At 62.5% G+C, this 56,268-nt stretch carries 50 protein-coding genes (2 of these 50 only partly in view); 29 read left to right on the top strand and 21 right to left on the bottom strand.

Features of this window, described 5'->3' with window-relative positions; all coding sequences use genetic code 11:
* The 4 genes in view from HMPREF2943_RS10920 to HMPREF2943_RS10905 are tightly spaced (at most 6 nt apart) and all read right to left on the bottom strand, a layout consistent with a single transcriptional unit that may run on beyond the window.
* A protein-coding gene (locus HMPREF2943_RS10920) for a phospholipase D-like domain-containing protein (RefSeq protein ID WP_070711596.1) crosses the window boundary here: on the bottom strand, positions 1 to 1,024 show its 5' portion. The gene continues 440 nt to the left of window position 1, outside the view; 1,024 of the gene's 1,464 nt are visible here — the first part of the coding sequence; the start codon lies at positions 1,022 to 1,024; its stop codon lies beyond the left edge, outside the window.
* Positions 1,025 to 1,030: 6 nt separating this feature from the next.
* Positions 1,031 to 1,840: an exodeoxyribonuclease III gene (locus HMPREF2943_RS10915; protein WP_070711595.1), complete on the bottom strand. Its 810-nt coding sequence runs from the start codon at positions 1,838 to 1,840 to the stop codon at positions 1,031 to 1,033.
* 5 nt (positions 1,841 to 1,845) lie between these two features.
* Positions 1,846 to 2,844 carry an N-acetylglutamate synthase, CG3035 family gene (locus HMPREF2943_RS10910; RefSeq protein WP_070711594.1) on the bottom strand — a complete coding sequence of 333 codons (999 nt, stop codon included), beginning with the start codon at positions 2,842 to 2,844 and terminating at the stop codon, positions 1,846 to 1,848.
* Complete coding sequence (locus tag HMPREF2943_RS10905; protein WP_070711593.1) at positions 2,844 to 3,458, bottom strand: peptide deformylase; 615 nt, start codon at positions 3,456 to 3,458, stop codon at positions 2,844 to 2,846. Before HMPREF2943_RS10905 ends, HMPREF2943_RS10910 begins: the two co-directional genes overlap by 1 nt.
* Before the next feature lie 16 nt (positions 3,459 to 3,474).
* Between HMPREF2943_RS10905 and HMPREF2943_RS10900 the strand changes: the two genes are divergently transcribed.
* From HMPREF2943_RS10900 to HMPREF2943_RS10890, 3 genes are read left to right on the top strand one after another with little or no spacing between them, the layout of a single operon-like run.
* Complete coding sequence (locus tag HMPREF2943_RS10900) at positions 3,475 to 3,729, top strand: DUF3263 domain-containing protein (RefSeq protein ID WP_070711592.1); 255 nt, start codon at positions 3,475 to 3,477, stop codon at positions 3,727 to 3,729.
* A gap of 26 nt (positions 3,730 to 3,755) precedes the next feature.
* Positions 3,756 to 4,520, top strand: coding sequence for a LytR C-terminal domain-containing protein (locus HMPREF2943_RS10895; RefSeq protein WP_083315680.1), 765 nt, complete (start codon positions 3,756 to 3,758; stop codon positions 4,518 to 4,520).
* 48 nt (positions 4,521 to 4,568) lie between these two features.
* Entirely contained in the window at positions 4,569 to 5,714 is a 1,146-nt protein-coding gene (locus HMPREF2943_RS10890; protein ID WP_070711590.1) for a glutamate--cysteine ligase, read from the top strand.
* 105 nt (positions 5,715 to 5,819) lie between these two features.
* Here HMPREF2943_RS10890 and HMPREF2943_RS10885 read toward each other — a convergent pair whose 3' ends face one another.
* The 8 genes from HMPREF2943_RS10885 to HMPREF2943_RS10850 all read right to left on the bottom strand — a co-directional run bounded on the left by HMPREF2943_RS10885 (position 5,820) and on the right by HMPREF2943_RS10850 (position 15,097).
* Entirely contained in the window at positions 5,820 to 7,043 is a 1,224-nt protein-coding gene (locus HMPREF2943_RS10885) for a glycosyltransferase 87 family protein (protein ID WP_070711589.1), read from the bottom strand.
* Between the two features lie 88 nt (positions 7,044 to 7,131).
* Positions 7,132 to 7,512 (bottom strand): monovalent cation/H(+) antiporter subunit G, encoded by a 381-nt coding sequence (locus HMPREF2943_RS10880; protein WP_070445814.1) that lies wholly within the window; start codon positions 7,510 to 7,512, stop codon positions 7,132 to 7,134.
* The gene (locus HMPREF2943_RS10875; RefSeq protein ID WP_010188770.1) at positions 7,509 to 7,781 is read right to left on the bottom strand and encodes a monovalent cation/H+ antiporter complex subunit F; all 273 of its coding nucleotides are present in this window, start codon (positions 7,779 to 7,781) and stop codon (positions 7,509 to 7,511) included. Before HMPREF2943_RS10875 ends, HMPREF2943_RS10880 begins: the two co-directional genes overlap by 4 nt.
* The gene (locus tag HMPREF2943_RS10870; protein WP_070711588.1) at positions 7,781 to 8,299 is read right to left on the bottom strand and encodes a Na+/H+ antiporter subunit E; all 519 of its coding nucleotides are present in this window, start codon (positions 8,297 to 8,299) and stop codon (positions 7,781 to 7,783) included. Before HMPREF2943_RS10870 ends, HMPREF2943_RS10875 begins: the two co-directional genes overlap by 1 nt.
* Positions 8,296 to 10,092, bottom strand: a complete 1,797-nt coding sequence (locus HMPREF2943_RS10865) for a Na+/H+ antiporter subunit D (RefSeq protein WP_070711587.1) — start codon at positions 10,090 to 10,092, stop codon at positions 8,296 to 8,298. The genes HMPREF2943_RS10870 and HMPREF2943_RS10865 overlap by 4 nt, the downstream gene beginning before the upstream one ends.
* On the bottom strand, positions 10,085 to 10,585 hold the full coding sequence (locus tag HMPREF2943_RS10860) for a Na(+)/H(+) antiporter subunit C (protein ID WP_070711586.1): 501 nt from the start codon (positions 10,583 to 10,585) through the stop codon (positions 10,085 to 10,087). Before HMPREF2943_RS10860 ends, HMPREF2943_RS10865 begins: the two co-directional genes overlap by 8 nt.
* Positions 10,585 to 13,500, bottom strand: a complete 2,916-nt coding sequence (locus HMPREF2943_RS10855; protein WP_070711585.1) for a Na+/H+ antiporter subunit A — start codon at positions 13,498 to 13,500, stop codon at positions 10,585 to 10,587. The genes HMPREF2943_RS10860 and HMPREF2943_RS10855 overlap by 1 nt, the downstream gene beginning before the upstream one ends.
* 229 nt (positions 13,501 to 13,729) lie before the next feature.
* On the bottom strand, positions 13,730 to 15,097 hold the full coding sequence (locus HMPREF2943_RS10850) for a dipeptidase (protein WP_070645523.1): 1,368 nt from the start codon (positions 15,095 to 15,097) through the stop codon (positions 13,730 to 13,732).
* A gap of 96 nt (positions 15,098 to 15,193) precedes the next feature.
* On the opposite strand from HMPREF2943_RS10850, the gene HMPREF2943_RS10845 reads away from it, so the two are divergent.
* The 4 genes from HMPREF2943_RS10845 (at position 15,194) to ppk2 (ending at position 21,228) form a co-directional block, all read left to right on the top strand.
* Positions 15,194 to 17,167, top strand: coding sequence for an OPT family oligopeptide transporter (locus tag HMPREF2943_RS10845; protein ID WP_070711584.1), 1,974 nt, complete (start codon positions 15,194 to 15,196; stop codon positions 17,165 to 17,167).
* A gap of 307 nt (positions 17,168 to 17,474) precedes the next feature.
* On the top strand, positions 17,475 to 19,121 hold the full coding sequence (gene groL, locus HMPREF2943_RS10840) for a chaperonin GroEL (RefSeq protein ID WP_070445838.1): 1,647 nt from the start codon (positions 17,475 to 17,477) through the stop codon (positions 19,119 to 19,121).
* 465 nt (positions 19,122 to 19,586) lie between these two features.
* Entirely contained in the window at positions 19,587 to 19,769 is a 183-nt protein-coding gene (locus HMPREF2943_RS10835; RefSeq protein WP_070711583.1) for a PorH family porin, read from the top strand.
* A 559-nt stretch (positions 19,770 to 20,328) separates the two neighbouring features.
* Complete coding sequence (gene ppk2 / locus HMPREF2943_RS10830) at positions 20,329 to 21,228, top strand: polyphosphate kinase 2 (RefSeq protein WP_070711582.1); 900 nt, start codon at positions 20,329 to 20,331, stop codon at positions 21,226 to 21,228.
* Between the two features lie 82 nt (positions 21,229 to 21,310).
* Here ppk2 and HMPREF2943_RS10825 read toward each other — a convergent pair whose 3' ends face one another.
* From HMPREF2943_RS10825 to HMPREF2943_RS10815, 3 genes are all read right to left on the bottom strand, one after another.
* A complete protein-coding gene (locus HMPREF2943_RS10825; protein WP_210399738.1) occupies positions 21,311 to 25,222 on the bottom strand; it encodes a Pls/PosA family non-ribosomal peptide synthetase in 3,912 nt (1,303 codons plus the stop codon).
* A 75-nt stretch (positions 25,223 to 25,297) separates the two neighbouring features.
* Positions 25,298 to 25,774 (bottom strand): MarR family winged helix-turn-helix transcriptional regulator, encoded by a 477-nt coding sequence (locus tag HMPREF2943_RS10820; RefSeq protein WP_070445848.1) that lies wholly within the window; start codon positions 25,772 to 25,774, stop codon positions 25,298 to 25,300.
* Positions 25,775 to 25,828: 54 nt separating this feature from the next.
* On the bottom strand, positions 25,829 to 26,128 hold the full coding sequence (locus tag HMPREF2943_RS10815) for a rhodanese-like domain-containing protein (protein WP_070711733.1): 300 nt from the start codon (positions 26,126 to 26,128) through the stop codon (positions 25,829 to 25,831).
* A gap of 91 nt (positions 26,129 to 26,219) precedes the next feature.
* On the opposite strand from HMPREF2943_RS10815, the gene HMPREF2943_RS10810 reads away from it, so the two are divergent.
* On the top strand, positions 26,220 to 27,032 hold the full coding sequence (locus HMPREF2943_RS10810; RefSeq protein WP_070564135.1) for an endonuclease domain-containing protein: 813 nt from the start codon (positions 26,220 to 26,222) through the stop codon (positions 27,030 to 27,032).
* A 162-nt stretch (positions 27,033 to 27,194) separates the two neighbouring features.
* On the opposite strand, the gene HMPREF2943_RS10805 is transcribed toward HMPREF2943_RS10810, so the two are convergent.
* Entirely contained in the window at positions 27,195 to 27,851 is a 657-nt protein-coding gene (locus HMPREF2943_RS10805) for a LuxR C-terminal-related transcriptional regulator (RefSeq protein ID WP_070645531.1), read from the bottom strand.
* Between the two features lie 3 nt (positions 27,852 to 27,854).
* Positions 27,855 to 28,559: a sensor histidine kinase gene (locus tag HMPREF2943_RS10800; RefSeq protein WP_070711580.1), complete on the bottom strand. Its 705-nt coding sequence runs from the start codon at positions 28,557 to 28,559 to the stop codon at positions 27,855 to 27,857.
* A gap of 98 nt (positions 28,560 to 28,657) precedes the next feature.
* Between HMPREF2943_RS10800 and HMPREF2943_RS10795 the strand changes: the two genes are divergently transcribed.
* From HMPREF2943_RS10795 to HMPREF2943_RS10785, 3 genes are read left to right on the top strand one after another with little or no spacing between them, the layout of a single operon-like run.
* Positions 28,658 to 29,344: an ABC transporter ATP-binding protein gene (locus HMPREF2943_RS10795; protein ID WP_070645535.1), complete on the top strand. Its 687-nt coding sequence runs from the start codon at positions 28,658 to 28,660 to the stop codon at positions 29,342 to 29,344.
* Positions 29,341 to 30,741, top strand: coding sequence for an FtsX-like permease family protein (locus HMPREF2943_RS10790; protein ID WP_070445866.1), 1,401 nt, complete (start codon positions 29,341 to 29,343; stop codon positions 30,739 to 30,741). The genes HMPREF2943_RS10795 and HMPREF2943_RS10790 overlap by 4 nt, the downstream gene beginning before the upstream one ends.
* A complete protein-coding gene (locus HMPREF2943_RS10785; RefSeq protein WP_070711579.1) occupies positions 30,738 to 31,667 on the top strand; it encodes a S41 family peptidase in 930 nt (309 codons plus the stop codon). Before HMPREF2943_RS10790 ends, HMPREF2943_RS10785 begins: the two co-directional genes overlap by 4 nt.
* 78 nt (positions 31,668 to 31,745) lie before the next feature.
* Here HMPREF2943_RS10785 and HMPREF2943_RS10780 read toward each other — a convergent pair whose 3' ends face one another.
* Together HMPREF2943_RS10780 and HMPREF2943_RS10775 are read right to left on the bottom strand one after the other, a co-directional pair.
* Positions 31,746 to 32,303, bottom strand: coding sequence for an endonuclease domain-containing protein (locus tag HMPREF2943_RS10780; RefSeq protein WP_246817308.1), 558 nt, complete (start codon positions 32,301 to 32,303; stop codon positions 31,746 to 31,748).
* A gap of 404 nt (positions 32,304 to 32,707) precedes the next feature.
* On the bottom strand, positions 32,708 to 33,181 hold the full coding sequence (locus HMPREF2943_RS10775) for an inorganic diphosphatase (RefSeq protein WP_010188812.1): 474 nt from the start codon (positions 33,179 to 33,181) through the stop codon (positions 32,708 to 32,710).
* Positions 33,182 to 33,270: 89 nt separating this feature from the next.
* Between HMPREF2943_RS10775 and dacB the strand changes: the two genes are divergently transcribed.
* From dacB to HMPREF2943_RS10710, 13 genes are read left to right on the top strand one after another with little or no spacing between them, the layout of a single operon-like run.
* Positions 33,271 to 34,536, top strand: a complete 1,266-nt coding sequence (gene dacB, locus HMPREF2943_RS10770) for a D-alanyl-D-alanine carboxypeptidase/D-alanyl-D-alanine endopeptidase (protein ID WP_371325766.1) — start codon at positions 33,271 to 33,273, stop codon at positions 34,534 to 34,536.
* Positions 34,526 to 35,485: a tRNA lysidine(34) synthetase TilS gene (gene tilS, locus HMPREF2943_RS10765; RefSeq protein ID WP_083315679.1), complete on the top strand. Its 960-nt coding sequence runs from the start codon at positions 34,526 to 34,528 to the stop codon at positions 35,483 to 35,485. The genes dacB and tilS overlap by 11 nt, the downstream gene beginning before the upstream one ends.
* Positions 35,469 to 36,056: a hypoxanthine phosphoribosyltransferase gene (hpt, locus tag HMPREF2943_RS10760; RefSeq protein ID WP_070645541.1), complete on the top strand. Its 588-nt coding sequence runs from the start codon at positions 35,469 to 35,471 to the stop codon at positions 36,054 to 36,056. Before tilS ends, hpt begins: the two co-directional genes overlap by 17 nt.
* A gap of 48 nt (positions 36,057 to 36,104) precedes the next feature.
* Positions 36,105 to 38,552: an ATP-dependent zinc metalloprotease FtsH gene (gene ftsH, locus HMPREF2943_RS10755; protein ID WP_070711577.1), complete on the top strand. Its 2,448-nt coding sequence runs from the start codon at positions 36,105 to 36,107 to the stop codon at positions 38,550 to 38,552.
* Entirely contained in the window at positions 38,542 to 39,132 is a 591-nt protein-coding gene (folE, locus tag HMPREF2943_RS10750; protein ID WP_070445888.1) for a GTP cyclohydrolase I FolE, read from the top strand. The genes ftsH and folE overlap by 11 nt, the downstream gene beginning before the upstream one ends.
* A 5-nt stretch (positions 39,133 to 39,137) precedes the next feature.
* The gene (gene folP, locus HMPREF2943_RS10745; RefSeq protein WP_070711576.1) at positions 39,138 to 40,067 is read left to right on the top strand and encodes a dihydropteroate synthase; all 930 of its coding nucleotides are present in this window, start codon (positions 39,138 to 39,140) and stop codon (positions 40,065 to 40,067) included.
* Positions 40,068 to 40,070: 3 nt separating this feature from the next.
* A complete protein-coding gene (gene folB, locus HMPREF2943_RS10740; RefSeq protein ID WP_070711575.1) occupies positions 40,071 to 40,442 on the top strand; it encodes a dihydroneopterin aldolase in 372 nt (123 codons plus the stop codon).
* Complete coding sequence (gene folK / locus HMPREF2943_RS10735; RefSeq protein WP_070711574.1) at positions 40,442 to 40,915, top strand: 2-amino-4-hydroxy-6-hydroxymethyldihydropteridine diphosphokinase; 474 nt, start codon at positions 40,442 to 40,444, stop codon at positions 40,913 to 40,915. The genes folB and folK overlap by 1 nt, the downstream gene beginning before the upstream one ends.
* Positions 40,915 to 41,388, top strand: coding sequence for a DUF3180 domain-containing protein (locus tag HMPREF2943_RS10730; RefSeq protein ID WP_070445901.1), 474 nt, complete (start codon positions 40,915 to 40,917; stop codon positions 41,386 to 41,388). Before folK ends, HMPREF2943_RS10730 begins: the two co-directional genes overlap by 1 nt.
* Positions 41,389 to 41,393: 5 nt before the next feature.
* The gene (locus tag HMPREF2943_RS10725) at positions 41,394 to 42,611 is read left to right on the top strand and encodes a DUF6779 domain-containing protein (RefSeq protein ID WP_070711728.1); all 1,218 of its coding nucleotides are present in this window, start codon (positions 41,394 to 41,396) and stop codon (positions 42,609 to 42,611) included.
* Positions 42,612 to 43,289, top strand: a complete 678-nt coding sequence (locus HMPREF2943_RS10720; RefSeq protein WP_083315678.1) for a Rossmann-fold NAD(P)-binding domain-containing protein — start codon at positions 42,612 to 42,614, stop codon at positions 43,287 to 43,289.
* The gene (locus tag HMPREF2943_RS10715; RefSeq protein ID WP_371325765.1) at positions 43,271 to 44,044 is read left to right on the top strand and encodes a pantoate--beta-alanine ligase; all 774 of its coding nucleotides are present in this window, start codon (positions 43,271 to 43,273) and stop codon (positions 44,042 to 44,044) included. Before HMPREF2943_RS10720 ends, HMPREF2943_RS10715 begins: the two co-directional genes overlap by 19 nt.
* Positions 44,045 to 44,083: 39 nt before the next feature.
* On the top strand, positions 44,084 to 45,031 hold the full coding sequence (locus HMPREF2943_RS10710) for a 2-dehydropantoate 2-reductase (RefSeq protein WP_070711573.1): 948 nt from the start codon (positions 44,084 to 44,086) through the stop codon (positions 45,029 to 45,031).
* A gap of 27 nt (positions 45,032 to 45,058) precedes the next feature.
* Here HMPREF2943_RS10710 and HMPREF2943_RS10705 read toward each other — a convergent pair whose 3' ends face one another.
* A complete protein-coding gene (locus tag HMPREF2943_RS10705) occupies positions 45,059 to 47,158 on the bottom strand; it encodes a PhoX family protein (RefSeq protein WP_070711572.1) in 2,100 nt (699 codons plus the stop codon).
* 187 nt (positions 47,159 to 47,345) lie between these two features.
* On the opposite strand from HMPREF2943_RS10705, the gene lysS reads away from it, so the two are divergent.
* The 4 genes from lysS (at position 47,346) to HMPREF2943_RS10685 (ending at position 52,583) form a co-directional block, all read left to right on the top strand.
* Positions 47,346 to 48,920: a lysine--tRNA ligase gene (gene lysS / locus HMPREF2943_RS10700; protein WP_070711571.1), complete on the top strand. Its 1,575-nt coding sequence runs from the start codon at positions 47,346 to 47,348 to the stop codon at positions 48,918 to 48,920.
* Positions 48,921 to 49,063: 143 nt separating this feature from the next.
* Positions 49,064 to 50,023, top strand: coding sequence for a hypothetical protein (locus HMPREF2943_RS10695; protein WP_141756104.1), 960 nt, complete (start codon positions 49,064 to 49,066; stop codon positions 50,021 to 50,023).
* A gap of 31 nt (positions 50,024 to 50,054) precedes the next feature.
* The gene (locus HMPREF2943_RS10690) at positions 50,055 to 50,999 is read left to right on the top strand and encodes a hypothetical protein (protein WP_070711569.1); all 945 of its coding nucleotides are present in this window, start codon (positions 50,055 to 50,057) and stop codon (positions 50,997 to 50,999) included.
* A gap of 183 nt (positions 51,000 to 51,182) precedes the next feature.
* Positions 51,183 to 52,583: an MDR family MFS transporter gene (locus HMPREF2943_RS10685; protein ID WP_070711568.1), complete on the top strand. Its 1,401-nt coding sequence runs from the start codon at positions 51,183 to 51,185 to the stop codon at positions 52,581 to 52,583.
* A gap of 35 nt (positions 52,584 to 52,618) precedes the next feature.
* Here HMPREF2943_RS10685 and HMPREF2943_RS10680 read toward each other — a convergent pair whose 3' ends face one another.
* On the bottom strand, positions 52,619 to 53,890 hold the full coding sequence (locus HMPREF2943_RS10680) for a serine/threonine protein kinase (RefSeq protein ID WP_070711567.1): 1,272 nt from the start codon (positions 53,888 to 53,890) through the stop codon (positions 52,619 to 52,621).
* A gap of 256 nt (positions 53,891 to 54,146) precedes the next feature.
* Between HMPREF2943_RS10680 and HMPREF2943_RS10675 the strand changes: the two genes are divergently transcribed.
* Positions 54,147 to 56,268, top strand: partial view of an ATP-dependent Clp protease ATP-binding subunit gene (locus HMPREF2943_RS10675; protein ID WP_070711566.1) — the 5' portion only. The gene runs 656 nt beyond the window's last position; 2,122 of the gene's 2,778 nt are visible here — the first part of the coding sequence; the start codon lies at positions 54,147 to 54,149; its stop codon lies off the right edge, out of view.

The raw sequence follows: 56,268 nt of genomic DNA, 5'->3' as shown, positions 1-56,268 counted from the left end.
CGTCCGGGATGAAGTAGGGCGAGCAGAGAATGAGCTTTTCCTTGGCGTGGTGCACCACCGAATTGAACATGCGCAGGTTGGGTTCCGTGGTGTATCCGGGGCCGGAGGGGACCAACTGAAGGTGGTTGGAGTCCGCCGTCATGGCGTCGTCGTAGGGCTGCATATCCAAGGACAGCTGCTCTTCGGATTCCAGGTACCAATCCACCGCGAACACCGAGGCCAAGGACGTCACCACAGGGCCGGTCATCTCGACCATGTAGTCGATCCATGCGCGGTCCTTGGTCTTGTATTCACGCTTGATCATGTTCATCGAGCCCAAGAAGCCCGTGTGGCCGTCAATGACCACGATCTTGCGGTGGTTGCGCAAATCCGGGCGGCGGAAGCGGCCTTTGTGCAGCTGCAGCGGAAGCATGAGCCGCCAGTCGACGTCAATCTCGGTGAGGCGTTTGCCCAGCGTGAAGTAGCCCTTGTACTTCAAACTGCCGATCTGGTCTAGCAGCAGCTTGACCTCCACGCCGCGTTTTCGGGCGCGCGCGAGGGATTGGAAGAAGACATCGGTCACCTCATCCCAGGACTGGATGTAGATTTCGATGAGCACGTACTTCTCAGCGCGGTCCACGGCCCGCGCCATGGCCAGAATGGCCTCCTCATAGGAGGCATGTAGGCCTTTGTTGTGCCCAATGAGGGCCGGATGTCCGGTGAGGTTGCGATTGAGCTGGATGAGGGATTCCACCTCCGGAGAGAGGCGGCCCGAGGGGTGGTTGGGGGTGGAGGCGGTGACGTCGCTAAGCAGCGCGTTGGCCTCCTGCTGGATGCGGTGGCGCCGGCGGTTGATATAGGGCGAGCCCATGAGCAAGAACAACGGCAGACCCACGATGGGCAGCACAAGAATGGCCAACAGCCAGGCAGTGGAGCTGGAGGGGCGGCGGCCCTCGGGGACCACGCCGATGGCGATGATTTTGATGCCGTAATCAATAAGCAGCAGTACAAACTGCCAGACGGAGAGATCGATGTTGAGGTTCATGGCAGGTTAGCGCACTGACGCGAAATCGGGGACATCGAAATCCGCGATCAGTGGAACGTGGTCGGAGGTCTTGTCGCCGGCGCGTTCAACCATGTCCACCTGCGCTCCTTGGACGAGGCGTGCGAGGGGTTCGCTGGCCAGCTGGAAATCGATGCGCATGCCCTCGTTCTTCTGGAAGCGCAGGGACTTGTAATCAAAGTAGGTCCAGCGCTCCTCCTTAGTGAAGCGGCGGGTGACTTCCACCAGCCCGGACTCCTCCAGCATCTGGAAGGCGGCGCGCTCCGGTTCGGTGACGTGCGTCTTGCCGCGGAAGAGCGACATATCCCAGACATCCTCATCTCGCGGCGCGATGTTGAAGTCACCCGTGAGCAAGAGTTTCGACTGCGCCCGAGTCTCCGCATAGCGCGCCAAAGAGTAGAGGAAGTCCAGTTTGTAGTCGAAGTGCCGGTCCGTGATGTCGCGCCCGTTGGGAACGTAGAGGGACCACATCTCAATCCCGCGGATGCGGGCCGATAGCGCCCGGGCCTCGCGCGCCTGCTCCTTAGTGGGGTCTTTGTGGAACCCAGGCTGACCGGGGAAGAAGGTCTGGACCTCTTCCGGTTCTTCCTTGGACAGGATGGCCACGCCATTCCACTGGTTCAGCCCGTGGCAGGTCACGTGGTAGCCGGCTTCCTCGAAAGGCTCGCGGGGGAACTTCGCATCCGCCACCTTGGTTTCTTGCAGGCAGAGCACGTCGATGTCGTGCTTGGCCAGCAGATCCACCGCGCGCTGAGCGCGGGTGCGAACGGAGTTGATGTTCCAGGTAGCGATGCGCATGTGGTTTAGGGTACTTGAGGTAGACGGCGGGCGTAACGGTGACGGTGCTGCTCGAGGAAGCCGAGCTTCTCATAGAGCCGGATCCCAGCCGTATTATGGGCTACGACCTGCAGGTAGGCCTTCTCCGCACCCTGGGCCTTGCCCCAGGCCAGCATGTGCGCGCCCAAGGCGGTGCCCAATCCTTTGCGGCGCCAACCTTCGGCCACTTCCACGGCGGAGTAACCCAGCCACACGGTGCCGTCCCCGGATTCCGTTAGGGTGCCGCGCGTAATAGCGATGGTTTCGCCCGTAGGGGAGAGGAGGCGCCCGAAGCCCATCGTTCCCTCGATGTGGCTTCGCAGGTATTCCAAGGCTAAAGGCGGTAGAGCTTGGCCGCGGAAGTGGTAGAGATCGAGCCATTCGGAATCGGGCTGCGCATCGATGCGGAAGGTGACCTCTTCCGGTTCTGGGAGATCCGCCACATCACGCACCATCACTAGGATTTCCGGCTCGAGCTCCCAGGCTTCGGGTTCGGCCGCCACGAGCTTTTCTGCGGAGGCGCCGATGCGCTCCGGGATGGCCAAGCGCACAGGAAGATCGTGGCGCGCATAAAACGCGTCGATCTCCTCCATCGGTACCGGCAGAAATCCCGCGGAAGGGCCCAGCGGAATCGCGGAGTTTGAGCGGCCCGTCACGCCATCACCCGCGCGCAGGAGCCACTGGCCATCAGACGTCCACGTGTGCTCCTTGCCGGGGAAGGCGGCCGCGGTGGCCACCTCGACGGCGCGGATATCGGAATTGCGGACGGTACGTGGGGAGAGGCGCTTAATGATCTTGAGCTGCTCCGGCGGAATCTCCACTGCGTCGAGCGAAGAGGGGTAGCCGCCGACTTCCTGGGGGCGGATGACCAGCGGCTCCAGGCTGAGCACGTGGCCGATGACATCACTGTGCACGCCGCCGAAATCGCGCCGGGCCACCACGCGCTCGCCCACCTGGACGGAATCGGAGCGGAAGATGCGGGACATTAGTCGTCGTGCCCGAAGGGATCTTCGTCCTCGCCTGGCAGCCAGGTAAGCCCGGCCTCGGTCCAGCCGTTGCGCTTAATAGCCTTCTTGGCCTGGCGCTTGTAGCGGCCGGTGAGCACGTCGGTGTAGACGAAGCCGTCGAGGTGGCCGGTTTCGTGCTGCAGCATGCGCGCGAAGAAACCATAGCCCTCGATGGAGATGTCCTCGCCCTTTTCATTCTTGCCGGTCACACGCGCCCAGTCAGCGCGGCCGGTGGGGAAGCCCTCGCCCGGAACGGAGAGGCAGCCTTCGTCCTCGGAGCCGTCGTCGGCCGGCATGGTTTCCGGAATCTCGGAGGTTTCCAGCACCGGGTTGATCACGCAGCCGCGCCGCATGCCGCCTTCGGGAAGCTCGGTGCCATCTGGCCCGTCGGTGTCGGGGCAGTGGTAGACAAAGAGGCGCTTGTTCACGCCGATCTGGTTGGCGGCTAGGCCTACTCCGTGCGCGGCATCCATGGTCTCGTGCATGTCCGCGATGAGCTCCTGTAGCTCGGGGGAGTCGATGGCTTCAGTGACCGGCTCGGTGGGATTGTGGAGGACCGGGTCGCCGTGGATAACGATGGGACGAATAGTCATGGCATACAGTCTAAGCATGCACTCCCTGTCAGACCTAGACGCCGCGATTTTGGAGTTCGAGTCCCACGCCCCGCGCGATATCGGCGCCAAGGAGGAGGCCATCCGTGCGCAGCTGGATATTACTCCGGTGCGCTATCACCAACGCCTTAACGTGCTCCTTGATAACCCCGCCGCGCATGCTTCCTACCCGCTGTTGGTGGCGCGTTTGCGCCGGCTTCGCGACGCCCGCGAGGACGTCCGGCGCGCCGCACACGACAATGCACCGGACTGAGGCCCATAGATACTAGAGTTGCCAGTGTGACTAATGTGAATCCGGAAAACTCTGCCTCGTCCGCTGACCGCGCGCGCCACGCCGCCGATTCCGATTCGGCTGCCGCCGCCCCGGCCTCCGCTAGCAAGCTCCCGCTGCGTGGTGTTGCCATGGTGCTCATCGCCGTGGCCGTCATGCTCGGCATGTGGGCTCTCTACGCCATGACCTCGGATGGTTCCGAGGACACCGCGCAGGATGCGCCCGCCAACGACGCCGCCGTCTCCGGTCCCGCCACCGGTGGCGTTGAAGGCGATGCTGCTACCGGCGGTGCGGAGGGCGAAGCCGACAAGAACAAGGACGCCGCCGAGCACGAGCGCCCGGCTGATGCCGACGCCGACTCGGAGAGCGCCGACCAGGCCGGCGCGGAGCACAAGGAGAACCGCGAAGAGAATGCTGAGGCGGGCGCCGCCGTAGGCAACTCTGACCGCCCGCAGGCGGAGATCCCCGTCAACGTTTTCAACAACTCCGGCCGCGCCAACTACGCCGCTGACGAGGCAGAGCGCCTCAAGACCGAAAAGTTCAAGGTGGCTGAGGTAGGCAACATCAGCGGTGACGTCCTCGTCGCACCGCAGACCACCATCTTCTTCCCGCAGGGTGATGCCGCCGCCGAGAACCTGGCCAAGGAAGTCGCCGCCCAGTACTACGGCGGCAATGTTCCGGCGGAAGCCATCGCGCCGTACCCGGCTGAGCTGACCGGGGATTACACCAAGGGCGATGCCGTCGTCGTGGTCCTCGCCGTTCCCCAGGCCTAGGGAATAAAAACTTATTAAATTCACCCTGTTGGTGGATAGGATGAACGGGTGAACATTCCGGAAGAGAACTTTGCCCGCTCGCCCGAGCCCACGCTGGGGGTTGAGTGGGAAGTTGCCCTCGTTGACCCAGTGACCTGGGACCTCGTGCCGCGTGGTGCGGAGCTCATTGACCGCGTCCACGCCGCCCACCCCGACATCCACTTGGAAAAGGAATTCCTCCAGAACACGGTGGAGCTGGTGACCGGGGTATGCCGGACGGTGCCGGAGGCGATGGGGGACCTGCAGACGTCGCTAAGCGCAGTGCGTGAAGCGGCTAACTCTATTGACGCGCGCCTCTGGGCCTCGGGCGGACACCCTTTTACGGACTTCCGGAAGAACCCCGTCTCCGCGAAGGAGAGCTACTCCGAAATCATTAACCGCACCCAGTACTGGGGCCAGCAGATGCTGCTGTGGGGCACGCACGTGCACGTCGGCATCAGCCATGAGGAACGCGTGTGGCCCATCATCAATGCGCTGATGACGAAGTACCCCCACCTGCTGGCCATTTCCGCCTGCTCGCCGGGGTGGGAGGGGCTCGATACCGGTTACGCCTCCAACCGCACGATGCTTTACCAGCAGCTGCCTACCGCGGGCATGCCCTACCAATTTGAGAACTGGGAGCAGTGGAAGTCCTACATGCGGGACCAGGCCATTTCGGGGGTCATCAACCACACCGGCTCGATGCACTTCGACGTCCGCCCGGCCTCGAAGTGGGGAACGGTGGAGGTGCGCATTTCCGATGCCGCCTCCAACCTCCGCGAGCTCTCCGCCATCGTGGCGCTCACGCACTGCCTGGTGGTGCACTATGACCGCATGATCGATGCGGGCGAAAAGCTGCCAACCCTCCAGCCGTGGCACGTGGCGGAGAACAAGTGGCGCGGTGCGCGCTATGGCATGGACGCGCTGGTCATCACCTCGCGCGAGACCGATGAGCGCTGGATCAAAGATGAGCTGGCGGATCTGTTGGTGGAGCTGGCCCCGCTCTCAGAAGAACTAGGCTGTGCCCGGGAGCTGCAGCTGGTGCAGGAGATCATCGATTCTGGTGCGGGCTATGAGCGCCAACGCCGCTTGTATGAGGAGACCGGCAGCTGGCAGAAGGTGGTCAAGGCCACCGCGGATGAGATGGAGCAGCTCTTGCCGCTCGCTGAGGGCTAAGCCCTAGGGGGCGAAGGTACAGATTGGTAAATAAGCCTTGTAGAACACGAGTTTTCGAGCCACTATTTACGAAAACGTACCTTGTCAAGACCTGGCGAACCGCCCCTAGCTCTTCTCCACGGCACGCTTGCGCGGCGCGACGAAGCCCCACACGGCGTAGACGGCGATAAAGACGATGCAAGACAGCGTCCACAGCGAGGTCGCCCACGGCTGGAAGGATTCGATCGCGTCGAGGTTGGCCGTGGACATGGTGAACCACACCGGGACCGACATGAAGGGCAGCGACACCACGAACAGGGCCGCCACGGAGGCAAGGCCGGCGAGCTGCTCGCCGAACTTCCCGGATAGCCGAGCAGTTAGCGCCTGGTTGACTGATACGAAGACCATGACCACGAAGGGGATGGTCCACACGAAGTGGTGGTACCAGGAGAAGGGGGAGACCAAGCAGGTGCTCAGGCCCGTTAGCGCGAAGGCCGCGGTACGGTTGCCGCGCAGGTATGCGGTGCGCAGCGCCAGGCAGGTAAGCGCAAAGACCACGATGACCGCCAGCAGCCACCAGATGCCGCCATCGATGCCGAGCTCGCGGAACATAAGCGAGCGCAGCGACTTTGCTCCGGGGTTGGCATGCTCGCCCACGCGGGAAGAATTGAACATGGCATCGGTCCAGAAATCCATCGCGTCTGGCACGAAGAGGAAGCCGAGCACCACCGTGACCAAGAAGGTGATGACCGCCCCCGCGGCGGCCCACCAGCGCTTCTCAAAAAGCAAGGCCAGCCCCATATAAGCCGGGGTCAGCTTGATGCCCGCGGCCAGTCCAATTCCCACGCCCGGCAGGCGGTGCTTAAGCGGCAGGAAATCCAAGGCCACGAGCAGCATCAAGAAGACGTTGACCTGCCCGTAGTACAGCGACCCGTGCATCGCCTCATTCGCCGGGGTGAGCGCGGTGAGCAGCACGGCGACGAGTACCGCGGCCGGGGTCATCTTCACGCCCCGCTCGCGGAAGATCATGACGACGATCGCCAGCACCGCTAGGAACATGAGCGAGGGCCAGATAATGGTCAACGCACCCTTGCTGAAGAAGGGCAAAACCTTGAACAGCAGGCCCGCGAACGGCGGGGAGGTGAAGGGGAATTGGAAGATATAGGGGGCGTCGTAAAGCAGGCCGCCCGTGTTGAGGTCCTCGCCCGCCATGCGGTAGATGGAGAGGTCGAAGGGGAGGATGTAGGTGAAGGAGTGGGGTCCATCGTATTGGCTGAACTTGTACACCATCACAGCGATGCCCAGTGCGAGGACAGCGCATATCGTTGGTACGCCTTGCAGCTTTTTCACGTCGACTCTCCTCGAATGAGTACCTATTATTGCCTTTTGCAGCCTATATTAATGCTCCCTCTTTTCCTGGGAGAAGGGGCCCGTGTCCTTACTTTCGGCGCAGGGAACGCGCGGCGGGGGCCTCGTTGCGCAGCATCGAATCCGGCGTGCCGTACAGGCCCTCGCGGCGAGCGATACGCGTGGTTCTTTGTGCGGTCACCGGGCTGGTGATCATGGCGAAAAGGACAAGCAGCACCAGGATGCCCAAGTCGCCGCGCTCAGCCACGCTGAAGCTTTCCGAACCCGTCACCTTGATGATGGCGCCCAGAATGGTGAAGATGAGCCCCGTGGTCTGTGGTTTAGCGATGGCATGCACGCGCGCCATCGTGTCCCCAAACCGTGCCACTCCAATCGCGGCCGCCAGAATGAGTATCGAGCCGACGAGGATGAGGATGATGGAGAGGACATCGGCAATCAGTGCGTAACTCATGAATCCCTCTTCCTGAAGCGAGTAACGGAGACCGTCGAAATGAATCCGAGGAGCGCCACGACCAGCATCGCGTTGGAGACTGTGGTGTCCAAGGTCCAACAGATATAGGTGGCCAGGGCGCATTGGAACATGGCCACGAGCCCGTCCATGGCGATGAGCCGGTCGAGCGAGTTGGGGCCGATGACGATGCGCCACGTGGTGATGAGGAAGGCCACCACGAGGAAGCCCGCGGCCACAGTGAGCAGGATGTTATACACGTCAGTATCCATCAGGGGTGGCTCCTTTCGAAGATGGCAATCATATCGGCTTCCAGCTTGCGCACCGCCGCGATCTCCCGCTCCAAGTGTTCCTCAGAGTCAGCGTTGAGGAGATGGATGGTGAGCATGCGGTTGGCAATATCGATATCGGACACCGTGCCGCCCGGCTGCAGGTTATACAAGCTCACCGCCAGCGCGAGAACGAACTCGTTCTCCACGCGCATCGGCAACTTCACAATCGCGGTCTTCGGCACTTCCTGCGGGCGCACCGCCAGCCAGCCAACCTTGATGGAAGCTTCCATTAGCTCCACAAACCACTGCGCCATGAAGATGAAAAGCTTGCCCCAGCTCACCGAAATTCCTGCCACGGGCATGGCCGGCAGCGGTAGCGCGAAGACGATGAACAGGCTGGCAAGCAGCCCGCCTGCCAGGTTCGCCACGGTGACCTCGCCCATGAGCATGCACCACATGACGATGATCCACACCATGAACCAGGGCCGGAAGCGGTGCTTAACCCCGGCAAATCTCATCGCGATACCTCCTTTTCATCCTTGCGCACGGTGGTGGGCAGAGCGGGCGTGGCGCTTGGCGACGTCCTCGTTGTCGGCGCCACCGGCTCCGGATCCGGGATGGGCTCGCTCCGGTTCTTGCGGGAATCCGCGCCCTCCTCGTAGCGCTCGGCGGGGTCTAGGTGGCGCGTCGGGGCCTCGGCGGAATCACCCAGCACGGCATAACGGTAGATGGAATCATCCTGCGCCGAGGTGGCCGCGCGGGTGGTGACACCGGAGATGGGGCCCGCCAGGAAGGACATCGACACCGAAGCGATGACGAGTAGGGACGTGGAGGCCAGCATGCCGAAGGGCACGCGGCCGACATCATCGCGATCTGCCAGCTCGACGTATTCGGTGACCTCGCCCAGCGGGGAAGGACGCACCATGGCGAGGTTGCCCTCGGGGGCATCGCCGCGGTCACGCAGGAAGCCCTTGGCCCAGACGAGCACCATGACATACAAGGTGAGCAGGGAGGTGACCACCGCGCCGCCGATGAGGACCCAGGACATCCACGAGCCCTCGTTCGCGCCGGCTTGGAGCAGCATGATTTTGCCCAGGAAGCCGGAGAAGGGAGGGATGCCACCCAGGTTCATGGCTGGGATGAAGTACAAGATGGCGATGAGCGGCGCGGTATAAATCAGCGAGCCCAAGCGCCGCAGCGAGGAGGTACCGGCTTGGCGCTCGATGAGGCCCACGACCAAGAAGAGCGCAGTCTGCACCAGAATGTGGTGCACGGCGTAGAAGATGGCGCCTGACAATCCCTGCGCGGTTCCGAGGGCAACGCCGAAGATCATATAGCCGATGTGGCTGACCAGCGTGAAGGACAGCAATCGCTTGATATCCGATTGGGCGATAGCACCCAAAATACCCACGAGCATCGTGGCCAGCGCGACCCACATGAGCAGGCCATCCAGCCCTCCATCGGTGAAGATTGAGGTACGCGCGCGAATGATGGCGTAGACACCAACTTTGGTGAGCAGGCCCGCGAAGACCGCGGTGACGAGGGAAGGTGCGGTGGGGTAGGAGTCCGGCAGCCAGGCATCCAACGGGAAGACGGCCGCCTTAATGCCAAAGGCAATGAGCAGCACGGCGAACACTGCGGAGCGGGTACCCGCCGGGATATCCTCCATCCGGATGCCAATCTGGGCCATGTTCATCGTGCCCACCGTGGCGTAGATATAAGCCAAGGCCAGCACGAAGATGAGCGAGGAGGCCATGGAGACCATGACGTAGCCCACGCCGGCCCGCACGCGTGCGGGCGAGGCGCCGAGGGTCAGCAGCACATAGGAGGCCACGAGGAAGATTTCGAAGCCCACGTAGAGGTTGAACAAGTCACCGGCCAGGAAGGACACGTTCACGCCCATGGTTAGCAACATGTAGGTGGGCAGGAAGGTCGCCACCGGCTCGTCCTTAGTGCCGTCGCGCACGCCCTGTGAAATGGCGTACCACATGACGGAGAACAGGACGACGGAGGAGGTAAAGAGCATGACCGTGGACAAACGGTCCGCCACCAGCGTGATGCCCACTGGGGCGTCCCAGCCGCCCACCTGCAGGGTTTGAATGCCGGTGGTATCCGCGATGAAAATCAGAGCGGCATTCACGGTGGCGAGCGTGAGCAGGGAGAAGAAAGCGATGCGGCGCTGCGCATTGGCATTGCGTGCACAAAGCATCGCTAGCGCGGCAGCCAAGGCCGGGATGATGATCGGCAGGGGGATCAGGTAGCTGATATAGGGCAGCAGCAGATCCACCAGGGGTGAGATGGTCTCACTCATCGGTGGCCTCCTTCACGGGAGCCTCGAAGAATTCGGGGCCAAATTTATCGCCTTCCTTGGTGTTGCGGCCGGTGGTCGGGTCATTGGAGGCGTCATGGTCGGGGGCAGCCGAGGCGTTGCCCGGACGTGAGGCAATCGCGGCGATGGCGGCGTCCTCGGTGTCATCCTCAATCACGTCCGCGGTGCGGTAGCGATATTGGCGGTAGGCCAAGGTGAGGATGAAGCCGGTCAGCGCCATCGAAATGACGATGGCCGTGAGGATCATCGCCTGGGCCAGTGGATCGGCGATGTCCTCGCCATAGGGCAAGGAGGTCCGGCCGTCGATTGGCGGTGAGCCCGCATTGCCGCCAGCCATGAGCATGAAGAGGTTCGCGCCATTGCCCAGCAGCAAGATGCCGAGCAGCATCTTGGTCATGGCGCGGTCTAGCAATAAGTACACCCCGGCGCCGCAGAGCACGCCCGCAGCGAGCAGGAGCATGAGGTTGGCATCCATTAGGCGTGTCCTTTCTCTGCGGTGGCAGTGGTTTCTTTCTCTTTCGCCCGGCGTGACAGGGAACGGGCGCGGTCGCGGGCGCGCTGCTTACGCATCTCTTCTTCCTCATCGAGCTTGGCACCCAAGGAAGACAAGACATAGAGCGTGAGACCGACGACGATGAGGTAGACACCGGCGTCGAAAATGAGCGCCGACGGCAAGGAAACATCACCGATGAGCGGTACGCCGATCTTCGTGTACCCAGAGGTCAGCGGCGGATAGCCCAGGAGCATCGGGGTGATGACGGCGCTGAGGGAGAACAGCAGGCCTACCGCCATGGTGCGGCCGCCGTCGAGTGGCAGCGCCTCCTCGAGCTCCTCGCGGCCGCCCGCCAGGTAGCGCAGAATCAGCGCCAAGGCTGCCACGAGGCCGCCAGCAAAACCGCCGCCAGGGGCGTTGTGGCCGCCGAAGAAGAAGTACAGGGACAGCACCATCATCGAGGGGAAGAGAATACGGGTGCTCACGTCCACCATGAGCGAGCGGTTGAGCGCCTTCTCCGATTCCACGCCTGCAGCCAGCCAGCGGCGCCCAGTGACCTGCAAGGTCGGGCGGCGGGAGGCGCGGGTAAAGCTTTGCGTGCGGAAAATCAACGAGGCAATACCCGTTGCGGCAATGACGAGCACCGTGATCTCGCCAAAGGTATCCCACGCACGCAGGTCCACGAGCAGGACGTTGACCGTGTTGGCGCCGTGGCCAATCTCCTTGGCCAACTCCGGCATGTACTGCGAGATAGGTTCCTCGCGCCGGGCGTTGATAGCGAACATACCGATCACGGTGACGGCCAGGCCCACGCCGACTGCCAGCCAGGCGCGCAAGCGACCGGTTTTGGGCTCCTGCTTCCACTCGGTATTGGCCGGCATGCGGCGCAGTACCAGCATGAAGAGCACCATGATGATGGTCTCCACAAGCAGCTGCGTCAGTGCCAAATCCGGCGCGCCCTGTAGCGCGAAGATGAAAGACAAGGCGTAGCCGGTCACGCCGACGAGGATGACGCCCGAGAGGCGGTTATCCAGCACGGTGGCTGCGACAGCGGCGATGATGATGATCACCGCAGCGATGGCCTGCCAAGGGTTCTCAGCCACGATCATGTGCACGTTGGTGATATCACCGTTGATGAGCATGACGATGGGCAGCACCATGAGCGTGGCGAAAATGACCGTGAGGTTGAACTGCAGCGAACCGCGCTGGGTGGAGGCGGTGATGCGCAGGGAGAGCTGGCGTAGGGCGTTGATCACGGCGTCGTAGGAATCATCTGCCGAGCCCAGGGCCGGGTAGGTGAACTGGGCCTTCGTGAGCGCCTGGCGCTGCCAGTGCAGGAGGAAACCGGCGGCGACAATGACCACGGAAAGCAGCAGCGCGATGGTGAAGCCATGCCATAGGGCTAGTTCGGAAGCCTGCTCCGTCCCAAAAGTGTTGTCCAGGTGCTGCGTGATGCCGTGGGATAGCGGCAGCGGCCGCAGGCCAAAGAAGATGGTGAGCAAGGTCAGCACCGTCGGCGGGATCCACAGGAAGGGGCCGATGTGGTGCATGTGTGCCACTGCCTCCGAAGGCTCTTCCTGCCCCTTGGAGGAGAACGCGCCCCACAAGAAGCGCAGGGCATAGGCCATCGTCAGCGCGGAGCCGACGACGACGGCAACGAGCAGCATGTTGCGCGGCATGCCGACGAGCAGCTCCTCGTGCATGATGGCTTCTAGCGTGGCTTCCTTGGACACAAACCCCAGCAGCGGCGGGATACCCGCCATGGACATCGCGGGGAGGATAGCCAGGACATACAGCGCGGGGTTCTTCTTGCCCAGGCCCGCGAGCTTGTCGATGTCCCTCGTTCCCGTCGAATGGTCGATAGCGCCGACGATCATGAAGAGCGCGGCCTTGAAGAGGGAGTGCGCGAAGGTCAGCGCTAGTCCTGCCTGCATGGCCTCGCGGGATCCGATGGCGATGATGGCGGTGATAAAGCCCAGCTGTGAGACGGTGCCATAAGCCAAAACCAGCTTCAGGTCACGCTGCTTGAGCGCCATCCAGCCGCCGAGCAGCATGGTGAAGGCGCCCAGGGGGATGACCACCAGGTGCCAGGTGGAAATGTCATGCACCGAGGGGGCAAGGCGCGCGACGAGGTAGATGCCGGCCTTCACCATCGCCGCGGAGTGCAGGTAGGCCGAGACAGGGGTCGGCGCGGCCATGGCGCCGGGCAGCCAGAAGTGGGCGGGGGCGATGGCGGACTTGGAGAGCGCACCGCAGAGAATGAGCACGATCGCCACGGTGAGGTAGGGGGTGTTGGCCAGGTCTTCGGTGGCGGCGATTCCGCTGAAAGACCACTCGCCGGTCTGGCGGCCGAGGAGGGTAATGCCCACTAGCATGGCGAGGCCGCCCAGAACGGTCACCATGAGCGCCTGCTGCGCTGATCGACGCGACGAGGCGCGCTCGCCGTAATAGCTCACCAAGAGGAAAGACAGCAGGGAGGTGATTTCCCAGAAGACGTAGAGCAGCAGGAAATTATCGGAAATGACCAGGCCATACATAGCCGTGGCAAAGCCCACCATCTGGCCACCAAAGAGGGCGAGGCGCCGCCGAGGATGGTCGAAATAGCCCCAGCAATAAAGCAAGACCAGCGCGCCTACGCCCAAGATGATGAGGCTGAATAGCGCGGAAAGCGCGTCCATGCGGAAGCTGATATTGAGGTGCGCGGCTGGCATCCAGTTGAGGTCATAAGCCAGCTGGTTTCCGTTGCGTAGCGTGCCAGTAGTGAGCTGCTGGAGTACCCAGAAGAAGCCGACTGCGGGCGCGATTGCCAAGAGCCCGAAGGCGCGGCGGCCAAGGTAGAAAATGAGGAATGGAGCGGCGATGGATGCTACGACCAAGGCGCAAAAGAGAGTGAGCACGAGGTTGCGGTGGCGTCCTTTCCTTGTCGGGGGACTGGGTTAAACCCACCGCGCTGGCGGGCGTTCACTAATGCTCACGATACAGTCTGAAATCCCAGTTTTCACATTTTCGTTTCATACAGTTATATATGCGTCTCCTGTTGGCGTTCCGCCACCTCGCCAACCGCCTAGCTCAGGAGAAGAGAGACCAACGCCCGGCGCATCCTGTGGCTGGGCGTTGGTCTGGAGCCTAGGCGAAGCGCTGGAGGAAGAGCGCTTCAGCGATGGCGATCTTTTCAATTTCGCTCGGGTCGACCGACTCATTGGCGGAGTGGATGGTGCACTGCGGCTCCTCGACGCCAAAGAGCGCGATCTCGGCATTCGGGTGCTTCTCCTGCAGCTCCACGGTCAGCGGGATGGATCCGCCCATGCCCTGGGTGATGGTCTCGGCCCCGAAAGCCTCGCCGAGGCACTCGCCGAGCAGAGCCACGGCGGGCTTTGCCGGATCGGTTTCGAATCCCAGGTTGGCCTCCAGGATGGTGACCTCGATGTGTGCGCCCCACGGGACGTGCTTCTTCAGGTGCTCGGCCACGGCCTCCGCGGTGGCGCGGGGATCCATGGTGGCGGGGGTGCGCAGGTTGATATTGGCCTCAGCGGTAGCGGGCACGGCGTTGACGGCCTCGGCCACCGGGGTGGAGGTAAAGCCGGTGACGGTAATCGCCGGGCGGGCCCAAATCATATCCGCGATGGCGGTGGCACCGGCCGGGTCCTTCGCGCCCATGACCTCGGTGCCCTCAAGCATCTGCGCGTCGGCGCGGAAGTTTTCCTCGCTGTAGGCGGTGTCCTGACCCTCGGCCAGCGGCCAGGTGCCCTCGCAATCGACGCCGTCGATAGTCGTGCGGCCATACTCATCCGTCAGGGAATCCAGCGCGCGCATGAGCGCCTTGACGGCGTCGGGAGCCGCGCCGCCGAACTGGCCGGAGTGCACAGCCGAGTGGAGGGTGGAGACCTTGACGTTGATCTGCGAGCCGCCGCGCAGGGAGGTCGTCAGCGTCGGCACACCCACCTTGGCGTTGCCAGCATCGGCGATGAGGATCGCATCGGCCGCGAAGAGCTCCGGGCGCTCCTCGATGAGCGCGGACAGGCCCTCGCCGCCGCGTTCCTCAGAACCCTCAATAAGCACGGTGAGGTTGAGGTCGGTTCCACCGTGAGCGTCGAGCGCACGCAGCGCCGCCAGGTGCATAGCGACGTTGCCCTTGCAGTCCGCGGCGCCGCGGCCGTACCAGCGGCCATCGCGCTCGGTCAGCGTGAAGGGATCGGAGCCCCAGGCCTCCGGGTTGCCGGCGGGCACGACATCATAGTGCGAGTAGAGCAGCACCGTCTTCGCGCCTTCCTTGCCGGGGCGCTTGGCGACGATCGCCGTGGAACCATCAGCGGTGGTGATGGCTTCGGGGGTGAAGCCGACGTCGACAAGCGCGGCGTGAACCCACTCCGCTGCCTTCGCGGTCTGCTCCTCTAGACCCGGCTCGTTGTGGACGGAATTGAAGGAGACGAGCTCCTTGAGCTGCTGGAAAATGGTATCTCGGTCGTTGCTGACAAACTCAGAAATCTTGGTCATGCCCTCCAACCTACTCGTATCCCCGAATCGGTCTATCGACAAGTAGGGAGTAATATATCCCGGGTTCTAGTAACTATTCCTTAGAAAGGACCTGACATGGCGACGACGACCGCCGAAGGTTCCCAGTCCACGCTCCGCGAGCTCACGCTGCGCGGCATTATTATCGGTGGACTTATCACTCTGATCTTTACTGCCGCCAACGTGTATCTCGGCCTTAAAGTAGGCCTGACATTTGCCACGTCCATTCCTGCCGCCGTGATTTCCATGGCGGTGCTGCGCCGCTTTGCCGGGCACAACGTCAAAGAGAACAACATTGTGCAGACCATCGCGTCGGCAGCCGGTACCTTGTCCGCCATCATCTTCGTGCTCCCAGGCCTGGTGATGGTGGGCTACTGGCAGGGCTTTTCCTTCATCGATACCGCCGCGGTGTGCGCCATCGGTGGTGTGCTCGGCGTGATGTACTCCATCCCGCTCCGCCGCGCGCTGGTGACGGGCTCGGACCTGCCCTACCCGGAGGGTGTGGCCGCGGCCGAGGTCCTCAAGGTGGGCGATAGCTCCGGTGAGGACGGCGAAGCCGTCCACGAGGAAAACGCGAAGGGCCTGCGCGTCATTGTCTTTGGCGGTATCCTCTCCGCGTTTATGGCTTTACTGGCAGCAATGAAGGCGGCTGCCTCTGAGGTGGCCACCTACTTCAAATTCGGCTCAGGTGCGACGACGCTAGGCACCTCCCTCTCGCTGGCGCTGGTCGGCGTGGGCCACCTCGTGGGCCTGGCCGTCGGTATCGCCATGCTCGTCGGCGTGGTTATTTCCTACCTCATCCTGCTGCCCATCCTCACCGGTGGTGAGGGTCTGGGAGATCCGGCCGCCATCATGGAGACCGTCGATACGGTCTTCTCCGATAGGATCCGCTTCATCGGCGTGGGCACCATGGCCATCGCGGCCGTGTGGACGCTGGTTAAGATTACGGGCCCGATTGTCAAGGGCATGGCTGAGTCCTTCGCCTCCTCCCGCAACCGCAAGGATGGCCAGCAAGTGGCAGTGGAGGAGCGCGATATTCCAGCGCCCTATGTCATTGGCACCATCTTGGTCCTGATGATTCCGATTGGACTTTTGCTGTGGAACTTCGTGCGCGGTACCGATATTCACGATCACATGGCCGTCCTGATCACGGTCTCCGTGCTCTTTACCTTGCTGGTGGGCCTCGTTATCGCTTCGGTGTGCGGCTACATGGCTGGCCTGATTGGTGCCTCTAACTCGCCGATTTCCTCTATTGGCATCATCGCGGTCATCGCCGCGGCGCTGCTGATTGCCGCCGTGACCCGCGGTACGGATGCGGAGCCGCTCTCGCTGGTGGCCTACACGCTGTTTACCGCGGCCATTGTCTTCGGCATTGCGACTATTTCCAATGACAACCTGCAGGACCTCAAGACTGGTCAGCTGGTCGGCGCGACGCCGTGGAAGCAGCAGGTAGCACTCATCATCGGTGTCCTTTTCGGTTCCCTGGTGATTCCGCCGATTCTGCAGGTCATGCTCACCGGCTTTGGCTTCCAGGGCATGGAGGGCGCTGGCGAGGATGCACTGGCTGCACCGCAGGCCGCACTGATGTCCTCGGTGGCCTCCGGTATTTTCGATAACTCCCTGCCGTGGGATCTCATCGGTCTGGGCGCGGCAATTGGTGCCGTCATCATCATCGTGGACGAGTGCCTGCGCTACTTCACCGACAAGTACTCTCTGTCGCCGCTGGCCGTGGGCATGGGCATGTACCTGCCGGCAGCCATCACCGTTGTGGTGCCGATCGGTGCTTTCCTGGGTTACTTCTACAATCGTTGGGCAGCCCGCCAGTCCAAGCCGGATTTTGTCAAGCGCATGGGTACGCTGCTGGCTACTGGCCTCATCGTGGGAGAGTCCCTCTTCGGCGTGGTCAACGCGGGTATCATCGCGGCCTCGGCCGGCGAGTCCCCGCTGGAGATCTTCGAGGGCGGGACGGCAGCCAAGTTCGTTGGCGTCATTCTCTTTGTTGGCGGTATTGCTGCGGCCTACAAGTGGACAGCGAAGAAGGCTGCGTCTTAAACGCGATAAAGGTTTCGTGTTGATGAGCGGTTCGGTTTAACGGGCGGTTCGATTTAGCGGGCAGTTTACTTTGATGGGCGGTGCTTATGCACCGCCCGTTCGCTTATAGCGTTCGTGTTGAACCTTGCAGTCGGTAGGTCTGAGTGCCAGAATGGTCGCTAGCACTTCCACATGGCAAGTGCCAGAAATAAACAAAGTCATCTATGTGGTTGGGGCTGGAGAACACTCGCCAGCCGTGCCGTCGCGGGCGTCCGTCATAGATCAGACGTGAGTGTCGTCCTCAACAAAGCTTAAGGAGCACAAACACATGGCAAAGATCATTGCCTTCGATGAAGAGGCACGTCGCGGCCTCGAGCGTGGTCTCAACACGCTGGCCGACGCCGTCAAGGTCACCCTCGGCCCCAAGGGCCGCAACGTCGTCCTGGAGAAGTCCTGGGGCGCCCCGACCATTACTAACGACGGTGTCTCCATCGCGCGCGAGATCGAGCTCGAGGACCCGTACGAGAAGATCGGCGCAGAGCTGGTCAAGGAAGTAGCCAAGAAGACTGATGACGTTGCCGGTGACGGCACCACCACCGCTACCGTTCTGGCGCAGGCTCTCGTGCGTGAGGGCCTGCGCAACGTAGCCGCTGGTTCCAACCCGATGGGCATTAAGCGTGGCATCGAGGCCGCCACCAAGAAGGTTGTTGACTCCCTGCTCTCCTCCGCTAAGGAAGTAGAGACCCAGGAAGAGATTGCCACCACTGCAGGTATCTCCGCCGCTGACCCGGCAATCGGCGAGAAGATCGCTGAGGCTATGTACACCGTGGGTAACGGCTCCGTGAACAAGGATTCCGTTATCACCGTTGAGGAGTCCAACACCTTCGGCGTTGACCTTGAGGTCACTGAAGGTATGCGCTTCGACAAGGGCTACATCTCTGGCTACTTCGCTACCGACATGGAGCGCCAGGAGGCAGTCCTCGAGGATCCGTACATCCTGCTGGTTTCCTCCAAGATCTCCAACATCAAGGACCTCGTCCCGCTGTTGGAGAAGGTCATGCAGACCGGCAAGCCGCTGCTGATTATCGCTGAGGATGTTGAGGGCGAGGCCCTGTCCACCCTCGTGGTCAACAAGATCCGCGGCACCTTCAAGTCCGTTGCTGTGAAGGCTCCGGGCTTCGGTGATCGCCGCAAGGCCACCCTGCAGGACATGGCTATCCTCACCGGCGGCCAGGTCATCTCCGAGGAGGTCGGCCTCTCCCTGGAGACCGCTGAGATCGAGTACCTCGGCCAGGCACGCAAGGTCGTTGTGACCAAGGATGAGACCACCATCGTTCAGGGTGCTGGTTCCCAGGAGCAGATCGACGGCCGTATCAAGCAGATTCGCGCCGAGATCGAGAACTCCGATTCTGATTACGACCGCGAGAAGCTGCAGGAGCGCCTGGCCAAGCTGGCTGGCGGCGTGGCAGTCCTCAAGGTTGGTGCCGCTACCGAGGTTGAGCTCAAGGAGCGTAAGCACCGCATCGAGGATGCCGTGCGCAACGCTAAGGCTGCCGTAGAGGAGGGCATCGTCGCCGGTGGTGGCGTGGCTCTGCTGCAGGCAGCCGAGGTTCTGGATTCCCTCTCGGACCTCACCGGTGACGAGGCTACTGGCGTCAAGATCGTGCGCGAGGCACTCTCTGCTCCGCTGAAGCAGATTGCTCAGAACGCTGGTCTGGAGCCGGGTGTTGTCGCTGACAAGGTTGCCTCCCTGCCGGCTGGCCAGGGACTCAACGCCGCTTCTGGCGAGTACGTGGACCTGATGGCTGCGGGCATCAACGACCCGGTGAAGGTCACCCGCTCCGCGCTGCAGAACGCTGCGTCCATCGCAGCCCTGTTCCTGACCACCGAGGCGGTTGTGGCTGATAAGCCGGAGCCGGCCGGTGCAGGCGCTGGCATGCCGGACGCTGACGCAATGGGCGGTATGGGCTTCTAGGCCTCAGCCCCCTAGCAAATTACGAGCTCCCCACGGTTGACCGTGGGGAGCTTTCTTCCTCTTGAGACACTTTTGTGTCCTTATAGCACCCCGAATAGGGGTAATTCGGGGCGCTCCTGCGAAAAATATTTCGCGAGTTTACTCTGTAAAGCAAGCCTATGAATCGTGGTTCAGGGAGCTAACGTTACGTTCTGAGGAAGATTTCTTAAGCTTTCATTTCGAGCGCTCCCTATTTCTGCAGATAGGCGCGTTGTTGCAGGCTAGGTTAATAGAAGATGAATTAATAACCTGAAAAGTGATTCTGATTTTCGGAGCGCTTTGCGCGAAAAATCACCCACGAATTCACTTGCAATGTGTCAGTGGTGTGCCAAAATAGTTCCTTGTGACGCCCGCTGAGGGTGTCTGCAAAACCGCAAACCCCCTCCGGGCAATCTCTTTACCCGGACTTCACAAGAGGAGACCACAATGGATCTTTCTTTCATCGGTGACCAGCTCGGTAACTTCGCTACCTTCGCTGACGGCATCAAGAAGCTCTTCACCGGCTTCGCTGGCGTCTTCGACGCTATCTCCGACGCTGCTCAGCAGGGTGACTCCTTCGTTGTTAAGCCGAACACCTCCGCTCTCGAGGCTCTGTCCTCCAAGAAGTAAACTAGCTTCCCTTTAGGGCAGCACTAAACACACACTTTCAATCCCAAGGAGATTTCAAATGGGTACCCTTTCTTCCTCCGGCATCATCGGCCTCCTGCTCAACATTTTCTACAACCTGGGCGACATGGCTTCCGGCGCTTCCAAGCTGATCGGCCTGCTCTAAAAAGCACGCTGCTCACGCAGTACTAAGCGCTAACCCCGCTGACCCATTTGGGCAGCGGGGTTTCCCATTTCCGAAATTCGCCGTCGGACGGATGCCTAGGACTGGGCCGCCGGACTGAGTTCGGCCAGCGCGGTGGCGTGGTACGTTTTCGCAAATAAGCCCCCGAAACCAGGCGGTTTCATGAGCTTGCGTGCGAAAACGTACCAACGTGTACGCGCGGCGGGTACGGAACGATCATTTAAGCCCCCAGATCTCGCCCGACTTTTGGGGGCACTAATTGTTAGAAACGTACATTCTGGGCGGATGCTGCCGCCCATCGGGCATACGGGGGTAAATCACGCGGCTACAACTTCTTTTATCACGCCAGATGTCTGCTTCCTAGATAGAATTAAAGGTATGGCTGACATTAAAGACGACGAACTCCCCGAGATCGACCTTGCGCAGACCGACGGCTACGTCGTCGATGACTCTGATGAAGATGATCCCTCGCTGATCATGCCGGATGGCTCGCCTGTCGAGACTTGGCGCGAGAACTACCCGTACGAGGAGCGCATGACGCGCGATGAGTACGAATCCATCAAGCGCGCCCTGCAGATTGAGCTGCTGAAATGGCAGAACTGGACGAAGGAAACCGGCCAGCGCCACATTATCCTCTTCGAGGGCCGCGATGCCGCGGGTAAGGGCGGCACCATTAAGCGTTTCAACGAGCACCTCAACCCGCGTGGTGCGCGCACCGTGGCGCTGGAGAAGCCTTCCCCGCGCGAGTCCACGTCGTGGTACTTCCAGCGCTATATTCAGCACTTCCCGTCCGGTGGTGAAATCGTTTTCTTCGACCGCTCCTGGTACAACCGCTCCGGTGTGGAGCGCGTCATGGGCTTCTGCACAGAGTCCCAGCACGCAGAGTTCCTGCGCGAGGTGCCGATGCTGGAGAACATGATTCTCGGCTCTGGCATTTCGCTGACTAAGCTATGGTTCTCCGTGACTCGCAAGGAACAGCGCACTCGCTTCGCTATTCGCCAGATTGACCCCGTCCGTCAGTGGAAGCTTTCGCCCATGGACCTAGCGTCCTTGGATAAGTGGGATGATTACACCCGCGCCAAGGAGGAGCAGTTCCGCTACACCGATACGGAAGAGTCTCCGTGGATCACCATTAAATCCAACGACAAGAAGCGTGCCCGCATCAACGCGATGCGCTACGTGCTCTCCAAGTTTGAGTACACCAACAAGGACCACGAGCTCGTTGACCAGGTGGATGACAAGATTGTCAAGCGCGGTCGCGACCAGATCGGTGACTAATCACGGCACCCCGACCGCTCATTAGCGAGTCAGGCATAAAAGGAGGCGGCAGGTAAACCTGCCGCCTCCTTTATTTTTTTATCTATTTCTTCCAGGGCTCAATCGGGTTTCCCTGCCACTCGGAGTTGCCCGGGACTTGGTCGCCACGCATCACCAAGGAGCCGGGGCCAACCGTTGCCACGCTGCCGATGACCGAGGCCGGCAGCGCCACCGAATGCGAGCCCAAGGTGGCACCAGCCTTGATGGTGACGGTATCTAGGCTCATGACGCGGTCCTGGAAGAGGTGTGTTTGCACCACGGTGCCCGGGCCGACGGAAGCGCCTTCGCCCACAAAGCACAGGTCCGTCTCTGGGAACCAGTAGGAATCGATCCAGGCGCCGCGGCCAATCGTCACGCCCAGCGCGCGCAGGCCCTGGTTGATTTCGCCCATGCCATAGGTGTGAGTAAAGAACCACGGGGCGGCCACCGCCTCCACGAAGGTGTCCTGCAGCTCGTTGAGCCACACGAAGGCGGACCACAGAGGGTGGTCGCCAGCGGTCTGCGTGCCCACGCAGATCCACTTGACCGCCACGGTGATCGCCATCGCGATGGCGCCCGCCACCATGAGGATGAGGCCGCCGAGGGCCCAGGCGGTGGCGATGCCGAGGGCGTCGGCAAGAGCGTAGAGCGATGCCAACGTGCCCGCCAGCAACATGGCCGAGGTCATCGGAGCCAGCAGGCGCATGGTTTCAATCGCACCACGCGCGGCCTTGACCCCAAAGCCCGGGTTATAGGTGAGGGATTCGCCCTCCACACCGTCCACGTGGGCCTCCACGCGGCGCATGCGCTCCGGCGGGGAACCCCACCAGTTGGCACCGGACTTGGTCTTCTTCGGCGTCGAGGAGAGCACGGCAACCAGCGAGTTCTTCGATAGTTTGCGTCCGGGTCCGGTGATGCCAGAGTTGCCCACGAAGGAACGCTTGCCCACCTTGGTCTCACCCGTGAGCATCCACCCGCCACCGAGCTCATAGCCGCCGATCATGGTGTCATCCGCCAGGAACGCACCGTCCTTGACCTCGGTGAGCTTGGGAACCATGACGGCCGTGGAAATCTCCACGTCCTTGCCAATCGTCGCGCCCAAGGAACGCAGCCACGCCGGGGTGAGCTGCGAGGCATAGATGGGGAAGAGCTGCGTGCGTGCCTCGTCCATGAGGCGCTCGATGGCCCACAGACGCCAGCCCTTGGCGGAGCGCACCGGCGCCACACCGGGCTTGATACCCAGCGAGAGGATGCGCACGCCCAGCCAGGTTTGCAGCATGAAGGTGGCAAACGCCGCCAGGGCACCGAGCGGAGCGAAGAAGATAGAGCCGACGTAAGGGGAACCATCGGTCACCGCGATGAGGGCAACGACCACGGCAGCACCCACGGCCAGCGCCACGATGGGCTGGAGGGCCAGCAGGATAGAAGTAGCGCCGTAGATGGCTACCCACCACGGGCGGCGCTTCGGGGCATGCGACGGGAAGCGATGCTTGGAGCGGCCCACCTTCTTGGCAGGCGAGCCGGACCAGCGCTGGCCGTCCTTGATCTTCTTGCGCCCAGTGACGGTGGAGCCGGCCTCGACGTGGGCATCCTTGCCCACGACGGTGCCTGGAAGCAGCGTCGAGCGCGCGCCCACGCGAGCACCTTCCTTGACCTCAATGGCACCAACGTGCAGAACATCGCCGTCGAGCCAGTAGCCGGAGAGATCGACCTCGGGCTCAATCGCGGCGTGCTTGCCCAGGGTTAGCAGACCCGTTACAGGCGGCAGCGAGTGCAGGTCCACTCCGCGGCCCATCTTCACTCCCAGCGCGCGGGCATAGTTATTGACCCACGTGGCACCTGCAATTGAGCGCGAACCGGAGGCATCCGCCCAGCGTTCCGCTGCCCAAATACGCAGGTGTGTTGAGCCACCGCGCGGATAGTCGCCGGGTTTAATCCCGGCGGTGATAAGCCGCGCGCCGAAACCGCCGATGGGGATGCGGCCGATGGGGGTGACAAAGATGACGATAAGGAGGATGACCAGCCACCATGGCGTGGTCATGGCCCACTCCACGCCCAGCAGGTTCGCCAGGTTGGAGCCCAGCAGCAGCCAGGCCAGCCACGTCGTGGCGGCCAGCGTCATCACGGGGATCTGGATGAGTGTTTGCGCGAGGCGCGTGCCGACGCCGACGGGTTTTACCTCGCGCGCGGGCCCGGCGTCCTCGACGGACTCGGCACCGGCAAGCTGCTCCGCCAGGGAACCCAGGCGCGGGTGGTCGTAGAGATCGCGCACGGCCACGGTGGGGAAGCGCTCGCGGATGCGGCCGACCAAGGTCGCCGCGGCCAGCGAGGTGCCGCCGAGGGAGAAGAAATCAGCGTTGACGTCCTCCACGGAAACACCCAGGGTGTCCACCCACAGCTCCGCCAGCCACTGCTCGGTGGGGTTGAGGCCGTCTGCCTCGACGCCCACTCCCGGCAGCGGCCACGGCAGTGCCTTCTTATCCACCTTGCCGGAGGTGCGAATCGGTAGCTCCTCCATGACGCAGATGCGCGGGACGAGCGCTGCCGGCATGGACTCCGCCAGGCGGGCGTGCGCGGCCTCGTGGTCGAAGCCGGCATCCGAGTCATCCAGGGAGACATAGCCGACGAGCACGGACTCGCCGCCCGGTGTCTTCTGCACAGCCACGGCGGAGTTGTACACGTTCGGCAACGCGGCGACGTTAGCTTCCACCTCACCGAGCTCGATGCGGCGGCCACCAATCTTGACCTGGTCATCGACGCGGCCCACAAAATACAGGCCGTCCTCTTCCAGGCGCACGTGGTCACCGGTGCGGTAGGCGCGCTCCCAGCCCAGGGACTCCAGCGGCGCGTACTTCTCCGCATCCTTCACTGGGTCCAGGTAAGCAGCCAGGCCCACACCACCGATGACGAGTTCGCCTACCTCACCGATGTTTACGGGGACGCCGTGCTTGTCGACGACCACCAGGTCCCAGCCCTTCAGCGGCAGCCCAATCGACACGGGCTTGCCCGGCAGCATGCGCTGCGCGCAGGCCACGACCGTGGCTTCGGTGGGGCCGTAGGTATTCCACATCTCGCGGTCCTCGGTGGCCAGGCGGTCCGTGAGCTCCTGGGAGCAGGCTTCGCCGCCGACGATGAGGAGGCGGATGTTGTCCAGGGCCTCGGCGGGCCAGAGGCCGGCCAAGGTCGGCACAGTGGAGACCACCGTGATGTCGCGGCGGATCAGCCAGGGACCTAAGTCCATGCCGGAGCGCACCAGGGAGCGCGGGGCCGGGACCAAGCAGGCGCCGTGGCCCCAGGCCAGCCACATTTCCTCGCAGGAGGCATCGAAGGCTACGGAGAGGCCAGCCAGGACGCGGTCCTCCGGACCGAGCGGACCGTGCGGGCTATCCACCAAAAAGAGGGCAGCCTCGGCATCAACGAAGGCGGCCGCGGAGCGGTGGCTTACGGCCACGCCCTTGGGCTTACCCGTTGAGCCGGAAGTGAAGATGATCCACGCGGTGTCTTCGGGTCGCGGTTCCTCGAAGGGGACGCCATCTCCACCGCCATCCTTTTCGTCGAACGCGGGGCGCGCCATCCGCGCCCCGCCCTCCCGCAACATGCGGAAACCTTCGTCGGTGAACACACCATCGATATCGGCTTCGCCGAAGACCATCTCGGCGCGCTCATCGGGGTCGTCGGCATCGACGGGCACGTAGGCCGCGCCGGCGGCGAGCGTGGCCAGGATAGCCAGGTAGAGCTCGCGCTTGCCCGAGGTCATGCGGATGCCGATGCGGTCGCCGCGACGCACACCGCTGGCGTAGAGTTCGGTGGCCCATGCGGAGACGTCGGCAAGCAGTTCGGCGTAGGTGAGGATTTCACCGTCGTCGAGGGCCGCGGCCTCGGGGAAGTGCTCGGCTGTGGTCTTAACGATGTCCCAGAGGGTGCGCGCCGGTGCGGCCTCATCACCAAGGAGGTAGTGCTTGGGGACCTCGGGCATTACCGGGGTCTCGGGCTCGTCTGTGTGTAGGGCATGGCGGCCCCCTGTACTGGGAAGATTATCGGGTTCCGTCATTTAAGCATCACTGCTTTCTGCATCAGCCGGTGCGTCCGCTGCGATGATGGCGGTGGCCAGTTTGCGCAGGTGCTTGAGCTGCTTGTTGGTGGACGCGTCGAGGGCTTCGTCCTCGGCCTTCGCTACCAAAACGGTGAGCTCTTTGTGCGCCTTCACGCCTTTCTTGGTGGAAGCAATGATTTGGCGGCGGCGGTCCTTGGAGTCACGCTCACGCTTAACCCAATTGCGAGACTCCAGTGAATCCAGCAGGCGCACCATGTCGGAAGCGTCAATGGCCAAGGTTTCCGATAGTGCGGACTGGGAGGACGCGGCTTCCGCAACCAGGCAGGTGAGAACCCAGTACTCGCGCAGGGTGGTCTTCTGCGTTTGTAGTGCGGCCTCGACGCCTTCGCGGGTGCGGCGGCGGAGGCGCTCCAGCTGGAAGGAGGGGGACTCTAGGAGCGAGGTGGGAATCGATACGGAGTTAAAGGTAGGCATGCCGACGATACTACGCGCCTACCGTAGCAAACTTAAATCATGGGTTATGGCCCACTAGTTTGGGTAAACCATGGGGCGGCCTTGGGCCTTCCATGCGTCCGTGCCGCCGTCGACGTTGATGACGTCCCAGCCTTTCGCGTGCTCGAGGTACTGGCAGACCTGCATGCTGCGCCCGCCTGCATGGCAGATGACGTAGATATCGCGGTCCGGGTCAATCTCGTCGAGGCGCTCTACGAGGTGTCCCATCGGAATGTGCGTGGCGCCTTGGGCATGCTCAGTGTTCCACTCGTGGCCCTCGCGGACGTCGATGAGCTGGGCGTTTTCAGGTACTTCAGTGGGTTGTACGTTCTGCATGCGCACCAGCTTACGGGGTTTTCTTGCGGGACTGGTTGGGGCACTTTACTGTGAGGAGTACGGGGTGGGGTAATCAATCGGAGGGGGCTAAATGGAGGAGATTGTCGGCCGCGCAGGCGCAGCGGCAGCGGCCAAAGGTGAGGCGATCAAAATTACGCGGGGGCTGTACCTGCCGCGTGAACCAACGGCATACGAGCTAGCGCAGGTGCTCAGCCGGCATTGGCCAGACAGTGCGTTGGACGGATATTCCGCAGCGATGGTGCTTCTTGAGCGGAAACCTGGCTTTCCACTGCAGCTCATTCGCGAAAAAGGCTTAGAGGATACGCGCTTTTATGTCGGTCGCCGTGCCCGCCCAAAGGGGGTATTCCCCTATGACGGGATAAACGTCTGCAATCCACTGCAGGCGGTGGAGGCCATAGAAGAAACGCATGCGGTGAAGTTCCTGGAAACGTTCTTGTCTGGTAGGGACGCGGAAAAGCGGCTGAAGTTGCTCTCCATGGACTTTCGGCGGTTCCCGCAACACACTCGGCGAGTGTTAGAGAAAGCAGTCATCGGTGCGGATAGTGTGCCCGAGCGGGCCCTTACTCGTGCTCTGGAGCCCTTCTTTAAAGTGCTCAACAACGCGAAAATCGGTCCCTATCGGTGGGATCTCCTTTTAGAAGAGCACAAGATTGCCATCGAGGTCGACGGCTACGCTTATCACCGCGGGGAAAACCGCCGGCAGTTCGAGCTTGACCGCCAAAAGTTGAATGATGTGGTGCATCGCGGCTATACGCCCCTCCACTTCACCGCGACCACGATTGAGCATCATCTAGACAAGGTGGTGGAGCAGGTGCGCGGGGTGGCACAAGGGACGAAACGGTATCTGGACCCGCCGTGGATGTGGCACCGGTTCTTTGTGTGAGTGTGCGAGGGGGTTTGATGTCGTTCACGGTAAATAAGGCCGAAAAATCGCGAAAATTTGGGCCTTATTTACCGTGAACGTAGTCAAGATAACGTGCTCGAGGAGTGAAAACATACAGCTGCTACCCGTGTGGAGTACGGGGTCAAAACGGCAGCGGCCGGTTTAGCGGTGCGCGGAGAGGTACTCCAAGATTGCCTTGACGCGGCGGTTGTCTTCACTGGGATCTAAACGCAGCTTGGTGAAGATATTGGAGACGTGCTTGGCCACCGCGGCGGAAGACAGGACGAGCTCGGCGGCGATGTCCTTGTTGGACTTTCCGCGCGACATCAATTCGAGCACCTCGCGCTCGCGCGGGGTGAGTTCGCCCAGTCCGCTGCGCCCTGAGCTCATTAAAGCCTGCGCCACGGTGGGATCGATGACGGTACCGCCCTGGGCCACCACGTCCAGGCTGGAGAGGAAGTCCCGCACCTCGGAGACGCGGTCTTTCAAAAGGTAGCCGGTGCCAGCATCAGGGGAGTCGAAGAGCTCCACCGCGTATGCGGGGGCTACATACTGGGAGAGCACCATGACGGGTAAGCCCGGGTAGGCATTTCTCAAGTTCACGGCGGCTTTCAAACCGTCATCGCCCATGGCCGGTGGCATGCGCACGTCCGTGATGACGATATCCGGGAGCTCATCGCGCAGCTTGTCCACCACCGCCTCGAGCGCCGGCGCAGAATCCGCCTGACCCACAATCGAATGCCCGCGGCGCTCCAGAAGGCCGGCGAGGCCCTCACGCAGAATGGCGGAATCATCCGCCACCACGATTCTCAAACTCATTTCTTACACTCCTGACTGTCCGCGATCGAGAAGAAGAGGAATCGAGCACGCCAGCCTCGTGGGCCCGCCCGGGGGAGAGGACAGCGTCATCTCGCCACCGAAAGCGGCGAGGCGCTCGGCCATCCCCGCTAGGCCGTGACCTTGTACAACCTGCGCGCCGCCCGGCCCCTCATCCACCACGGTGATTTTTAAAGAGGCATCTGCGGTCACTAAAACGGAGACCGGCGCGCCGGGCGCGTGCTTGGCCGCATTCGTTAAAGCTTCCGTGCCGAAGAAGTAGCCGCAGGCCAGCACGGAGGCGGAGAGCTTTGGCAAAGGATGCGGGGCGAAGACGCTGACGTGGGGGCCGTGGGAAGAAGCAGCGTCGGCAAGCGCGGCGACCAAACCGTGGTCCTGCAGGACCTGCGGGTGGATGCCGTGCACCGTGGCGCGCAAGGACTTGAGGCCGCGGTCCACGTCCTGCTTGGCGGCGGTGAGAAGCTCAGCGAGGTCTGCGGGGGCGTCGAGAAGTGCCTCACCCAACTTCATGCTCGCGGCCACGAGGTATTGCTGCGCGCCGTCGTGCAGGTCGCGCTCGATGCGTGCGCGCTCCACCTCATAGGCATCCGCGATGGCGCGGCGCGAGGCCGTGAGCTGCGCAATCTTCTGTGCTTGCTGTTGCTCATGGTTGGCGGGCTGGGGCTTTCTTCGGAACACGGCTTTCAGCATAACGGGCGCTACTGATCACAGGGGTAGTGCTGGCACTACCTTAAAGAGCAACGCTAGGGCTGTTCTTTCTGCGGGCCCTTCACGGTGGAATGAGAGACATGGCACAGACACTTTCCCTGACAGACATCACCAAGGATTTTGGCGGCGGCCCGGTGCTCGCCGGAATCTCCCTCGACATCGCGCCGGGCGAGCTCGTGGCCGTCATGGGGCCGTCCGGCTCCGGCAAGTCCACGCTGCTGCACTGCATGTCCGGCGTGCTCACCCCCACGCACGGCAGCGTGCGCTACGGAGATGAGGAGCTCTCCGCGCTTGGCGACGGCCCCCGCTCCCGCCTCCGCCTGCGCAACTTCGGCTTCGTCTTCCAGGATGGTCAATTGCTGCCGGAGCTGAGCAACGTGGATAACGTGGCGCTGCCAGCCATGCTTAACGGTATGGGTCGGAGTGCTGCCCGCAAGCGCGCGATGGAGCTGCTGGACCAGCTGGGCCTGGGCGGCCTGGCGGATCGCCGCCCGGCGCAGGTGTCCGGTGGCCAGGCGCAGCGCGTGACTATCGCGCGTGCGCTGGTGGCCAATCCGGGCGTCGTCTTCGCCGACGAGCCCACCGGTGCGCTGGACCAATCCACGGGTCACGAGGTCATGCAGATGCTGACCACCATCGTGCGCCAGTCCGGGGCGAGCCTGGTCATGGTCACGCACGACCCGAAGGTGGCCGACTGGATGCAGCGCCGCGTGGAGATTCGCGATGGCATCATCCACGATGACCGCCGCCTCGAGGTGATCCGATGAACACCGCGACTTTAGTCTTTGACCTGCAGCGCGAATCCATTCGTGCGCGCTCCGGAACAGGAATTGTTTCCTTGCTGGCCATTGTGAGCCTGACCATTGGTTCCGCCATTGCCTTCCTCGTCGCGGGCGGTACGTGGATGTTTTGGCAACGCGCCCAGCACGTCGAGGAAGCCGCGCCCGCGCTCAAGGAGGCCTTCGGCAACGAGATGGAGGCCTTTCTTTATCCTTGGTTTGCCCTGGCCCTGCTGGCCTGCGCCTTCATTCTTCCGGCGCTGTTTAACCTCACAGCCCAAGCCGCCGTCCTCGGCGCCTCCGGCCGGGAGCAGCGCCTGGCCACCCTGCGTCTTCTGGGGTTGAGCTCCCGCCAGGTGGAGCGCATGGCCATCGTGGAGACGGGCCTGCAAGCCATCATCGGCATCGTGCTCGGTGGGCTGATCAGCCTGCTCATCGCGCCGGTCTTTACGCAGGTGGACTTCCAGATGCGTTCTATTGCTGTATCCGAGATTCTTCTCCCGTGGTGGGGTTATCTAGCCGTGGCCGGTGTGCTCTTTGTGTTGGCTATCGGTGCGGCACTCGTCGGCATGCAGCGCGTGCGCGTGAGCCCCCTGGGGGTGGCCAAGCGCCAGATGCCCGCGGCCTATCGCTGGTGGCGCGTCATCGTCTTCCTCATCATCGCGGGTATCGGTGGTGTGTTGCTCTCCGGAAAGGCGGGCCCGCCGACCGCCATGGTCATCGTGGTCATGTTTGGCATGGTGATGAGCATCAACCTCATTTCCCCTTTTATCTTGCAGCTCGGCGCACACATCATGTCTCTCTTTCCTGGCACCGCGCACTTCGTGGCCTGCCAGCGAGTGGCGGGCAATGCGCGCCCGGCATGGAAGCGGAGTGCGGCCATCGCGTTCTTCGGCTATTTGGCGGGCTTTCTCGTTGCCGCCCCCTTGGGCTCCGACGCCTTGGCTCTCGTGCTCAAGGAAGATCCCGGAATGAACGTGGTATTCAAAGACATCTCCACCGGTGTCTTATTAACCCTCATCTTCGGCTTCACGCTGACCACCATGTCCATCATTCTGGGGCAGGTCTCCGGCATCTTCGAAGACAAGGAACTCATCCGCTCCCTGGATCTCATGGGCGTGCCGCGCGGCTTCCAGTTCCGCTCCGGTGTCCTGACCATCATGGGGCCTGTGGTGGGATTGAGCTTCTTCGGCTTCCTTTTCGGCGGCGGGATCGCCTCGCTGATGTTCTTCTCCAGCGTCGAACAAAGCAATGTCGACGTTCTTGGCCGTCTGCTCATGGCCTTCGGATTCCTAGCCGTGGGCTGGCTGGTCACGCTGCTTGCCATTATCCTTGTTGAGCCCCTGCGCGGCTACGTGCTGCGAACCGGAGGGAGAAAAGAATGAAAACTGTACTGAAAATCTTCGGCGGACTTTTTCTCGTTGCCCTCATCGCCGTGGCTGCGGCCGTGTATTTCTTCGGCCCCTCTTACGGTGGGGCATTCTTCGGAAAACCCGTGTTTCTTTTTAATGCCAGCGAGAAGCGCATCAACACCGCGATGGTGGATACCGCAGCGCTCTCCGGAATCTATGGCGAAAGTGAGGAATTCCAGCGCGCACGCGAGGCCTTCAAGGAGGACCCCACGAACACCGAGCTCCTCGATGCCGCCATCAACGCCGCCGGCGGCAAGCACTCCAAGGTCTTTAGCACCGAAAAGGAAAAGGCCGCCGAAAGCACCGAGCCTTCGGTCGACTTCGAGGACGGCGTCCTGCGCGCGACCGTGCCCTCCATCGGCCGCCACGATGACGGCCAGGCCTATGCCGACACGCTTGCGCAGGGTCTGACCGCCCACCCGGAGGCCTGCGCTGCCGTGGTGGATCTGCGGGGCAATGACGGCGGCGACATGGGGCCGATGTATGCGGGCTTAAGCCCCCTGCTACCGGAAGGCACCGCGCTCTCCTTCGTCAGCCGAATGGGCACAACTGACGTGGTCATCGACGGAAACTCCGTGACCGGCGGAGGTACTGCAACCACCACAGCGGGCGGCAAGCTCGACGTTCCCGTCGCCGTGCTGACCGACGGTGAGACCGCCTCCTCCGCCGAAGCCACCCTCTTGGCCTTCCGCGGGCTGGACAACGTGCGGACCTTCGGTGAGCCGACTGCCGGCTACGCCTCTGCCAACGTGGTCCTGGATTATCCGGACGGCCGCTCGCTCATGCTCACCACGGCCAAGGACAAGGCGCGCACGGGCGAGGAATTCGCCGAGGACCCCATCGCTCCCGATGCCCCGGAATCCGAGCTCGACGGCTGGCTCGCGTCCCACTGTAGTTAGTTAGCTGCAGTGTTAGTAAGCCGCAGCGTTAGTCAGCCCAGTTCGTTGTCGGCACGTTGCGGCTGAACAGCTGCAACGCTAGCCTGCCCAACGCTCGCCTTCCCACCGCCAGTAGTGGTGCCACTTCCACGGCGGAGGCACGAACTCACCCCGCCCTTGTATGACCGCGAGCACCTGGTGCACAGCGACGTCGAGGTGGTGCTCAATCGTGGCGGCGGTGAAGTGGAGGGGCCGGTAGCCGCGTTGAATGGCGTCGTTAAGCTTCTGGCGGTCGATTTCGAAACGCTGCCGGTTCTCGCCTTTGTGATAGGCATAGCCGTCCACCTCGATGGCCACCTTGTACTCCTCTAGCACCAAGTCCCAGCGGTAGGACCCAACCCGCACGTTGTTGCGGACCTTGACGTGCGGCTCGAGGCCTCGGGTGAGGTCGCGCTCCGGCTTGCTATCCGCCCCGACGATGGCCTTCTCTAGGATTTCACGCGTGTGCTTGGGCAGGCGGCGAAAGTCCAGTTGTTCGGTCTCGATGCGCGAGCGTCCGTGCGGCCCGGCGAAGAAGGCTTCGATGAAGGCTACGGCATCCTCCTGCGCCATCGTCTCAATGCATTGCAGGGGACTACATACATTGACTCCGTTCATGCTGCCCAGCGCCTTGGGGCGCGCCCGCCGACTGCGAAAGTACGTGCTCGATGGGAGAGTGGAGTCGCGAATAAACTCGAGCGGGAATTGAAGGGGCTGTTCTAAGTACCGGCGAGCGGCGGAATAGCCGTCAAGCGCTAAGTCAGGCCATTCACGCGACATGATTTGTGCTAGCTGAAGCGGTGTTGGCTCCTTTGAGAGGTAAAAGCCATTCGCAATCTTGATGGCTCCCTTGCGCCGAGCCCCGCGGGAGACATCGCGTCCCCGATAAATCTCAATCAATGTTCCCCCCGGAACGAAAAAGGTACGTTTTCGCAAATAGTGGCGAAAAACTGGTAGGTTTTCAGCCCTTATTTACCAAAACGTACCTGACAGTGCTCTCGCTGGCACGCGGAAGCAGCGGCTTACTTGAAGCGAGCCTTCGCTTCCTCGAGGATCTTCTCTGCCTCAGCCTTGTCGCCCCAGCCGGAGCCAGTAACTTCCTTGTTCGGCTCCAGGTCCTTGTAGCGGGTGAAGAAGTGCTCGATCTCATCCTTGATGTGCTGTTCCACATCGTTGATGTCCTGGTAGCGCTCCCAGCGCGGGTCATCGACGACGGCGAGCAGCTTGTCGTCGCCACCGGCCTCGTCGGTCATCTTGAACACGCCGAGGACACGAGCCTCTACGACAACGCCGGGGAAGACCGGCTCCGGGAGGATGACCAGTGCGTCCAGCGGGTCGCCATCCTCACCCAGGGTGTGGTCGATGAAGCCGTAGTCAGCCGGGTAGGCCATCGGGGTGAACAGGTAGCGGTCGAGGTGGACCTTGCCGGTCTCGTGGTCGATCTCGTACTTGTTGCGGGAGCCCTTAGGGATCTCGATGGTTACTTCAACGCTCACGGCTGAATCCTCCATAACTATTAGGTTGGTATGTGCTCCGCTTAGTCTACCGCGCTAGTCTAAAGGGCGATGAAAGCTAAGCATGTCTGGTGGAGTACTGCGGCCCTCGTCACGGTGGTGCCGTGGCGGCGACGGCCGCCGTGGGCGTAGAAGTCCAGCGCACCTACGATCACCTGGACCACGGCCAGCCCTATAAGCAGGAAGAACCCACAACACTGGTCCAGCCCGTCGAGCCCGGCGATTTCGACGCCGCTGCGCTCAAAGCCAGGTTGGATGAGCTGGGCAAAGACAAGGCTCTAGCTACTTTCGGCGGGCAGGTCATCGACACCACCACCCACGAGGTGCTGTGGGAGCGCGAGCCCGCGAAGCCGCTGACCCCGGCCTCGGCCACCAAGGTCCTCACCCTCGCCGCAGCAACACTCGCTCTCGATGAGGAAGAGCGCCTCACCACCGAGGTGGTCGGAGGTGAGCACGAGGGCGAAGTTGTTATCAAGGCCGCCGGCGATGTCTGGCTGACGGACGAGCGCCTCGATGAGCTGGCGGAAGAGATCCAGCAGAAGATGGATACCGTCACGCGAGTCTCCATCGACACCTCCATCTGGGCCGGTCCCGACCAGGCACCAGGCTGGGACGATGACAATATCGATGGCGGCTATGTCGCTCCCATCCAGCCTGCCATGCTCTATGGCGGGCGCATTGGGGAAAAGACCGGCGACGTTCCGCGCTCCCACGAGCCTGCCCTCGATGTAGCCCGCGCGCTGGCCGCCCGCCTGGGCGCCGACAAAGCCGACTTAAGCTCAGCCCCCGAGAATTCCGAGGTCCTCGGCACCAGCGAGTCCGAGCCACTGGCCTTGCGAGCCCAGCAAGCAATAAAGGATTCAGACAACGTGATGGCGGAGGCCATTGCCCGCGAGCTGGCCGTCGGCCAGGGCACGGAAGCAAGCTTCGACGGCGCCACGATGGCCATCCTCGACGAGCTGCGTGGCGCCGGCATCGACGTCAACGGCGTCACCCTCAAGGACGGCTCCGGCCTCTCCCGCGATAACCGCATTCCCGCTGGGCTCCTCGCCCACATCGCGGACCAAGCCGTAGCCACCGACGAGCTTCGCCCGCTCTTGGGCTACCTCCCTCTTGCCGGTGGCGAAGGAACCCTCTATGAGCGCTATCACGATTCTTCTGCGCGCGGATTTGTTCGCGCCAAGACCGGCACCCTCACGGGAACTTCCGCGCTGACCGGTACCGCCCAGGGCCAGTCGGGCCGCGTCTACGCCTTCGCCTTCCTGGTCAACGACGGCGAAGTCACCTCCGCCCGTCAGGCCCAAGACGCCCTCGCCGCCGCACTTCATGACTTCTAAGAAACCTTTTTGGCCACGTAAAAGCCCCAACTTCTTGGCCTGCCGCGTCGCCGCCCGCGCTGTGGTGGGTGAGCAACCCCGCGCCATAGCAGTGGGTCTATCCGGCGGCGCCGATTCCTTGGCGCTGACCGCAGCACTCCTCGCGGAGGGGCACGAGGTGACAGCGCTGTGCGTCGACCACGGTCTGCAGGAAGGCTCGGCCGCGCAGGCGCGCCGAGCTGCTGAGCAGGCCCGCGCCTTGGGGGCGGGAGCGGATGTGTTGCGGGTGGACGTCGCCAAGCAAGGCTCCGTCGAGGCCGAAGCCCGCGCCGCCCGGTACCGTGCCTTCGCGCCTTGGGCTGAGGTGGCGGTGGCGCATACCGCCGATGACCAGGCTGAAACCCTGCTGCTCAGCGCCCTCCGCGGGAGGGCGGCGGGCATGCGCGAGCGCTCCGCGGTGGAAGGTGTACGCATCCTGCGGCCCCTACTGAGCGTGCGCCGCGCCCAGACCGAGGCCGCCTGCGCGGAGCTGGGGCTGGAGGTCTGGCAGGACCCCCAGAACCAGGACCTGGCCTTCCGCCGCGTAGCACTGCGCCGCGAGATCCTCCCGCGACTGCAGGAGATCGTGGGTGGAGACCCCGTCCCGGCCTTAGCCCAGGCAGCCCACGACGCCGCGCTTGACGACGCCCTCCTCAGCACCCACCCCACCACCGACTGCACCGAGCTGGCCGTTCTTCCAGAACCGAAGCGCCGCCGGGCGATCGCCGCGTGGCTGCGCGAAGAAGGAACGGAGGTTACGCGCGAGGCGGTGCGCGGCATCGATGCCCTGTGCACGCGCTGGCATGGACAAGGCCCCGTCGCCGTCCGCAGCGAAAAGAAAGGTACAAGGTTGGAAGTCGCACGCGTTGGTGGCAAACTGTCACTATTGCCTCGGTCAGCAAAGGAGCGCTCACGTGCACGACACCCATGAATCAGCCGTCCCCGCCCACCCCTACGGAGAGGACATCAAAAACGTTCTCATCGCCGAAGACGATCTTCAGGCGCGCATCCAGGAGATGGCGGACCGCGTTGCCGAGAAATACCGCAACACCGACGAGGACCTCATCTTGGTCTGCGTGCTCAAAGGCGCGGTCTTCTTCCTGACAGACTTCGCCCGCAAGCTCAGCATCCCCTCCCAGCTGGAGTTCATGGCGGTCTCGTCCTACGGTAACTCGGCTTCCTCCTCGGGAGTGGTGCGGATTCTAAAAGATCTGGACCGCGATATCGAGGGCCGCGATGTGCTCATCGTGGAGGACATCATCGACTCCGGCCTGACCTTGTCCTGGCTCATCCGCAACCTGCAGGGTCGCCAGCCGCGTTCCCTGGAAGTGGTCACGCTGCTGCGCAAGCCCGAAGTAGTCAAGGCGGAGCTGGATCTCTTCGACGTCGGCTTTGATATCCCTAACGAGTTCGTCGTGGGTTATGGCCTGGATTTCGCGGAGCGCTATCGCGATCTTCCTTTCGTGGGCACGCTGGACCCCGCGGTCTACAGCAACGACTAGTCTTTTCTTGTCCTCTCACCATGAGGCCTCGAATTCGCAAGGTAATTAATGAAAAATAAGAACATCATTCGCTATGGCTCGATCGCGGGCCTGGTTCTCATTCTGCTGTACGCCTTTACGTTCTTTAGCAACGATGCCCGCAGCTTCAAGCAGGTTGACACCTCGGTGGCCATGCAGCAGCTGGCGGATCAGAACGTTGAGGAAGCGCAGATCGATGACCGCGAGCAGCAGCTGCGCCTCAAGCTCAAGGAACCAGTAACGGTCGAAGAGCAGGAGGGCATCGAGGAGGTCATTGCCAAGTACCCGGCACGCGCCTCCGAGCAGGTCTTCAACGCGGTGAAGGATTCTGGTGCGGATAAGTACCAGACCAAGGTCACACAGGATTCCTTCATTGGCTCCATGATCAGCTTCCTGCTGCCGATGCTGATTCTCTTCGCGCTGCTGTTCTGGATGATGACCCGCATGCAGCAGGGCGCGGGCGGCATGTTCGGCATTGGTGGTTCCAAGGCGAAGGAGCTGACCAAGGACATGCCTACCAACACCTTCGCGGATGTGGCCGGCGCGGATGAAGCTGTGGATGAGCTGCAGGAAATCAAGGACTTCCTGGATGATCCGGAGCGCTACCATGAGCTGGGCGCAAAGATCCCGCGCGGCGTGCTGCTTTATGGCCCGCCGGGTACCGGTAAGACCCTTCTGGCCCGCGCGGTCGCGGGCGAGGCTGGCGTGCCTTTCTATTCCATTTCCGGCTCCGACTTCGTGGAGATGTTCGTCGGCGTGGGTGCCTCCCGCGTGCGTGACCTGTTCAAGCAGGCTAAGCAGAACAGCCCGTGCATCATCTTCGTCGATGAGATTGACGCTGTGGGTCGCCAGCGTGGTTCCGGCACCGGCGGTGGCCATGATGAGCGCGAGCAGACGCTGAACCAGCTGCTCGTGGAGATGGATGGCTTCGGCGACCGCGAAGGCGTCATCCTCATCGCCGCGACCAACCGCCCCGACATTCTGGACCCGGCGCTTCTGCGCCCGGGACGCTTCGACCGCCAGATCCCGGTGACCAACCCGGACCTGGCCGGCCGCGAGCAAATCCTGCGCGTGCACGCCAAGGACAAGCCGCTGGCTAAGGAAGTGGATGTGGCGCAGCTGGCCAAGCGCACCGCCGGTATGTCCGGCGCGGACCTAGCCAACGTGCTCAACGAGGCCGCCCTGCTCACCGCCCGCATCGGCGGCAACGTCATTACCTATGACGCGCTGGAGGAGGCCACCGACCGCGTCGTCGGCGGCCCGCGCCGCCAGGGCAAGATCATTTCCGAACATGAGAAGAAGGTCACCGCCTACCACGAGGGCGGCCACACCCTGTCCGCGTGGGCGCTGAAGGATATCGAGCGCGTCTACAAGGTGACCATCTTGGCCCGCGGCCGCACCGGCGGCCATGCCATGACCGCGCAGGAAGACGATAAGGGCATGTACACCCGCGATGAGTTGTTCTCACGCCTCGTCTTTGCCATGGGCGGGCGCGCCGCGGAAGAGCTCGTGTTCGGAGCACCCACCACCGGCGCTTCTTCGGATATTGAGCACGCCACCAAGATTGCGCGTTCCATGATCACGGAGTATGGCTTCAGCCCGGATTTGGGAACCGTCAAGTACGGCAAGGAGCAGGGCGATCCCTTCGCCTATGCCGCCGGCGGCGGTGGCTCCATCGACTATTCGGATGCCGTGGCCGCCAAGATTGATGAGCAGATGGCCTACCTGCTGGACCGCGCGCACCAGCAGGCCTATGACATCCTTTCCGAGCACCGCGACTACCTGGATAAGCTCGCCGAGATGCTCTTGGAGAAGGAAACCCTGCGCCGCCCGGACCTCGAGGGCATCTTCGAAGGCATTGAGCCGCGCGAGGCTTTCGACGTCTTCCCGAACGAGGACGCCCGCTTCCCGCGCCAGGCTGGCCGCGAGCCGGTGAAGACCCCGGTCGAGCTGGCCCAGGAGCGCGGCGAGGAGCTGCCGAAGCGCATGACGCTTCTCGACGCCTCCCGTGCCGCCCGCGCGCGCCGCCACGCGGAGCTCGAGCGCGCGAAGGAAAACGGCGGGGAGCCCGATGGCGCCGCCGAGACATCGGCGGCGCCGGTCGAGGAGATCGGCTTCAGCTTTGGCCAGCACGCAGGCGACTTTGTGGATCCGGAGAAGGGCAATACCTTCTTCGGCGAGTCCGATATCACCGAGCCCACCGGCCGCCAGCTCAGCGCAGACGAGGCCGCCAGCGATGGGGCGCAAGAGGAGACCGTGGCCCCAGAACAGGCCGGCCCTAGCCACGAGGACACCCAAGAGATTCCGCGTGTGCCGAATGCCGCTGCACCGCAGCCGGAAGCCCAGCCGCAACCGCGCGAACCGGAACGCCGCGGCCGCCATGCCAAGCCGGAGGATCACTCCTGGGGAGCACCCGGCTGGGGAGAGAACGAATACCGCAACAACCCATACAAGGATGGCGACACCAATGAGCGATAACATCCCGGCGCAACACGACTTCGATCACGAGCGCGCCGAAGCAGCCATCCGCGAGCTTCTCATCGCAGTGGGCGAGGACCCCGACCGCGAGGGCCTGCGCGAGACCCCGGCCCGCGTGGCCCGCGCCTATGCCGAGGTCTTCGCAGGACTCCACCAGGATCCGACTGAGGTCCTGCACAAGACCTTTGCCGAGGAGCACCAAGAGCTTGTCCTGGTGCGTGATATTCCCATCTACTCCACGTGCGAGCATCACCTCGTGCCCTTCTATGGCACGGCGCACATCGGCTACATCCCCGGTCCCGACGGCCACGTCACTGGACTGTCCAAGCTGGCTCGCCTGGCGGACATGTACGCCAAGCGCCCGCAGGTGCAGGAGCGCCTCACGAGCCAGATCGCCGATGCACTGGTGGAGGTCCTCCACGCGCAGTCCGTCATCGTCGTCATTGAGTGCGAGCACCTGTGCATGGCCATGCGCGGCATCCGCAAGCCGGGGGCGACCACGACAACCTCCGCGGTGCGCGGTGGTTTCAAGAAGAATGCGGCCTCCCGCGCGGAGGTCATGAGCCTGATTAGGAGCTAGCAGCAATGGCAGTCAGCGATCTCACTGTTCCCGGCCGCACGCTGGTCATGGGCATCGTCAACGTCACGGAGGATTCCTTCTCCGATGGCGGGCGCTGGATCAACATCGACGATGCGCTCAACCACGCCCGCCACCTCGTGGAATCCGGCGCGGACATGATCGATGTCGGCGGCGAGTCGACCCGCCCGGGCGCAGTGCGCGTGGCTGCCGAGGAGGAAGAGAGCCGCGTCGTGCCCGTCATCAAGGCGCTGCACGAGGAGGGGATTAAGACCTCCGTGGATACGATGCGGGCCTCGGTTGCCAAAGCCGCTGCGGAGGCCGGCGTCGACATGATCAATGACGTCTCCGGTGGTGCCGCCGACCCAGACATGTACCGCACCATGGCCGAGACCGGCCTGCCGGTGTGCCTCATGCACTGGCGCACCGTCCAATTCGGCAGCGCGGCCGGAGTGGCCGACCACGGCGGGGATGTGGTGCGCGATGTCCACGAGTCCCTGGCGAAGCTCGCCGATAGCGCCCTGCAAGCAGGTGTCAGCCACGACAATATCGTCGTGGATCCGGGCCTGGGCTTTGCCAAGTCCCCACAAGATAACTGGGCGTTGCTCAAGGCCCTGCCGGAGTTCCTCCAGGGCGAATTCCCGCTGTTGGTGGGAGCCTCCCGCAAGCGCTTCCTCGCCGCTATCCGGGAGGACCGCGGTGCCGAGTCCAGCCCGCTGCTCGCGGACCCGGCCACCGCCGCCGTGACCGCCATCTCCGCGCAGATGGGCGCGTGGGGCGTGCGCGTGCACGAGGTGGATGTCTCGCGCGATGCCGTGGACGTTGCCGCGGCGTGGAACGCGGGCGCGGCCTACACCGGTGGCGCGCATGCCACCGGCAGCTACGCCAACGGCGCGGACGGCGGCACAGTGGTGTCCACTTCTTTGGGAAAGGCATAAAACATGGCGGATCGCATCGAGCTCACCGGCCTGGAGTGCTTTGGCTACCACGGAGTCTTCGAGGAAGAGAAGAAGACAGGACAGCCCTTCATCGTGGATGTCACCTGCTGGTTGGACACCGCGGGCATCGAGGATGACCTGTCCCGCACGGTGAATTACGCCGAGCTTGCTGACGTCACCGCAGACATCGTCGAAGGCCCCTCCCGGGACCTCATCGAGACGGTGGCTGAGGAGGTCGCTGAGACCGCCATGCAGCGTTTTGAGATTCTCCACGCCATCGAGGTGACCATCCACAAGCCGAAGGCGCCCATCCCGCGCACCTTCGCGGACGTGGCCGTCGTAGCACGCCGCTCCCGGAAGAGGATGGCAGGCTAATGCGCGCCGTGCTGTCCATCGGCTCCAACATGGAGGATCGCCGCGCGCTGCTGCAGACCGTCTTTGATGAGTTTGCCGATGAGACCATCGCCGCCTCTCCGGTCTATGCCACCCCGCCGTGGGGCGTGACTGACCAGGATGAGTTTCTCAACGCGGTGCTCATCGTGGACGTGGACTGCACCCCGCTGGAGCTGCTGCGCCGCGGCCAGAAGTTGGAGGAGGCCGCTGAGCGTGTGCGCGTGCGGCACTGGGGCCCGCGCACCTTGGACGTGGACATCGTACAGATAGACGGCGTGACCTCCGAAGATCCGGAACTTACTCTGCCGCACCCTTATGCCCACGAGCGCGCCTTTGTGCTCGTGCCGTGGCTGGCCGCGGATGAGCACGCGCAGCTTAACGGCACCCTGGTGCGCGAACTCATCGCCGACCTCGATGAGGACGAGGTCGCGGCGGTGAAGGAACTGGGGGAGTAATGACGAGGACGTCGATCGGCGCGCTCATCGGCACAGCCCTCTTCGTGGCCGCAGCGGCCGCCATCCTCACCACCCGCTTTTATGGCTCCATGCTGGCCATCCCGGCAACGGTGTCGATTTCCCTGTGGGCCATGGCGCTGGTGTGCGTGCTGTTGACCCTTAAAGTCCGCGGCGCCAAGGAGGACGAGCACGGCATCGGCCTGGACAACTCGCAGCTCAATCCCATGACCATCGCGCAATTCTTGCTGGTCGGCAAAGCCTCGGCGTGGACGGGTGCCATCGTGGGCGGGGCCTATGCAGGCATGGCAGTTTACGTGGTGCCTCGTGCGGGTGAGCTCGTCGCGGCGGCTGGTGACCTGGCTGGGGTGGTGACCTCTGCGCTGGGTGGTGCTGCGATGTGTGTCGCCGGAGTGGTGCTGGAGCGACACTGCGAGGTGCCACCTCCAACTGATGGGGCACAAGCGGTAAGTTAGTGGGCATGACGAGCCCGCATCACGCCCCTGAGCCCCAGCACGAGTCGGCCCCGGACGATTATCCGACGGCCCAATTTTCTGCGCAGCCGGACTCTCAGCCACCAACGCCGGCGGAGTCTTCTGAGACCGGTTCGAAGACGGATGCGGGTTCCATCGGGCTTATCGTCTTGGTCATCCTCGCGGTGATTGCCAGCCTGGTCATGCTGATTTCGGGTTCGGCGAATGCGCTGAAGATCGCCTTGCTCGCCTCCCTGTGGGCTGCGGTGCTGGGCTTCTTCCTGGTTGTGCGCTACCGCCGCCAGGCCCATGAGGCCAAGGAGCTTCTGGCAGTAGAGCGCGCCCATGCTGCATCCACTTTGACCGCTTCCGGCGCTTCCACTACGGACAACAGTCAGGTCCTGGCGGAGATCCGCTCTGAGCTAGAAGCCATCCGCGCCCAAATCGAGGAGATCTCCGGGCGCGAGTGGGTCTACGAGCCCGCCGCCCTGTATGCGGAGGCTCGCCGCATCCAGGAGCTGGAGCGCAAGGCCGGCGGCGCAGGAGTGGATGAGCGCGGCGATGCACCCAACGTGAACTTCACCCAGAAGTCCGGTGGCGCGCCGTCTGCCGACGCCGTGGCAGGCCGCCTCGGTTCGCAGCCAACCCACCCGGTGAGCAATCCGCTGGATAATCTGCTGGCGGATAATGCTCGTGGCAACGCCCAGCAGCCTGCTGCGAAACCCGCCGAGCAGCCCGCAGATCAGCAGGGCACCCGCCCAGCACCATCTCCCTTCGGTGCACCACAGCCGTCGCAGAACCGTGCCCCGGCGTTTCGCCCCATGGGTGAACCACAGCAGAAGCCGCAGGCGCCGCAGCCGCAGCCCCAGCCGAAGGCCGAAAAGCCGCAGGTAAAGGCAGAGAAGCAGCAGGCGCGCACCGAGCAGAAGCCGCAGCAGCAGAAGCCTCAGACTCAGTCGCAGCCGAAGGCGCCGGAGTTTAAGACCGATAGCTTCCAGGCCGTGCAGTGGAACCAGGGTGCTGCGGGCGCGCAGCACGTCAAGGAGGATACTGGCCCCGCACAGCCGCACCACCGCCATCGCAAGCCGGAGTCAGACAGCGCACAGCCCAGCACCCGTGGCCGTCGCCGCAGCGATGAACACCGTGAGGGCGCGGTCTCCGTGGCGGAGCTCATGGCGCGTAGCAAGCGCCGGAAAGAACAGCAGAACAAGGACGTGAAGAAGTAGATGTCTGCTCCGCGCATGCGTGTGGCAGTGTGGGGTGATTCCCGAGCCGGCATTAACTTCGCCCTCCGTCTGGAGATGGCTGGCCACACCATTGAGAAGCTTGAGGACCCCGCCCAGCTGGACCGCTTCGATGCGCTGATTCTCGCCGCGACGGCGAGGGAGCTGGAGGGGGCAGTGGGGGACGTCGAAAAGCACGTGCGCCCCAAGCAAATCGTCATCCACACCTCATTGCTGGCTGGGGTGGAAGCCCTTGATGAGCTGGAAACGCGCGGGTGTCTGACGATTGCCGCAGCTCCCCTGGGTGACTCCTACGCGGTGGGCACTCTCGATGAGGTGGCGGACACCGTCATTGGGTTGCTGCTCTCAGAGATTCACCAAACTGCAGAAACGGTGCCTGAGGCACAACGTGCCGAGCGAGCCGCGCGGTTGTACTACGCGGAGATGCTCGGTGAACTCAGCGCGTGGGCGGCGCTTAAGGCGGGGATTATCGAAGATTTTATGGGCAGTTCCTTCGACCTTGACGCTGATGACATCATCGATGCTTACCCCGCCGCCGTGGAGCTGGGAATGGCGCGCAACTACCGCGACGTCGCCCGCATGGTGGGTGAGAAGAAGAACATGGAAGAACTGGAACTGTGGGCAGTAAGAAAGGAAGCGCCGTGGCCGAGCAACTCCTAGTGGAGGACATCAAGCGCATCCGCATGGTGGGCAGCGCCTACCGCAAGACCGGCAAGCGCGTAGTGCTGGTGCCACTCGGCCGCGATATTCACGCCGGGCACCTGGCACTCGTGCAGGCAGCACAACGCGTGCGCGGTGGCATCGTGGTCGTGGCAGTGGACCCGGAGACGGACATCTCTTCCCTCGACGGGGTTGATGTGGTGTGGCGCTACGACCAGCAGAGTCAGCGCACGCGGGTCCTCGCGCCCGACCACGGCATGGAGGACGTCAGCGCGGAGCTGACCCGCATAGTGGCGCTGACCTGTGCTTTGGGGCCCAGTGATGTTTTCATGGGGGAGAAGGACTACGAGGTGCTCGTAGCCACCCAGCAGGCATTTACGGACCTCCACATCGGGGCGCGTGTACAGGGCGTTCCTTCGGTGCGCATGCCGGACGGAGTGGTGATGAGCCTGCGCAATGCTGACGTCGCACCCGAAGCACGCGAGCAAGCCAGCGCCTTGTCAGCGGCACTCACCGCCGGTGCGTATGCGGCGGAGTCCGGGGCCGAGGAAGTCGTCCGTGTGGCACGTGAGGTGCTCACTGCCGCGGGCGTCGAGCCGGAATACGTGGAGCTGCGCGGGCGCGACCTTGGGGAGCCACCCGCAGAGGGCGATGCCCGCCTCTTTCTCGCCGCCACCATCGGCGGCGTGCGGCTCATCGATAACGCGGGCGTGCCGTTGGGAATTGGCTTCCGAAATTTAGAACAGCGCGGATAAAAGTCTGTGGCGCAGGTCTCCACCGGTTAGGTTGGAGACATGAAGATTGGAATTCTGGGAGCCGGCGCCATCGGCGGATACTTTGGCGGAAAACTGAAAGCAGCGGGTCACGACGTCGCCTTCGTCGCCCGTGGCGAGACCTTGCGGGTGCTGGGGGAGACGGGCGTGACGCTGATCGACGCCCACGCAGAACCCACCACGACCGAGGTTATTAAGGTCCCGGCTGCGCAATCCTTTACTGAGGTCAAGGAGGTCTTGGGTGGGCTGGACGTGGCGATTATCGCGTCGAAGGCGCTGCCGGGCAATGAGACCTTTGGCAGCGCGGAGGACCGCGAGGCCTTGCAGGGCGTTCCAGTGGTGACCACGCACAACTCGGTCGAGATTCCGTACCTTGCGGCCGAGGAATTCGGGGAGGAAAACATCCTTGCTGGGGTTGCCCGTGTTTATGCCACGCGTCTGGGCCCGGCGCAGATCAAGCGCAATCCGGGGCCTTTGGCTTTGGCTTTTGGTCCGTTGAGTGCTGATGCGCCGGAGTCACTGCGCCGTACAGGTGAGGATCTGGCGGCCGCGCTGAAAGAGGCGGGTGCCTCCAGCAAGTTCCACGACGCAGCGCTTGTCGACGTCTGGTCGAAAGCCATGTTCGTTACCCCTACCGGCACTCTGGGCGCCTTGGTGGATAAACCGATTGGCTACCTTTGCCAGGAAATCCCCGGCCAGCTTGAGGCCTTCATGCGGGAAGTCGAGTCTGTTGGACGTGCACTTGGCGTGGACCTGCCTGACAATGTGGTCGAGCAAACCATGGAGTTTGCCCGCCAGCAGCACCCGGATAACACGTCCTCCATGCAGCGCGACATCAAAGAAGGTCTACCAAACGAACTTGACGCCCAGGTCGGAGCTATCCGACGCATGGGCGCCAAGGCTGGGGTTGCAACCCCGTTGTGGGATTTTGCGCAGGAGGTGCTGGAGGCGCAGCTGCGCACCGCCTAAGAGTGCGCACTACGCAACGTCGGTGCCTTATTCGGTACCGATCTTGCCGTCCTTCTTCCACACCACGACCACGGCCGGGCGCGGGGTGGACTTGCCGCCGTCAGGCCAGTGGGAGGTGGCGTTCTCAAAAGTGGCGTCGTCAGCCTCGCCCGGGTGCTGGACGTTGACCATGACGCGGTCATCGTCGACGATCGGCCCACAGGTCTCCGCACCCGCCGGGACGGTGAGGAAGCACTTGAGCTCACCGCGGGTTTCGCCCTCGGTGGTCACGGCATAAAGGCCATCGTTGGAGTCCAGTGCGTTGCCGTCGGTAGAGATCCACAGGTTGCCGTGGTTGTCGAAGGCCAGGTTATCCGGGCAGGAAATCGGAGAGACCTTCTCCTTATCGAAGCCACCGAAGTAGGTGCTGGCCTCACGCGGATCACCACAGACCAGGAACAGGTTCCAGGTGAACTTCTCACCGGCGTGGTCATCCTCGAGCTCCATGACCAGGCCGTTCTTGTTCTCCTTGACCGGAGCCCATTCCTTGACGTCTTCCTTGTTCTTCTTGGCGTTTTCGCCAGTGGCGCCACGGTACTTGTTGTTGGTCAGCGCGATGTAGACCTTCTCGGTCTCCGGGTGAACCTCAACGTCCTCTGGGCGGTCCATCTTGGTCGCGCCCACCTTATCGGCGGCCTCACGAGTAAAGATGGCGACTTCCTCGGCGGACATGCCGTCCACGTGGGACTCGAACTTGTTGTTCTCCGTATCGGAGGTCAGCAGCTTGACCCACTCGCCGCTGCCGTCGAAAGCACCGTCCTCCGGCAGGACACCGGAGCCGTCGATTTCCTTCTCCGGGGAGTTGCCTTCCATCTTGGCCACGTACAGGGTGCCGTGGTCCAGGATGGTCATGTTGTGCTCCAGGTCGCCTTCCTTGTACTTCTTGGAGGAGACGAACTTGTAGACGTACTCGAAGCGGGAGTCATCGCCGGAGTAGCAGACCACGGTGCCATCCTTGGTGATGTGGATGTTGCCAGCCTCGTGCTTGTAGCGGCCCACAGCGGTGTGCTTGACCGGGGTGGAGTTCGGATCTAGCGGGTTGATCTCCACGAGCCAGCCAAAGCGGTTTGGCTCGTTCGGCTCCTTGGTTACATCGAAGCGGTCATCGTACTTCTCCCACTTACGGTCGGACGGGCCCTCCTTGATGCCGAAGCGCTTGAGAGACTCAGCGGCCTTGTCGTCCTTGACGTCACCGCCTGCGAAGTACTGGTCGAAGTTCTCTTCGCCGGAGAGCATGGTGTTCCACGGGGTCACGCCACCGGAGCAGTTGTTGAGGGTACCCAGGACCTTCTCACCCTTCGGATCGGCGGAGGTCTTCACCAGGTCGGTGCCTTTAGCCGGACCAACCAGGGTGAACGGGGTGGTGGCGGTGATGCGGCGGTTGAGCGGGCCGAATTCGCGCTTGAGTTCGCCGGAGCCCTTCACCTTGGAAACCTCGAGGATGGTGTGGCCGTGGCCGGCCCAGCCGATCTTTACCTGCTCCTCGGTGGGGTTCTCCGGGTCGTAGTCCGGGAACATCATCGGCTCGGTGGTGTACTCATGCGAGCACATGTAGATCATGCGGTTCTTGTCATCCGGGTGCTCGATGAGGCCGGCGAAGTCATTGTTGAAGCCGAACTGCTTCTCCGCATCCGCGGCGGTCTGGTTGTTGACGTCGAATTCCGGTGCGCCCTCGATGACCGGGTCACCCCAGGCAATCAGAACGGACTGCTCATAGCCCTTCGGGATGACGACCTCATCCTTGGTATTGGCCTCTACGGCTTCAAAGTGCATGCCCTCGGCGGAGGTGAGCTCGATGTCAGAGCCCTTGACCTCGCTGGTCTTGTCGGAGGAGCCGCCGCCAGCTGCAGCATCCTTTTCGTCTGGTGCGGCACACGCAGCCAGGGCGGAGGAACCACCAACGGCGACGACGGCCAAGCCACCGGCACGCAAGGCGGTACGGCGGGAGAACTGGTCGCCGAAGTAAGGGTTATCGGAGGTGTTCTCGCATTCGCCGAAACAGGCATTACCGCACTTGTAGGTGCAGGTAAGAGAAGAACGAGACGAGGTGAACATGTTAGCCAAGAGATTACGGCCGTTGAGTGCCATGAAAGTTATGCTCCAAAAATCGAAAATCGTTGGTTGCGCAAGGGGATGTCGCAACGAAGTGTCGCAACGGACGTCATGAGTTAATACGGTTGAGATGACCGCGCGGTTGATCCTGTCTAACCGCTAGATGAACACTCTGTGAACCGGGATCGCGCCAGCGTATAGGGATCGACTACCCTAGACAACCGTGAGCGAGAAGAAGAATACTGAAGTTACTGACGTCCCCGAGCAGCTGCGCATTCGCCGCGAGAAGCGCGCCCGACTGTTGGAGTCCGGCACCGAGCCCTATCCGGTGACCGTAGACCGCACGATCTCCTTGCAGGATCTCCGCCAGCAGTTCCAGGTCGTTGCCGAGGGCGAAGAGCCGGCCGCGGAAGAGGGCGTCACCTACCTCAGCGCGGGTGAGGAGACTGACGTCGAGGTAGCCATCGCCGGCCGCCTTATCTTCATGCGCAATACCGGCAAGCTTTGCTTTGCCACCTTGCAAGATGGCGATGGCACCCAAGTGCAGGCCATGCTGTCGCTGGCAGAGGTAGGGGAGGAGCGCCTCGCCGCGTGGAAGTCTGACGTTGACCTGGGTGATTTCATCTCCGTGCGGGGTCGCGTCATTTCCTCGCGCCGTGGCGAGCTCTCCGTTATGGCCTCCACGTGGACCATGGCGGCGAAGTCCCTGCGCCCGCTTCCGGTTTCCTTCGCGGACATGAACGAGGAAACTCGCGTGCGCCAGCGCTACAACGACCTCATCGTGCGCGAGGAGGCCCGCAAGAATGCCATGACCCGCGTGAAGGTCATGCGTGCGCTGCGCAACTACCTGGAAGATGAGGGCTTCGTGGAGATCGAAACCCCGATGTTGCAGACCCTCCACGGTGGTGCGGCGGCCCGCCCGTTCGTGACCCACTCCAATGCCCTGGACATTGACCTCTACCTGCGCATCGCTCCGGAGCTCTTCCTGAAGCGCGCTGTGGTCGGCGGCATCGACCGCGTCTTTGAGATCAACCGCAACTTCCGTAACGAGGGCGTTGACCGCTCCCACTCCCCGGAGTTTGCCATGCTGGAGACCTACGAGGCGTGGGGTGACTACAACGACTGTGCCCGCACTATCCGCGAGTCCATCCAGTCTGTGGCCCGCGCGGTCTTCGGTTCCACCACCGTCACCTTGGCTGATGGTACTGAGTATGACTTCGGTGGCGAAGAGTGGCCGGAGATTGAAATGTACCCCTCCCTCAACGAGGCTCTGCAGCGCAAGTTCCCCGGCCAGCCGGAGGTCACCATCGACTCCACCGTCGAGGAGCTCAAGGCGATTGCTGACGTCATCGGGCTCGACGTTCCGAAGAACGGCGGCTGGGGCCACGGCAAGTTGGTGGAGGAGATTTGGGAGGTGCTCTGCGAGGACCAGCTTGAGGGCCCAATTTTTGTGAAGAACTTCCCGGTTGAGACCTCCCCGCTGACCCGTCAGCACCGCTCGCAGCCGGGCGTGACGGAGAAGTGGGACCTTTATGTGCGCGGCTTCGAGCTGGCCACGGGTTACTCTGAGCTGGTGGATCCCGTAATCCAGCGCGAGCGTTTTGAGGACCAGGCCCGCTTGGCTGCTGGCGGCGATGAAGAAGCCATGGTTTTGGATGAGGACTTCCTCGCCGCCATGGAGCAGGGCATGCCGCCGACAGCGGGCGCTGGTATGGGCATGGACCGCCTGCTTATGGCTCTGACCGGCCTGGGGATCCGTGAGACGGTACTCTTCCCCATCGTGAAACCTGAGCACTAGTCTCCGCGCTAGCTTTCCTCCTCAACGCACAAGCCACCGGCCCCGCAGCCGAAGGCTTGTGCGTTGTTGTTTTAAGGGCTTTTAAGTTGTCGTAGCAAGGAAACACCCAGCGTGAAGCCTGCCTGCGTGGAACAATGCAAAGCATGAAAAAGTTTTTCTCTCTTCTCACACTCCCGATGGTGGCCGCTGGATTGGTTGCCTGTTCCTCCGATGAAGGAACAGAGGACACTCCTCGATTCGAAGTTGTGGATAGCTCCGGCTCTGAGAGCGGTTCGGAAGAATCCGGTGCTGCGGTAGCGAGCGATTCTACAGATAATGAGCCGGAGTTTGATTCTCAATCTTCCAGACTAAAAGAACGCGATGCTGAGGACTTCCGCGCTACCGGATTCAGGTATGAGACGACGGTTGCCTGGGGAGTGAGGAGCCCAGACGGCAGAGTGTCGTGTTCTCTGACGGAGGGCTCTCAAGGGCCGTGGTGCTTCGTTGGCTTCGAGAACCCGCCCATCCTGCCCGACCCCGAGAACCCGCAATGGGAAGCAAACATGGTCAGCTATAAAGAAGGTGCCGGTTTCTTCCCCAAGGGCGTGGTGGATGCCGGGGACCAGGTTCCATCGCAGCAGCTGGAGGAAGGCGAGAAAGTCGATATCGACGGCGTGGTTTTTGAAGCCCCCAACGCGGATGAATTCACCGTTCGGGTCCAAGACCATCATTTCACGGTGAAGGACGGCGGCCAGTTTTCGGCGGATACTTATCCGCTGAAGCCGGACTCCAACGGTTATGCGCCCGTGGGCACCATCTGCGGCGAGGTCGACACTAATTTTGGCCGCGAGAAAGTCTTTGTGCAGACAGACGGGACGAATTGCATGACTGCAATGGACATCGTGAACAAGTACTTCAACTACGAGTGGGACATAAAAGAACGGAATTCTCGCGGAATTCTGGAGCTTGACGGCTGGAAGTGCTCCTATCGAGAACCGGAGTACATTGACATGCCAGATCCGGATGCACGCCGTCTGCACTGCGGTGACTTGTCCGGTAATGGTCGGGTCATTCTTCTCGACGCTGAACACCCAGATGTTCCGAAATACACATATAACTACTAGCGCAGCACTAATTCGTGGGACGATGATTGTTATGAAGAAGCTTCTCTCTATCCTTTCTGCCTCCCTCATGGCCTGCGCCGCGGCTTCGTGTTCTTCGACGAGCGAGCCGGCGGGCGATGAGCCACAGTTTCAACAGAACTCAGCCAGCTCCGCCAGTTCTGAATCTGCCTCCAGTAGCTCTACCGAGGCCGCGGCGTCGAGCAGCGCCAAGCCCGATAAAGACAAACCCGGCGGCCTGAAGGAACGCGATCCGCAGGACTTTATGGCGGGTGGCAACCTAGCGACGATTCCGAACCCCATCCCAGCGGTCAAGAGCCCGGATGGGCGCGTCCTCTGCCTCATCCACGAAGAGGCCGATGCCCCGAACTGCAAGGTCGAATTTGCCGATCCGCCAATTTATCCGGGGCCGGTCATGCAGAGCTGGAGGTCAAACGCGGTGAGCTACCTCGGCGACCGCGGCTTCTTCCCCGTGTGGGCCATTGAGTTCTATACACCGACCGAAGTTGCAACGCTCAACGAGGGCGAGACCGTGAGCTTTGACGGTGGAACCTTTGAAGCACTCAGTGGCAACGAGTTTGTGGTCAAGGCGAACGGGCACCACTTCACCGTCAAGGACGATGGCCAGTACTACTCCGATACCTTCCCAGCGAAGCCAGATGCGAGCGGCATCGCCAACACCGGAACGGTGTGCGGTGAAAGCGGTACGCGTGGTGAAGACACCGGTTTGGTCTACGTGCAAGAGGACGGCACGAATTGCAATGACGCCATGGAATTGCTGGATGAATACGCTAACCATGACTGGCAGGCTGGCGAGGGCGGAAACCGCGGCCACCTCACCACGGACCTGGGGCACTGTGCTTACGGTGCGCCGAAACTGTGGGAGGACACCCCAGAAAACCGTTTGTTGGGCTGCAGCTTGGACAGCGGTGGCAGCGTCGTGGTCATCACGCCGCGCAACATGGAAACCCTGCCCTAAGGTATCGCAGTCAGACACCTCAAGCCGCGGGAGAGTGGAGAACCCTGCGGCTCCGGGTCATGTGCCATGCCCAGCCGCCTAGGGAATACACTAAATCGCTTACGTGTTGTCGCCTGAGTGCTGCCAGGCTTAGTAGCAGCGCTTAGAGCCAAAAATGAAGAGTTGAAAGGTGTGGCTGGCTGCATGTCCGCTGACATTCCCTCGAAGGTGATAATTAACCTCAGCATCCTGGTGCTGGGAGCGATGGTCATGATTCTCAACGAGACCTCGCTCTCCGTCGCACTACCAGCCATTATGGCGGACTTCTCCATTCCTGCTACGAGCGCCCAATGGCTGTTGACGGGATTCATGCTCACCATGGCCGTCGTCATTCCGACCACCGGCTTCTTGCTGGAGAGGCTTAGCACGCGGCAGATTTTCACCGCCTCCGCAGGACTCTTCCTGGTTGGCACCGTGGTGGCGGCCCTCGCCCCGAGCTTCGTCATTCTGCTCCTGGGCCGCATCTTGCAAGCCGGCGGAACCGCGCTGATGATTCCTACGCTGATGACCGTGGCCATGACGCTGGTCCCAGCGCAGCGCCGCGGCACGGTAATGGGCATCATCTCTGTGGTTATCTCCGTTGCCCCGGCGCTTGGCCCCACAGTCGGCGGGGCGATTCTGAACCGCTTCACCTGGCACGTCATCTTCTGGGCCATGGTGCCGCTCATCGCTCTCATCCTGGTGGCCGGGCTCTGGCGATTGAGCAATGTGGGTGAGAACCGCGATACTCCGCTCGATGGCCTCTCCGTCGTCCTTTCCGCCTTCGCGTTTGGCGGGCTGATTTATGGTCTGTCCTCGATGGAAAAGATGCTGGAGGGCGGCGCCTGGGTGGATATCGCCGTTACCGTGGTCGGCGTCATCGCGCTCATCGTATTTATCCGTCGCCAGCAGCGCTTGGCACTGGAGGACCGCGCCCTGATGGACCTGCGTCCTTTCCGCGTCCGCAATTTCACTCTCGCGGTGATCATCCTCCTCCTGTCCTTTGGGCTCATGCTGGGAATGGTCACGGTCTTGCCCATCTACCTGCAAACGACCTTGGGCGTCACCGCCTTTGCCACGGGATTGGCGGTGATGCCGGGTGGTATTCTCCAAGCATTTCTTTCCCCGGTTGTGGGCCGACTCTTCGATTCCTATGGTCCGCGCCCGCTTATGATTCCCGGCTCGCTGTTTATGGTGGCTAGCCTGTGGCTCTTGGCTACCTTGGGCGAGAACTCAGCCGTGTGGATGGTCGTGGGCATGCACGTGATCTTCTCCCTCGGCATGTGCTTGATGATGACGCCGCTGATGACCACAGCGCTGTCCTCGCTTCCGGAGAAGCTTTACTCGCACGGTTCGGCCATCATGAACACCTTCCAGCAGTTGGCTGGCGCGACGGGAACGGCTTTGCTCGTAGTCTTCCTCACACGCGGCACCCAGGCTGGCGCCGCCGCGGGGATGGGGCCCGCCGCAGCGACGGCACAGGGAACGCATTGGGCTTTCCTCTTTGCCGGCGTGGCCGGTATCGCCATTGCGGTGATTGCACCGCTGCTTAAGCGTGTGGACTAACGGCGCAGACTAGCTGCACCGAGTGAGCGTGCGGCTTAGCACAGCGGCATGTTCAGGCGAAGTTCTTCGGCGTCCTCACCCCACACGAGGACGGCGTCCGCGGAGTCCTCGGTGCTCATGTAGAACACCGGCTCGGAATCGGAAACGTCATAACTGTGCACGGTGCACTGGCCGTTGGACAGTTCCTGCGCATCCTGTGTTGGGGCAGCTGCGTCGCGCTTGGCGACGTCCCCGTACCGCGCCACCGAGTAGCCCACACCGTCGCCAACGCAGGTAATCTTCGCGTCCTGACCATCCTCCGGCTCGCGGGACTCGCAGGTGGCACCGTCGAAGCCCTCCCCACCGGGACGGGAGCTGATGAGTCCTGGGTGGTCGTCGACCAGCGCTTGCTCCTCCTCAGACCACGCCGGACGGCCCAAGAAGAACCACAGCAGGCCGCCGATGAGGGCTAAAAGGACAAGGCCCACACCAAGGCCAGCAAAGACCTTGCTCTTCGAGGTCGACCCGCGCTGAGCGGAGTCTTCTGCAGGGTTGGAAGCGGGAACCGGCGCTTGCGGCTGCGTTCCCCATTCTCCTTGCTGGGCGGCAGCGTAATGCTGTTCCGGTTGCCACTGTGGCGTACCCGCGGCGGCGTCGGCGCTAGGCGTGGTGGTGGCACCTGCGCTTGCCGCGCTGGCGCTGGCCATCCCTGCTCCAGCATTTCGGAGAGAATCAACAACGGCGGCCGCCGAGGTATAAGCGCCTGCTGCGCGGAAGGAAGGATAGGCGGCGGCGAGGAGTTGTGCCAGGCGGTCGATTGCCTCCTTCGCTGTTGCAGTGGGGGCCTCGGAGCCCGTAGCTGGGCCGACTGCTGCGAAGAAGGCGTTCGAGCGGTTATTGGTCAGGATGATGCGGCGCGGATTGAGCGCGCGGAGAGCGAAGTTATTGCGGCCCTTCTGGAGCAGGAAATCGGTGGCGTCAGCCAAAGGGGCGAAGACAGCGATGGCCTCCTCCCGGGAAAGGTGTTGCGCGCCGATGCCAGAGGAAGTGAAATTCGACAGCTGCTCACCTGGCAGGCTGCGGCGCACGAAGAATTCTTGACCGTTGTTCATCGTTCCCGTGCCTACGATGGGGGCGATGGCGCTGTGCTGTAGTTGCCCCACGACGCCGGACTGGCGGAGTACGCCGCGGTTCTCCGGGCTGTATATCTCCACGAGCAGCTCGTCATGTGAAGGATCTTCCACGAGGAAGAGCGCGGAGTCCGCTCCTTGGTCCAAGACTGCCTTTTGGCGCAGCTGGTGCTGGGTGGTGAAAAATTCTGGGAGCATAGTCACGATGAGAGGAAATCCTTCGTGGAGGGGTCGATGATGAGATATATAGAATCCTCTTCATTCTAAGGTGGCGAAGCTTCTGTGGCAGGTTAGTGCGAAAAGCGGCTTCATTATGACCTGTTCGCTACCGGCGTACAGTGCCTTTACCTGCAGAAATGTTGGTTTAGGGGAAGAGGGGGAGGGAAATCGTGAATGGAGTGTCCTCCCCGCGCGTTAGAGTGGATGACACATTTAGAGCGAAAGGTAAGAGGTAATGTTCGAGAGGTTTACGGACCGTGCTCGCCGCGTCATCGTTTTGGCGCAGGAGGAAGCACGCATGCTCAACCACAATTACATCGGCACCGAGCACATCCTCCTAGGACTCATCCACGAAGGCGAAGGCGTAGCAGCCAAGGCCTTGGAGTCCATGGGCATCTCGCTGGAGGATGTCCGCCGTGAGGTGGAAGAGATTATTGGTCAAGGTTCTCAGCCGCACACCGGCCACATCCCATTTACCCCGCGCGCCAAGAAGGTCCTCGAGCTCTCGCTGCGTGAGGGCCTGCAGATGGGCCACAAGTACATCGGTACCGAATTCCTGCTGCTCGGCCTCATCCGCGAGGGCGATGGCGTAGCGGCCCAGGTGCTGACGAAGTTGGGCGCTGACTTGCCGCGTGTTCGCCAGCAGGTTATCCAACTGCTCTCCGGCTATGAGGGCAACGAGGGAGAGGGCAACCAGTCCCAGGGTGGTGCAGGTCCGGTGGGTGCCGGTGCCGGCGCTGGCCAGGGTGGACGTGGCGGCCCAGGCGGCTCCGGTGAGCGTTCCAACTCCCTGGTGCTGGACCAGTTTGGTCGCAACCTCACCCAGGCGGCGCGCGATGGCAAGCTGGACCCAGTAGTGGGTCGCGATTCTGAGATCGAGCGCATCATGCAGGTGCTGTCCCGCCGCACCAAGAACAACCCGGTGCTCATCGGTGAGCCCGGCGTGGGTAAGACCGCCGTGGTGGAGGGCCTGGCCCTCGATATCGTTAACGGCAAGGTCCCGGAGACCCTTAAGGATAAGCAGCTCTACTCGCTAGACCTGGGCTCCTTGGTGGCTGGTTCGCGCTACCGCGGTGACTTCGAGGAACGCCTGAAGAAGGTGCTCAAGGAGATTAACCAGCGCGGTGACATCATCCTCTTTATCGATGAGATCCACACGTTGGTTGGCGCCGGTGCCGCTGAGGGTGCTATCGATGCCGCTTCGCTGTTGAAGCCGAAGTTGGCTCGCGGCGAGCTGCAGACCATTGGTGCCACTACCTTGGATGAGTACCGCAAGCACATTGAGAAGGATGCTGCTCTCGAGCGCCGCTTCCAGCCGGTCAAGGTGGACGAACCTTCTCTCGATGACACCATCCTCATCCTCAAGGGTCTGCGCGATAAGTACGAGGCACATCACCGTGTCTCCTACACCGATGAGGCGCTGAAGGCAGCGGCCTCCCTGTCTGACCGCTACATCAATGACCGCTTCCTGCCGGATAAGGCTGTCGACCTCCTCGATGAGGCCGGTGCTCGCATGCGTATTAAGCGCATGACCGCTCCGGAAGGCCTGCGTGAAGTCGATGACCGCATCGCCGAGGTCCGCAAGGAAAAGGAAGCGGCGATTGACGCTCAGGACTTTGAAAAGGCCGCTGGTTTGCGTGATAAGGAGCGCAAGCTCGGTGAAGAGCGTGCGGAGAAGGAGAAGCAGTGGCGCTCTGGTGACTTGGAGGAAATCGCCGAGGTTGGTGAGGAGCAGATCGCGGAGGTCCTCGCTCACTGGACCGGTATTCCGGTTCTCAAGCTCACTGAGAAGGAATCCAACCGCCTCCTCAACATGGAGGAGGAGCTGCACAAGCGCATCATCGGCCAGGATGATGCCGTCAAGGCCGTCTCCCGCGCCATCCGCCGCACCCGTGCTGGTCTGAAGGACCCGCGTCGTCCTTCTGGTTCCTTCATCTTCGCCGGTCCCTCCGGTGTGGGTAAGACGGAGCTGTCGAAGTCCTTGGCTAACTTCCTCTTCGGTTCGGATGATGACCTCATCCAGATCGATATGGGTGAGTTCCACGATCGCTTCACCGCGTCCCGCCTCTTCGGTGCCCCTCCGGGTTACGTTGGTTACGAAGAGGGCGGCCAGCTGACCGAGAAGGTTCGCCGTAAGCCTTTCTCCGTGGTGCTCTTCGATGAGATCGAGAAGGCCCACAAGGAGATCTACAACACCCTTCTGCAGGTGTTGGAGGATGGCCGCCTGACCGATGGTCAGGGCCGCGTGGTGGACTTCAAGAACACGGTGCTCATTTTCACCTCCAACCTGGGTACCCAGGACATCTCGAAGGCCGTGGGACTGGGCTTTACCGGCTCTTCGGAGAATGACGCCGATG

The sequence above is a fragment of the Corynebacterium sp. HMSC072D12 genome (assembly GCF_001813925.1).
Lineage (GTDB): Bacteria > Actinomycetota > Actinomycetes > Mycobacteriales > Mycobacteriaceae > Corynebacterium > Corynebacterium aurimucosum.
This window is presented reverse-complemented; position numbering and strand designations above follow the sequence as displayed.

What these genes read in the sequence shown, in the direction of transcription:
- HMPREF2943_RS10915 (WP_070711595.1), bottom strand. Translation starts at nt 1,840, where the DNA reads ATGCGCATCGCTACCTGGAACATCAACTCCGTTCGCACCCGCGCTCAG.
- HMPREF2943_RS10910 (WP_070711594.1), bottom strand. Translation starts at nt 2,844, where the DNA reads ATGTCCCGCATCTTCCGCTCCGATTCCGTCCAGGTGGGCGAGCGCGTG.
- HMPREF2943_RS10905 (WP_070711593.1), bottom strand. Translation starts at nt 3,458, where the DNA reads ATGACTATTCGTCCCATCGTTATCCACGGCGACCCGGTCCTCCACAAT.
- HMPREF2943_RS10900 (WP_070711592.1), top strand. Translation starts at nt 3,475, where the DNA reads ATGCACTCCCTGTCAGACCTAGACGCCGCGATTTTGGAGTTCGAGTCC.
- HMPREF2943_RS10880 (WP_070445814.1), bottom strand. Translation starts at nt 7,512, where the DNA reads ATGAGTTACGCACTGATTGCCGATGTCCTCTCCATCATCCTCATCCTC.
- HMPREF2943_RS10875 (WP_010188770.1), bottom strand. Translation starts at nt 7,781, where the DNA reads ATGGATACTGACGTGTATAACATCCTGCTCACTGTGGCCGCGGGCTTC.
- HMPREF2943_RS10870 (WP_070711588.1), bottom strand. Translation starts at nt 8,299, where the DNA reads ATGAGATTTGCCGGGGTTAAGCACCGCTTCCGGCCCTGGTTCATGGTG.
- HMPREF2943_RS10865 (WP_070711587.1), bottom strand. Translation starts at nt 10,092, where the DNA reads ATGAGTGAGACCATCTCACCCCTGGTGGATCTGCTGCTGCCCTATATC.
- HMPREF2943_RS10860 (WP_070711586.1), bottom strand. Translation starts at nt 10,585, where the DNA reads ATGGATGCCAACCTCATGCTCCTGCTCGCTGCGGGCGTGCTCTGCGGC.
- HMPREF2943_RS10850 (WP_070645523.1), bottom strand. Translation starts at nt 15,097, where the DNA reads ATGACCAAGATTTCTGAGTTTGTCAGCAACGACCGAGATACCATTTTC.
- HMPREF2943_RS10845 (WP_070711584.1), top strand. Translation starts at nt 15,194, where the DNA reads ATGGCGACGACGACCGCCGAAGGTTCCCAGTCCACGCTCCGCGAGCTC.
- groL (WP_070445838.1), top strand. Translation starts at nt 17,475, where the DNA reads ATGGCAAAGATCATTGCCTTCGATGAAGAGGCACGTCGCGGCCTCGAG.
- HMPREF2943_RS10835 (WP_070711583.1), top strand. Translation starts at nt 19,587, where the DNA reads ATGGATCTTTCTTTCATCGGTGACCAGCTCGGTAACTTCGCTACCTTC.
- ppk2 (WP_070711582.1), top strand. Translation starts at nt 20,329, where the DNA reads ATGGCTGACATTAAAGACGACGAACTCCCCGAGATCGACCTTGCGCAG.
- HMPREF2943_RS10825 (WP_210399738.1), bottom strand. Translation starts at nt 25,222, where the DNA reads ATGCCCGAGGTCCCCAAGCACTACCTCCTTGGTGATGAGGCCGCACCG.
- HMPREF2943_RS10820 (WP_070445848.1), bottom strand. Translation starts at nt 25,774, where the DNA reads ATGCCTACCTTTAACTCCGTATCGATTCCCACCTCGCTCCTAGAGTCC.
- HMPREF2943_RS10815 (WP_070711733.1), bottom strand. Translation starts at nt 26,128, where the DNA reads ATGCAGAACGTACAACCCACTGAAGTACCTGAAAACGCCCAGCTCATC.
- HMPREF2943_RS10810 (WP_070564135.1), top strand. Translation starts at nt 26,220, where the DNA reads ATGGAGGAGATTGTCGGCCGCGCAGGCGCAGCGGCAGCGGCCAAAGGT.
- HMPREF2943_RS10805 (WP_070645531.1), bottom strand. Translation starts at nt 27,851, where the DNA reads ATGAGTTTGAGAATCGTGGTGGCGGATGATTCCGCCATTCTGCGTGAG.
- HMPREF2943_RS10800 (WP_070711580.1), bottom strand. Translation starts at nt 28,559, where the DNA reads ATGCTGAAAGCCGTGTTCCGAAGAAAGCCCCAGCCCGCCAACCATGAG.
- HMPREF2943_RS10795 (WP_070645535.1), top strand. Translation starts at nt 28,658, where the DNA reads ATGGCACAGACACTTTCCCTGACAGACATCACCAAGGATTTTGGCGGC.
- HMPREF2943_RS10790 (WP_070445866.1), top strand. Translation starts at nt 29,341, where the DNA reads ATGAACACCGCGACTTTAGTCTTTGACCTGCAGCGCGAATCCATTCGT.
- HMPREF2943_RS10785 (WP_070711579.1), top strand. Translation starts at nt 30,738, where the DNA reads ATGAAAACTGTACTGAAAATCTTCGGCGGACTTTTTCTCGTTGCCCTC.
- HMPREF2943_RS10780 (WP_246817308.1), bottom strand. Translation starts at nt 32,303, where the DNA reads ATGAACGGAGTCAATGTATGTAGTCCCCTGCAATGCATTGAGACGATG.
- tilS (WP_083315679.1), top strand. Translation starts at nt 34,526, where the DNA reads ATGACTTCTAAGAAACCTTTTTGGCCACGTAAAAGCCCCAACTTCTTG.
- ftsH (WP_070711577.1), top strand. Translation starts at nt 36,105, where the DNA reads ATGAAAAATAAGAACATCATTCGCTATGGCTCGATCGCGGGCCTGGTT.
- folE (WP_070445888.1), top strand. Translation starts at nt 38,542, where the DNA reads ATGAGCGATAACATCCCGGCGCAACACGACTTCGATCACGAGCGCGCC.
- folP (WP_070711576.1), top strand. Translation starts at nt 39,138, where the DNA reads ATGGCAGTCAGCGATCTCACTGTTCCCGGCCGCACGCTGGTCATGGGC.
- folB (WP_070711575.1), top strand. Translation starts at nt 40,071, where the DNA reads ATGGCGGATCGCATCGAGCTCACCGGCCTGGAGTGCTTTGGCTACCAC.
- folK (WP_070711574.1), top strand. Translation starts at nt 40,442, where the DNA reads ATGCGCGCCGTGCTGTCCATCGGCTCCAACATGGAGGATCGCCGCGCG.
- HMPREF2943_RS10730 (WP_070445901.1), top strand. Translation starts at nt 40,915, where the DNA reads ATGACGAGGACGTCGATCGGCGCGCTCATCGGCACAGCCCTCTTCGTG.
- HMPREF2943_RS10725 (WP_070711728.1), top strand. Translation starts at nt 41,394, where the DNA reads ATGACGAGCCCGCATCACGCCCCTGAGCCCCAGCACGAGTCGGCCCCG.
- HMPREF2943_RS10720 (WP_083315678.1), top strand. Translation starts at nt 42,612, where the DNA reads ATGTCTGCTCCGCGCATGCGTGTGGCAGTGTGGGGTGATTCCCGAGCC.
- HMPREF2943_RS10710 (WP_070711573.1), top strand. Translation starts at nt 44,084, where the DNA reads ATGAAGATTGGAATTCTGGGAGCCGGCGCCATCGGCGGATACTTTGGC.
- HMPREF2943_RS10705 (WP_070711572.1), bottom strand. Translation starts at nt 47,158, where the DNA reads ATGGCACTCAACGGCCGTAATCTCTTGGCTAACATGTTCACCTCGTCT.
- HMPREF2943_RS10695 (WP_141756104.1), top strand. Translation starts at nt 49,064, where the DNA reads ATGAAAAAGTTTTTCTCTCTTCTCACACTCCCGATGGTGGCCGCTGGA.
- HMPREF2943_RS10690 (WP_070711569.1), top strand. Translation starts at nt 50,055, where the DNA reads ATGAAGAAGCTTCTCTCTATCCTTTCTGCCTCCCTCATGGCCTGCGCC.
- HMPREF2943_RS10685 (WP_070711568.1), top strand. Translation starts at nt 51,183, where the DNA reads ATGTCCGCTGACATTCCCTCGAAGGTGATAATTAACCTCAGCATCCTG.
- HMPREF2943_RS10680 (WP_070711567.1), bottom strand. Translation starts at nt 53,890, where the DNA reads ATGCTCCCAGAATTTTTCACCACCCAGCACCAGCTGCGCCAAAAGGCA.